Origin of the sequence: Bordetella genomosp. 12, from assembly GCF_002261355.1 — a bacterium.
Lineage (GTDB): Bacteria > Pseudomonadota > Gammaproteobacteria > Burkholderiales > Burkholderiaceae_B > Bordetella.
The window spans coordinates 397,720-453,689 of the sequence record NZ_NEVU01000002.1; the positions used below are offsets into that span (position 1 = coordinate 397,720).

Consider the following 55,970-nt stretch of genomic DNA (forward strand, 5'->3'; position numbering starts at 1 on the left):
ACGTGGCTGCGCTGGTGGACAAACTCAAGAATGAAGCGAAGGTGATCTAACAATGACGACGCTTGTTATTGCCGAACACGACAACGCCCAGTTGAAGGGCGCGACCCTCAATACCATCGCCGCGGCTGCCAAGCTGGGTGGCGAGGTGCACGTCCTGGTGGCGGGCAGCAACGCCCGCGCCGTGGCCGAGCAGGCCGCCGCGGCCGCCGGTGTGAGCAAAGTGCTGCTGGCCGATGCGCCGCAACTGGCCGATGGCCTGGCCGAGAACCTGGCTGCCCAGGTGCTGGCCGTGGCGTCTGCCTATAGCCACATTCTGTTCCCGGCGACGGCCTCGGGCAAAAACGTCGCTCCGCGCGTGGCTGCCAAGCTGGATGTCGCTCAGATCTCCGACATCATCGGCGTGGAATCCGCCGACACCTTCCAGCGCCCCATCTACGCGGGCAATGCCATCGCCACCGTGCAATCCGGCGATGCAGTCAAGGTGATCACCGTGCGCACCACCGGCTTTGACGCCGTGGCCGCCACGGGAGGCTCGGCTGCCATCGAAGACGCCGCCGCCGTGGCCGACTCGGGTCTGTCGAGCTTCGTGGGCCGCGAAGTCGCCAAGAGCGACCGCCCCGAACTGGCAGGCGCGCGCGTGGTGGTCTCGGGCGGCCGTGGTCTGGGCAGCGCCGAGAACTTCAAGATCCTGGATCCGCTGGCCGACAAGCTGGGCGCGGCGTTGGGCGCTTCGCGCGCCGCCGTGGACGCGGGCTATGCGCCCAACGACTGGCAGGTCGGGCAGACCGGCAAGATCGTGGCGCCGCAGCTCTACGTGGCCGTGGGCATCTCCGGTGCCATCCAGCATCTGGCTGGCATGAAGGACTCCAAGGTCATCGTGGCGATCAACAAGGACCCCGAGGCACCTATTTTCGGCGTGGCCGATTATGGTCTGGTGGGCGATTTGTTCCAGGTCGTCCCGGAGCTGGCCGGCGCGCTGTAATACGCCGACGCTGTCCGTCAAAACCGCGGCACCCGGGCCGCGGTTTTTTTTCGTCCGGCCAAGCCGCCGGGCTGGCGCTTTGGTTTTCTCCCCAATTCTGATAATGTCCTTTGCGCACAGCAGGTCGGAAACACCGCGATGGAGATTCGTGATGGGAAGTACGAGCTCGGCAAGTGAATTGGCAAGTCAATTGGCAAATGAGCGAGCGGGGGCGTGCAAATGACCTGCTCCGTGGGTTTTTTCGAATCCGTGCCCATCGCCATTATTTTCATTGCGGTCGGCCTGGGGCACCTCATCGGCAGGCTCCGGCTCGGTCCGGTGGCGCTGGGCGGCGTGTGCGGCACGCTGATCGTGGCGATGCTGCTGGGCCAGACGGGCTGCAAGGTCGACGGCCCGGTGCGCGAGATTGCCTTCGTGCTGTTCATCTTCGCCATGGGCTATTCCGGCGGCCCGGGCTTCTTCGCCAATCTGAATCGATCCAGCCTGCGCTTCATGGTGCTGCCTTTCATCGAGGTCGTGCTGGTGCTGGTGATTTCCCTGGCGGCGGCAAGCATTTTCGGGTTCGACGCGGGCACCACGGCCGGCCTGGCCGCCGGTTCGGCGACCGAGTCCGCGGTCGTGGGCACGGCCTCGGAAGCTCTGCGCCATCTGGGGCTGTCTGCCGAGGAAGTGCAGGTCCAGGAAGCGAATATCGCCACGGCCTATACGCTGACTTATCTGGTGGGCACGATCAGTATCGTGTTGTTCACCAGCCAGGTTGCGCCGCTGTTGTTGCGCATCAATCTGCGTCAGGCTTGCAAGGATCTGGAGGCCAAGCTGGGCGGGGTGCCCGATGACGAAGACGGCAGCCTGCCGGCGCTGCCGCGGCTGGTGGGCCGCGCTCATATCGTGCGTGAAGCCGAAGGCAAGACCGTGCTGGAGGTCGAGCAGGCGCTGGCGGGACGCACGGTGGTCACCAGCCTGTTGCGCGATGGGGAGTCGCTGACGCCCACGCCGGAGGAGGTGCTGCAATCGGGTGACATCCTGGTGATCGTGGGCCTGCGCTTGTATGCCTTGCGCGGCGACGATGTCATTGGCCCGGAAATCCAGGTGCCGGCCGCGCATGCCGATGCGCTCAATCTGCAGGAACGGCAGGTCGTCGTCAGCCGCAAGCGCGTCAATGGCCGCACGCTGGCCCATCTGGCGCAGACGCCCAAGGCCCGTGCGGCCCGCGGCGTCTTTCTGCAGGGCATCGAGCGCAGCGGGCATACCATTCCCATGACGCCTTCGACGGTGCTGATGTATGGGGATGTGGTCAAGCTGGTGGGTACCGACCCCAACCTGAGCGACGCCGTCACGCATCTTGGCAATGAACTACGCCGGGACGGCACGACCGATCTGGTGTTCATGTGCGCCGGTATTCTGGTCGGCTTGGTCATCGGCAGCCTGATGGTCACCGTGGCGGGTCTGCCGCTGTCGCTGGGCAGCGGCGGTGGCGCCCTGGTCAGCGGCCTGATCTGCGGCTGGATTTCGGCCAAGCGCCCCTCGCTGGGCCATATTCCGCCTGCCGCCTTGAGCCTGCTGAAAGAACTGGGGTTGGGGATTTTTATTGCCTGCGTCGGCTTGTCTGCCGGCCCCGAGGCGATTACTCTTTTGAAGCAGCATGGCCTGGTTCTGCCGATCGTGGGTCTGGCGGTATCGCTCGGGCCCGCATGCGCATCGCTGTGGATCGGCCATAAATTCCTCAAGATCGAGGGGCCGCTGTTGCTTGGCGCCATCGCGGGCCAGCACGTGAGCACCCCCACCCTCAGCGCGGTGATTGCCCAGGCGGGCAGTTCGGTGCCCATTCTGGGCTATACCGTCACCTATGCCATCGCCAATGTGCTGCTGCCTGTGCTGGGGCCGCTGATCGTGGCGCTGGCCTATCGTCTGGGCTAAACAGCCCCGAGCTGAAAAACGGGCGGCGCGAGCCGCCCGATTGTTTATAGAACGGAGACACTATGAGCTACACCACGCCATTGCGCGACATCCGCTTTGCCATGAAGGAGTTGGCGGGCCTGGACGAGATTCTCAAACTGCCCGGTTTCGAGGAGGCCGAGCCCGATCTGGTCGATGCCATCCTCGATGAGAACGCGCGCTTTGTGCAGGAGGTGGTGGCTCCCTTGAACGTCGTCGGCGATCGCCAGCCGCCGGTCTGGAAAGACGGCGTGGTGACCGCCACGCCGGGTTTCGCCAAGGCGTTTGCGGAGTATTCGGCCGGGGGCTGGCAGGGCCTGCAGCATCCGGTGCAATGGGGCGGGCAAGGTTTGCCGCAACTGGTGGCCGCGCCGGCGGGCGAAAACATCCAGGCGGCCAGCCTGGCGTTCGCCCTGTGTCCCATGCTCACCGACGGCGTGATCGAGGCCTTGCTGACGGTCGGTTCCGAAGCGCAACGGCGCGCCTACATTCCCAACCTGATCGGCGGGCGCTGGACCGGTACGATGAACCTGACCGAACCCCAGGCCGGTTCTGACCTGGCGCTGGTATCGACCCGGGCGGTGCCGCAGGACGATGGCAGCTACCGGGTGTCGGGCCAGAAGATTTTCATCACGTTTGGCGAGCATGATCTGGCCGAGAACATCATCCATCTGGTGCTGGCGCGTCTGCCGGACGCACCTGCCGGCGTGAAGGGGATCTCCCTGTTCATCGTGCCCAAGTTTCTGGTCAACGAGGATGGTTCGCTGGGCAAACGCAACGATGTCTGGTGTGCTTCGCTGGAGCACAAACTGGGCATCCATGGCAGTCCCACGGCCGTGCTGCTTTACGGCGCCGGCAAAGGCGAGGTGGGCGAGGGCGCCGTCGGCTATCTGGTGGGCGAGGCCAATCGCGGGCTGGAGTACATGTTCATCATGATGAACGCGGCGCGTTATTCCGTCGGGCAACAAGGGATTGCGCTGTCCGAGCGTGCTTACCAGCATGCCCAGGCCTATGCGCGCGAGCGCGTGCAGGGCCGCGCCATCGAGGGATCGGCCGGCCCGGTGACGATTTCCCGTCATCCGGATGTGCAGCGCATGTTGCTGACCATGCGCTCGCTGACCGAGGCAGCCCGGGCGGTGTCCTATGTCGCCGCCGCCGCGCATGACAAGGCCAATCACCACCCGGATGCCGAAGTGCGGACCCGCAATCGCGCCTTCTACGAGTATCTGGTTCCCATCGTCAAGGGCTTTTCGACCGAATCGGCCGTCGAGGTCGCTTCCCTGGGCGTGCAGGTGCATGGCGGGATGGGCTTTATCGAGGAGACCGGGGCCGCCCAGTATTATCGCGACGCGCGGATTCTCCCCATCTACGAAGGCACTACGGCGATACAGGCCAATGACCTGGTCGGCCGCAAGACCTTGCGCGACGGCGGCGCGGCGGCGCACGCCTCGATTGCGGCCATGCGCGACACCCTCAAAGCGCTGCAGGCCGAAACGGCGCGCGCCGATGCCGAAAGTCGTGAAGGACTTTGCCTGTTGCGGGATCACTTCGATCAGGCCATCCAGGCTTATGAGGCCGCGGTGGAGTATGTGTTGCAGCACGCCGTCGACCATGTGCGGGCAGTGTTTTCGGGCAGTGTGCCTTACCTCATGCTGGCGGGCGTGGCTCATGGCGGCTGGCAGATGGTGCGGGCCGCGCTCGTGTGCAGCCGCCGTTTGGCCGAAGGCAGCAGCGATGAGTTCTACCGCCATAAGCTGGGTACCGCGCTCTTTTACGGGGCCCATATTCTGCCCCGCGCGCTGTCGCTGTCGGCGGCTGTGCGCGCCGGGCAGGTGGCGAATACCGCGGCCGACTGGGCCGGGGTGGCCTGACGCCTCTCGTTGCAATACAACATAAGGTTATATGGTTTGCTTATTTCCCCCCGTGGGGGTTTGATGCAAGAATCATATTGTCGGCAACCTCAAGCAGGAGATTTTCAATGGCACACCTTCGTCTGGGCGATACCGCGCCCGACTTCGAGCAGAAATCGTCCATAGGCACGCTGCGCCTGTATGACTACCTTGGCGACAAGTGGGGCGTGTTGTTTTCGCATCCCGCCGACTTCACGCCGGTTTGCACCACCGAGCTGGGCTATACCGCCAAGCTGGCCGACGAGTTCGCCAAGCGTGGCGTCAAGGTGCTGGCGCTGTCGGTCGACGGCGAGGAATCCCACACCAAGTGGATCGACGACATCAATGACACGCAGTCGACCCGTGTCAACTTCCCCATCCTGGCCGACGAGGACCGCAAGGTCTCCGAGCTCTATGACATGATCCATCCGAACGCCAATGCCACGTTGACCGTGCGCTCGGTGTTCATCATCGATCCTGCCAAGAAGATCCGCCTCATCATTACCTATCCCGCCAGCACGGGCCGTAATTTCAATGAGATCCTGCGCGTGATCGACTCTCTGCAATTGACCGACAGCCATAGCGTGGCCACGCCGGTCAACTGGCAGGATGGCGATGACGTGATCATCGTGCCGTCCCTGAAGGACGAAGCCGTCATCAAGGAGAAATTCCCCAAGGGCTACAAGGCCGTGCGCCCCTACCTGCGCATCACGCCGCAGCCCAACAAGTAAGAGATGCCAGACTGACGCATGCGGGCCGCCTTCGGGCGGCCCGTTTGTTTGGCGCTCGCGGCGGCGCGGCCCGGGCTTTATCGCTTCTAGCGATGAGTAATCAAAAAATGATTCGTTCCTTTCAGATGGCTGGGCTTGCACACTGCAGTCATTGCCACTCGAACAACAAAGGAAGCGAACATGCCCTCCCGTGCCGCAGGAATCTGGACCGCCGCCATCGCTTTGGCAGCCACTTTTACGCTGGGCCTGCCCCAGGCCATGGCCCAGAGCAAGCAAACACTGCTCAACGTCTCGTATGACCCCACGCGCGAGTTGTATCGCGCTGTCGATGAGGCTTTCGTCAAGGATTACAAAGCCAAGGCCGGTGTCGATCTGACCATTCGTCAATCGCACGGCGGCTCGGGTCGCCAGGCGCGTTCGGTCATCGACGGCCTGGACGCCGACGTCGTCACCCTGGCGCTGGCTTATGACATCGATGCCGTCGCCGATCGCGGTCTGCTGCCGCAGGATTGGCAAAAGCGCCTGCCGCAAAACAGCTCGCCCTATACCTCGACCATCGTGTTCCTGGTGCGCAAGGGCAATCCCAAGCAGATCCAGGACTGGGATGATCTGCTCAAGCCCGGCGTGCAGGTAATCACGCCCAACCCCAAGACCTCGGGCGGGGCGCGCTGGAATTATCTGGCGGCCTGGGCCTATGCCCTGAAGAAGCCGGGCGGCAGCGAAGCCAGTGCGCGCCAGTTTGTCGGTGATCTGCTCAAGCATGTGCCCGTGCTGGACACCGGGGCGCGCGGCGCGACGACGACCTTTGTCGAGCGCGGGGTGGGCGACGTTTTGCTGGCCTGGGAAAACGAAGCCTTCCTGGCGCAGGAAGAGCTGGGTCCGGACAAGTTCGACATCGTCGTGCCGTCGCTCTCCATTCTGGCCGAGCCGCCGGTGGCCGTGGTGGACAAAGTGGTCGATAAGAAGGGCACGCGTCAGGCCGCCCAGGCTTATCTGGAGTTTCTGTATACGCCGCAAGCGCAGGAAATCATCGCCAAGAACTACTACCGGCCGATCGACAAGACGGTGGCCGCCAAGTACGAAAGCCGCTTCCCCAAACTGAATCTGGTCACCATCGACGATCCCATCTTCGGTGGCTGGCGCAAGGCGCAGAAGGATCACTTCAGCGATGGCGGCAGCTTTGATCAGGTCTATCAACCCAAGTAAGGAAACGGGTTCGCGATGAGTGCCATTCTTCATCCGGCGGCGGGCGCGGGCGCCCGCCCCGCCCGCAAAAGCCCCGGCGTACTGCCGGGTTTTGGCATTTCCATGGGTTATGCCGTGTTTTACCTCAGCGTGCTGGTGCTGATCCCGCTGGCTGCCTTGCCGATCAAAAGCGCGCACCTGGGTTGGGCGGGGTTCTGGGATACGGTGACCGCGCCCCGAGTGCTGGCGTCGTACCGGCTGACGTTCGGCGCGGCCTTGGTGGCGGCGCTGGTCAATCTGGTGTTCGGCACCATCGTGGCCTGGGTATTGGTGCGCTACCGCTTTCCGGGTAAGCGCATCGTCGATGCGTTGGTGGACTTGCCGTTTGCCTTGCCCACCGCCGTGGCCGGCATCGCCCTGACCGCGATCTACTCCACCAACGGCTGGCTGGGCGGGCCGCTGGAGCGCTGGCTGGGCCTGAAAGTGGCCTTCACGCCACTGGGCATCGTGGTGGCGCTCATCTTCATCGGCGTGCCCTTCGTGGTGCGCACCGTGCAGCCCGTGCTCGAAGATATCGAACGGGAGATCGAGGAAGCCGCCGCCAGTCTGGGCGCCGGCCGCTGGCAAACCATACGACGGGTGCTGCTGCCGGCCTTGATGCCAGCACTGTTGACCGGATTTGCACTGGCTTTCGCGCGCGCGGTGGGCGAGTACGGCTCGGTGGTGTTCATCGCCGGCAACATGCCCATGGTGTCGGAGATCACGCCGCTGCTGATCATCGTGAAACTCGAACAGTTCGACTATGCCGGGGCGGCGGCCATTGCGACCGTTTTGCTGGCTGTGTCCTTTTTGCTGTTGTTCATCATCAACCTGTTGCAGGGGTGGCAGGCGCGCCGCGGAGGGAGACTGGCATGAGGCCCGACCATTTGACCGAGCCGCGCTGGGTGCGCGGCATTCTGCTCTTTCTGGGCTTGGCCTTTCTGACGCTGTTTCTGTTCGTGCCGCTGGCAGCGGTGTTTACCGAAGCATTCCGCAAGGGCTGGCAGACCTATCTGGCGGCGATCACCGAGCCGGACGCATTGTCGGCCATCCGCCTGACGCTGTGGGTGGCCGCGATTTCGCTGCCGCTGAACCTGCTGTTCGGGGTGGCGGCCGCCTGGGCGATCACCAAGTTTCAGTTCCGGGGCAAGCAGTTCCTCATCACGCTCATCGACCTGCCGTTCTCGGTCTCGCCCGTCGTGGCGGGCCTGATTTTCGTGCTGTTGTTCGGCTCGCAGGGCTGGTTCGGCCCTTGGCTGCAGGAGCACGACCTGAAGATCGTCTATGCCGTGCCGGGTGTCATTCTGGCGACGCTGTTCGTGACCTTTCCCTTCGTGGCGCGGGAGCTGATCCCGCTGATGCAGGCGCAGGGCAGTGAGGAAGAGCAGGCGGCGCTGACCTTGGGCGCGACGGGCTGGCAGATCTTCTGGCGCATCACGCTGCCCAATATTAAATGGGGCCTGCTGTATGGCGCCATCCTGGCCAATGCGCGCGCCATGGGCGAGTTCGGCGCGGTGTCGGTGGTGTCGGGGCAGGTGCGTGGCCTGACCAACACCATGACGCTGCATGTGGAGATTCTCTACAACGAGTACCAGTTCTCGGCCGCCTTCGCGGTGGCCTCGCTGCTGGCATTGCTGGCCCTGGTGACGCTGGTGGTCAAGAATTTCATTGAGTGGCGCAATCAGCGGCTGTTGGCGCAAGGCGAGCAGCCCCTTGAAGTGTCGCCACTGGCGGCGCAACAGCCACAAGCCGCCTGAGCGGGGAGGAACATCATGAGCATCGAAGTCAAAAATCTGTCCAAGCGCTTCAATGATTTTCGTGCGCTGGACGATGTCTCACTGCATATCGAGACCGGCGAGCTGGTCGCCCTGCTGGGGCCGTCGGGCTGCGGCAAAACGACGTTGCTGCGCATCATCGCCGGCCTGGAGAGCGCCGACAGCGGCAGCGTGCTGTTCTCCGGCGAGGACGCCACCGGGGTCGATGTGAGGCAGCGGCAAGTGGGTTTTGTGTTTCAGCATTACGCCTTGTTCAAGCACATGACGGTTTTCGAGAACGTGGCGTTTGGCTTGCGGGTCAAGCATCGCTCGCAACGGCCGTCCGAAGCGCAGATCCGCAGCAAGGTCCATGACCTGCTGCAGTTGGTGCAATTGGACTGGCTGGCCGACCGTTATCCGGCACAGTTATCGGGCGGTCAGCGTCAACGCATTGCGCTGGCCCGTGCCTTGGCCGTGGAGCCGCGCGTGCTACTGCTCGACGAGCCGTTTGGCGCGCTGGATGCGAAGGTGCGCAAGGAGTTGCGCCGCTGGTTGCGCCGCTTGCACGATGAGCTGCACGTGGCCAGTGTCTTCGTCACCCATGATCAGGAAGAAGCCTTGGAAGTCTCCGACCGCGTGGTGCTGATGAATGCCGGGCGCATTGAGCAGATCGGCAGCCCGCGCGAGGTCTGGGAGGCGCCCGCCACGCCCTTTGTCTATGGCTTCCTGGGGGACGTGAATCAGCTTTCCGGCCAGGCCAGCGGGGGCGTCTGGCGCCATGCCGATCTGGCGCTGCCCGCGCCCGGTCTGGATCAGCCCGGGGTGCTGGCGGCGACGGCCTACGTCCGGCCGCATGAGATCGAGGTGCTGCGCTACGCCCCGCAATCGCCCGGCATCCCGGTGCGGCTGGCGCACGCTTATCTGGCCGGTCCCAGCGCCTATCTGGAGCTCACGCGGGAAGACGCCGCCAGCGCGATCGAAGCCGAAGTCCCCGAGCACATCTTTCGCGAACTCAACCTGAAGGAGGGCGATGCCCTGCTGGCCCGTCCGCGCCGCGCCAGGGTTTTCGCTACGCAACCATGAGCCACACCGACCTGACTTCTGAGACGGCCGCGCGCTGGGAAGCGCTCAAGGCCACATTGGCCGACATTGCCCGGCGCCATCCCGACGCGGCGCTGGCCTGCTCGCTGGCGGCCGAAGACATGCTGTTGATCCATGCCATCGAACAGGATCATCTGCCGCTGGAGATCTTCACGCTGGACACTGGCCGGCTGCATCCCGAGACCCTGGGCATGCTGGATAAGGTGCGCGACCGCTATGGGCGGGCGATCACCGTGATGCAACCCCAGGCGCAGGCTGTCAGCGAGCACGTCGCCGCGCATGGCGCCTTCGCCTTTTATGAGAGCGTGGACCTGCGCAAGGCCTGTTGCCAGATACGCAAGGTCGAGCCCTTGGCGCGCGCGCTGGCGGGCCGCAGTGCCTGGATCACCGGGCAGCGGCGTGCGCAGGCCGTCACGCGGGGCGAGCTGCCGGCCGAGGAGCCCGATCCCGTGTTCGGGCTGTACAAATTCAATCCCCTGGCCGCCTGGAGCGAAGACGAGGTCTGGGCGGTCATCCGGGCGCTGGACATTCCCTACAACCCCTTGCATGACCAGGGCTACCCCTCCATCGGCTGCGATCCCTGTACGCGCGCCATCCGCCCGGGTGAGGATCTGCGCGCCGGACGCTGGTGGTGGGAGAGTTCGGATTCCAAGGAGTGCGGTCTGCACGAGGGCAACCGCCGCCATATCCCGATTGCTGTGAATTGAGAAAGGAAGAATCATGTCTTTAGTTGCCCAACGCAGCCATCTCGATTGGCTGGAATCCGAGGCCATTTTCATCTTGCGTGAAGTGGCCGCCGAGTGCGCCAAACCCGTGCTGCTGTTCTCCGGCGGCAAGGATTCCGTGGTGCTGCTGCGCCTGGCCGAAAAGGCCTTCCGGCCTGGCCGTTTTCCCTTCCCCCTGATGCATATCGACACGGGGCACAACTTCGACGAGGTCATCGCGTTTCGCGACGAGCGCGCCGGGCAGTTGGGCGAAACGTTGATCGTGCGCAGTGTGGAAGACTCCATCGCGCGCGGCAGCGTCGTGCTGCGCCGCGAGACGGACTCGCGCAATGCCGCTCAGGCGGTGACCTTGCTGGAGGCCATCGAGGAGTTCGGTTTCGATGCCTGCATAGGCGGGGCGCGCCGCGACGAGGAAAAGGCCCGCGCCAAGGAGCGCATTTTCTCGTTCCGGGACGAGTTCGGCCAATGGGACCCCAAGGCGCAGCGCCCGGAGCTCTGGAATATTTTCAATACGCGCGTGCATCCCGGCGAGAACATCCGGGTCTTTCCGATCTCGAACTGGACCGAACTGGACGTCTGGCAATACATCCATCGCGAGAATCTGGCCCTGCCGTCCATCTATTACAGCCATCAGCGCGAGGTGGTGCGCCGCCGTGGCCTGCTGGTGCCGGTCACGCGCCTGACGCCGCCGGCCGAGGGCGAGCGCGTCGAGACCCTGGATGTGCGCTTTCGGACCGTGGGCGATATCTCCTGCACCTGCCCGGTGGCCTCCGAGGCTGCCGACCCGCTGGCCATCATCGCCGAGACGGCCGTCACCGACATCACTGAGCGCGGGGCGACCCGCATGGACGATCAGACCTCCGAGGCGTCGATGGAACGCCGCAAGCGCGAAGGCTATTTCTGAACCGGATGACATCATGAATGCACTGAACGATTCTTTTTTGTCGGGCGCCGATCGCGGTGTGCTGCGCCTGATCACCGCCGGCTCGGTGGACGACGGCAAATCCACACTGATCGGCCGCCTGCTCTATGACAGCAAGGGCGTGTTCGCCGATCAGCTCGACGCCATTGCGCGCGCCAAGCACAAACGCGTGGCGGGCGACGGTATTGACCTGTCTCTGCTTACCGACGGCCTGGAGGCCGAGCGCGAACAGGGCATTACGATCGACGTGGCCTATCGCTACTTCGCCACGCCTTTACGCAAATTCATCGTGGCCGACGCACCGGGACACGAGCAGTACACCCGCAATATGGTCACCGGCGCATCGACGGCCGACGCGGCCATCATCCTGATCGATGCCACGCGGGCGGCCGATGGCAAGCTGTTGCCGCAGACCAAGCGGCACAGCACGATCGCGCGTCTGCTCGGCATCCGCCACATCGTGGTGGCCGTCAACAAGATGGACCTGGTGGACTGGGATAAGGCGGTGTTCGACCGCATCGCCGCGGCCTATGCCGATCTGGCGCGCAAACTGGGGCTGCCGGATTTCCACATCCTGCCGCTGTCGGCGCTCAATGGCGACAACGTCGTGCATCGCTCCGATCGGACCCCCTGGTATGCGGGCCAGCCGCTGTTGAGCCTGCTGGAAAATCTCGAACAGGGCGCCGACGGCTCGGTGCTGCCGCTGCGCTTTCCGGTGCAATGGGTGATGCGCCATGACGGCGACCGTGCCGAGGATTTCCGGGGGTACGCCGGCCGCGTGGCCAGCGGTGCCTTGGCCGTGGGCGATGAGGTGCTCGTGCAGCCATCCGGGGTGGCCGCGCGCGTGGCCGGGATCCGGGTGTTCGACCGCAGCGTGGAGCGCGCCGTGAGCGGCGATTCGGTGACCGTGGTGCTGGATCGCGATGTCGATGTCTCGCGCGGTGACATCATCACGCATGCGGCCGCTCCGGCGGCCGTGGCGCGCGAGTTCGAGGCCGAGGTCTGCTGGCTCGACAATCAACCGTTGAACCCCGCGCGCAAATACTTGCTCAAGCAGGGCACGCGCTTGACCTCGGCCAAGATTCGCGGCGTGCATACGCGGCGTGACATTCATGAGCTGCAGGAAGTTGCTGAGGCGCAAGACAGCCTGGCGATGAATGACATCGGCCGCGTGTCCTTCGTCACGCGGGAGTCGCTGGCGGTCGATGACTACCGTGACGTTCCGGGAACGGGGGCCTTCATTCTGATCGACGCGGCCACGCACCAGACGGCGGCAGCCGGCATGCTGATCCGGCGCTGAGCGGGCCTGCCCGCCGCTGTTGTTTTTTATTCAAAGCCTTGGCTGGCGCGGCTTTCCAGGCATTTTCCAGCACGTGAAATGAATTCCGTGCACGCCTGGCGGCACTTGCGGTACAGTCGGAACGTGGTCCTCTCAAGGACTTAGGGGCTTGTCAAAAGTACTGTGTTTTTGTACAGTGCTTCCATGATGAGCACCGAACATTCGCTTTCCGCCGGTTATGGGTCCCCGGCTGCCGCCCCCGCCGCCTCGCGCGGTCGGGGTGCGGTTACTAATGTTCGCCACCGCTTCGAGCAAGTCGAGCGCGAGGCTTTCGATGACGGGTGGTTCGGCGGCGACGATACGGCCGTCGCGCTCGATCCGTCCCTGGATGATATCCAGGATGAACCCCGGCGGGTCGCTGCCGGGGGCTCCTCGGATGATGACGTGTCCGAGGCCCATTTGTCCGGCGCTTCCGCCGCCGCCGCGGACGCGGCGCTGCCCGAAGCGGTGGGTTTGCCCCAGTCTGCCACCCAGCGTTACATCCCCGTCATGGCGGTGCCGCGCACCACGGTGCGGCCAGAGCAGGCGCGCAAGCTGCTGTCGCGCAATGATTCTCCGGATATCCCCTTTGACGTCGCCGTCAATCCCTATCGGGGCTGCGAGCATGGCTGCGTGTATTGCTATGCCCGGCCCACGCATGCCTATCTGGGCTATTCGCCCGGATTGGACTTCGAAACTCGCCTGGTCGCCAAGGCTAACGCCGTGCAGGCGTTGCGCGCGGAGTTGGCCCGGCCCGGTTACAAGGTCTCGCCGATCAATATCGGCTCGGCCACCGACGTCTATCAGCCCATCGAACGCACCTGGCGCCTGACTCGAGGCCTGCTCGAGCTCATGGCCGAGACGCGCCACCCCCTGACCCTGGTCACCAAAAATGCCCTCGTCGAGCGCGATCTGGACCTGCTATCCACGCTGGCGCGTGACCGGCTGGTGACGGTATTCATCAGCATCACCACGTTGGATGCCGACATGGCGCGCACATTGGAGCCGCGCGCTTCGGCGCCGTGGCGTCGTGTCGAGACAGTGCGCAAGCTTGCCGAGGCCGGCGTCCCGGTGGGGGTGCTGGTGGCTCCCGTCATTCCCTTTATCAATGACGAGTCCATGGAGTCCATCCTGGAGGCAGCCGCCGCTGCGGGGGCCGGCTCGGCCAGCTACACGGTGGTGCGCTTGCCCTGGGAAGTCAAAGAGGTGTTTGAGACCTGGCTGCATACGCATTTTCCTGATCGGGCGCAGCGAGTGTTGCACCGGATCGAAGATATGCGCGAGGGCAAACGCAATGACAGCAGTTTTGATACCCGCATGCGCGGGACCGGCATCTGGGCGGATTTGTTGCGGCAGCGCTTTCAACTTGCCACGCGCAATCTGGGCTTGACCGGCATGCGCCCGGAACTCGTGCGGGATCTGTTCGTGCCGCCGGTCATTGCACAGGCCGTGCGGCGCGGGCGGCAAAACGCCACCGACGCGGCGCGCGAAGCCGGCCAGATGGCGCTATTCGAAGAATGAACGAAGTCCAAGGCAGTTTTCTCATGCATGTCCGGCAACGGACAGCCTTGCCCGGTCTGGCCTGGCAGGCGCTACAAGGAGAGTCATCATGACGACGGTTACGCTTCCCGCAGACGCATTGCTTGCCCATGGCCCGGTGTCGCAGCGTCCGCGCCCCTCATCGCGGGCCGTGCCCGCACGCTCGCCGGCCTGGCCGTTTCAGGCGCCCGCCGAGCCTGCCGCGGTACCGGCGGACGTCGAGCCCGCCGCCGATACCGAGCGGGATATCCAGGCCCGGGAAATGCGCCGCCGCATGGTCTGGGATGTGGTGATGGTGTTGTCGTGGGGGGCGGCGATTCCCGGTTTCATGTGGTTGGGTGCGGCCTTCGGTTTTTGAGCTGCTCAGCGGCGGCGATTGGGGCAGGGCGGCCTACGCTCTGTGCGGCACTCAGGCGCAGATTCAGCTCGAACCCAGCAAGATGACGCCCAGCAGGATGGCGCCGCAACCGGCCAGACGTCCCGGGCCGACTTTTTCGCGGAGCAAGAACATGCCCGCCAGCGTACCCAGCATCATGGACATTTCTCTCGCGGGGGCGACCAGGCTCAAGGGCGCGCCCATGCGCAAGGCATAGAGCACCAGGATATAACCCAGGGGCGACAGCACGCCCACGGCGAGCGCCAGATGCCAATAGCCGCGCATGGCTGGGAAGTACTGCGCCCGGCGCTTGATGACGTGCGGTGTCAGCATGGCCGTGCGCGTGACACAGGTAAACCAGTCAAATAAGACCGGCATGATGAGCAGGCTTTTCACCCCGTAGGCGTCCACCACGGTGTAGGCGGCGATAAACAGGCCGATCAATACTCCCCAACGTACCCCGATCCAGGCTTGTGGCGTATGGAACATGCTCAGCCGCCCTTGCGTGGCGATCAGCATGACGCCGCCCACCACGCACAACATCCCCAGTATGCCGGTCGTGGTCGCGGGTTCGCCCAGCAGCGTAAAGGCGCCGATTGTCGACAACAGCGGTCCGGTGCCGCGCGCGATGGGGTAGACCACCGATAGGTCTGCCACCTGGTAGCCACGTTGCAGACAGAGGCTGTAGCCCAGGTGCAACAACGATGAGGCCAGGATGCATAGCCCGACCGGCCAGCTCCACGACATCCCCTCGTGCGCCAGGACCCAGATCACCCAGGGCGCATACAGTACGCTGGCGGCTAGTCCATAGGCGAAGACGAAGACGGGGCCCACCATGGCGGCGCGCTTGGCAAGCAGATTCCATGTCGCGTGGGCCATGGCGGCCAGCACAACCAGTATCAGGGACGTATAAGTCATGGCGGTCGGCAAGCGGGAAAGGCGCAAGCGTACTTGAAACGGGGGCGGAACTCGGGTAGCTGGGCTGGTTAAAAAAAGAGCACTGAGGTAGAATAGCTGGTTTGCCAACTCATCCTCTGCTTGCGGCATACGAAATATGCGCGCGCTGGGGTTACCCGATAGGGCGGGCTTTCTTTTGGGAAAGCGCGCTTAAGTCAGGGGAGCCTTGGGGTGCTGCATCGATATCCTCCCGGCAAAAAACGCCTGCAAAGACAAGATGAATCCGGAGTTCTCATGAACCTTATCGCTCTCCTTGAACAGGAAGAAATCAAGCGCCTGACCGGCGACAAGCCCGTGACCGAGTTCGCCCCTGGCGACACCGTGATCGTGAGCGTGAACGTGGTCGAAGGTACCCGCAAGCGTGTCCAGGCCTTCGAAGGCGTGGTCATTGCCAAGCGCAACCGTGGCCTGAATTCTTCCTTCATCGTCCGCAAGATTTCGTCGGGTGAAGCCGTGGAACGTACGTTCCAGCTCTACTCGCCGCAGATCGCCGGCATTGAAGTCAAGCGCCGTGGCGACGTGCGCCGTGCCAAGCTGTACTACCTGCGCAACCGCTCGGGCAAGTCGGCTCGCATCAAGGAAAAGCTGGTCAGCAAGCAAGCCGCTCAAGGTTAATCCCTGGCTTGAACGCTGCCCGGTCCGCCCAGCATCGCGCCGGCTTCATGCCGGTGCGTGCCGGGCGGTATTCCGAGCTGAAAAGGCACCTGAAAAGGTGCTTTTTTTTCGTCTTTCGGCGGCCTGCTGCCGGCCGGAGCCGCGGTGACGCCGCCCGATGCGCATGCCGCAATGCCTGCCTCTCCTTTGTGGCAACCTTAGGTTCATGACTGATTCATCGCCCCCGCGTATACGCCGGCCTATCGTGCGGCCGAACTTCGACCCGAAGGAACAACCCTGGCAAGTGGCCGACAGCGGACTGCTGCGCGTCAATCCGGAGTTGCTCACGCCCGACGCCTTGCGCGGCTCCTTGCGGCCGGCGCGCGAATGGACGCTGGATCCGTTGGGGATGGAGAAGGAGCGTTACCCTGGCCGTGAAGGGCCGCCCGTGCTGGCCGCCGTGCTCATCCCCATGGTGATGCGGCCGCAGGGGGTGAGCGTGATGCTGACCCAGCGCGCGGCGCATTTGCATGATCATGCCGGTCAGATCAGCTTTCCGGGGGGTAGGGTGGAGCTGGCCGATCCCACGCCGGTGGCGACAGCCCTGCGCGAGGCGCACGAGGAGACCGGCCTGCCGCAAGACCGCGTGGAAGTGCTCAGCAGCATGCCGGAGTTTCTGACCTCGACCGGCTTTTCCATCACGCCGGTCGTGTCACTGGTGCGCCCCGATTTTTCACCCGCTGCGGACGCGTTTGAGGTGGCGGATATCTTTGAAGTGCCCTTGGATTTTCTGATGGATCCGGCCAACCATCGCCTCTATGAGGCGCGGCTGCCCGACGGCCGGATACGCCGCTACTACGCCATTCCGTGGGGCGAGCGTTTCATCTGGGGGGCGACCGCCGGCATGCTGCGCAACCTCTACGCCAGCCTGGCGCCGCGCTGAGGCGCGCTTCAGTGCGTGGAGGCACGCCGGGCGGCGTGCAGCCACCCCAGCCCGGCCCGGGTATCGCCCGCTGGCCGGTATTCGCAGCCTACCCAGCCTGCATAGCCCAACTCGTCGAGCAGATGGAATAGATAGGGGTAGTTGAGCTCGCCCTGATCCGGCTCCTGGCGCAGGGGCACGCCGGCGATCTGGACGTGCCCGACGCGTCCCTGCGGGATGTAGTGGCGCAGCCGCATGCTCACGTCGCCCTCGACGATCTGGCAGTGGTAGAGATCCATCTGCACTTTGACATTGGCTGCGCCCGTGGCCTGGGCAACCGCATGGGCGTCGGCCTGATGGTTGAGGTAATAACCCGGCATATCGCGCGGGTTGATGGGTTCGATCAGGATTTCCACGTCGACCGCGGCGGCCAGACGGGCGGCATAGGCGAGATTGTTGACATAGGTCTCGCGCAGCGCGGCGGGATCGCTGCCGGCGGCAGGGCAGCCGGCCATGACATGGACGCGCGGGCACATCAGCGACACGGCGTACTCCAGCGCTTGCTCCAGCGCGCCGCGGAAGTCTTCCTCACGGCCAGGCAGGCAGGCCAGCCCGCGCTCGCCCTTGGCGGCGTCGCCGGCGGGAGCATTCAGCAGTATCAGTTCGAGATCGTGGCTTTGCAGCCGGTCACGCCATTGCGCGGTGGAATGGCTATAGGGCGATTGCATCTCCACCCCCCGGAATCCGTCGCGAGCGGCAGCGCCGCAGCGGTCCAGCAGGTCGAGATCGGGATAGAGCGTGGAAAGATTCGCGGCAAAACGCGGCATGTCAGGTTCCCATGACCCGGAAATGCGCAGTGTATCGTGGCTGCGGCTGGCTGTGCCCGGCGTGCCCCTGACGCCAGCGCGGGCATGCGTGGCGCGCGCCCCACAGGCGGGGCGCCGGCTGATGTGGCCCGCGGCACCCGCCTGGCAGGCAGCGCCGCGTCAATAGCGTTGGCGCGCGGCCTCGGTCTCAGCCAGGATGCGTTCGTACAGGGCGTAGCGGCCGGGGTCGATTTGACCGGCCTTGAGCGCGCCCACCACCCCGCATCCCGGTTCGTGCCGATGGGTGCAGTTGTAGAAGCGGCATTGTTCGATATAGCGCTTGAACTCGGGGAAGCCCCGCAGAATATCCTCGCCGCTCAGGTGCTGCAGGCCAAAGGCTTGGAATCCGGGCGAGTCGATCAGATCGCCGCCGGGCGCCGGCAGGTGATACAGGCGGGTGCTGGTGGTGGTGTGCCGGCCCATGTCCAGCGCGGTGGAGTGCTCGCGCGTGGCGGCTTGGGCATCGGGCACCAAGGTGTTGAGCAAGGTGGATTTGCCCATGCCGCTTTGCCCGAGCAGCAGATTGACGCGGCCCGCCAGGCGGGGCGCCAGCTCGCGCTGCACGGCCTGGGCGTCCTGAGCGCTCAGTTCGATGACCGGCACGCCCAATGCGCGGGTAGGGGCCAGGCGTTCGCGAGCCGCCTCCAGTCCGGCGGTGATATCGATTTTGTTCAGGATGATGATCGGCTCGATGCCCACGCTCCAGGCGCCGGTCAGTGCGCGGCCCAGCAGATCCTCCGAAAACGTCGGCTCGACCGCGACCACGATGAGCAATTGGTCGACATTGGCAGCGAATTGCTTGGACCGCATCTCGTCGGAGCGGAACAGCAGATTGCGCCGGGGCAGGACGGCATCGATGGCGCCCTCGTCGGCGCCCTGGGGCGTGATGCGCACCCAGTCGCCCACGGCCGGACCGGTTTTTTTGCCGCGCGGGAAACACTTGCGCAGGCTGCCGTCGGCGAGCTCCACGCTGTAGTGGCGCCCGTGGGCGGCGATGATGCGCCCTTCGTTGGGCGCGCTCATGCGGGCGCCCCTGTCAGAAGGTGGCGGATGCGGACCGCGGCGGGGGGATGGCTGTCGTAGAAGGCGGAATGCACGGGATCCGGAGTCAGTGTGGCGGCGTTGTCGTCGTAGAGTTTGACCAGCGCCGAGATCAGATTGCCCGAGGAACTCTGCGCGGCCGCATAACGGTCGGCCTCGAACTCGTCACGGCGCGAATACCAACTGGCCAGCGGCGTGAACATGAAGGTGAAGACGGGCATGACCAGAAAAAACAGGATGAGCGCCATGGCGTCGTTGCGTCCGCCCAATTGAGGCAGTACGCCCAGCCCTTCGTAGAACCAGGGTTGTTGCGCCAGCCACCCCAGCGCCGCGAAGAAGACCAGCGCCAGCGCCAGATTCAGGCCGATGCGCTTGAGGATGTGATGCCGTTTGAAGTGGCCCAGCTCATGCGCCAGCACGGCTTCGATTTCGTCGGCGTTCAGGCGCGAGAGCAGGGTATCGAAGAACACGATGCGCCGGCTTTTGCCGAAACCGGTGAAGTAGGCGTTGCCATGCGCCGAGCGTTTGGAGCCGTCCATCACGAACAGGCCGTTGAGCGTGAAGCCGCAACGCTGCGCCAGTCCGCGGATGCGGGCGGTGAGATCCGGGTCATCCAAGGGCGTGAACTTGTTGAAAAGCGGGGCAATATAGGTGGGTGCGATGAAGATGAGCAGCAGGTTGAAGGCCGTCCACAATGCCCAGGCCCATATCCACCAGAAGGCGCCGGCACTGGCCATGAGCCCGAGAATGGCCGCCGCCAGGGGCAGGCCGAGACAGAAGGCCAGCGCCATGCCTTTGAGCAGGTCGGAGAAGAACAGTGCCGGCGTCATGCGGTTGAAACCGAAGCGGCTCTCCAGGCGGAATTGGCGCCATAGCGTGAACGGCAGCCCGGCCAGGCCCAGCAACAGGGCGACGCAGACCAGCAGCGTGAGTTGCCGCAGAAAGTCGGATGGGATCCATTGGCCCAGGCTGGTGTCCAGCCATTGCAGCCCGCCCAGCAAGGTCAGACCGACCAGGATCATCGCGTCGTAAACCCGCTCGAACATCCCCAGGCGCACGCGCGCGACGGTGTAATCGGCAGCGCGTTGGTGGCTGGTCAGGCCGATGCGGGCGGAAAACTCGCCGGGCACCTGGTCGCGGTGGCGGGCAACGTGCCGGATCTGGCGGCTGGCCAGCCACAGGCGCACGCCGGTATCGGCAATCAGCAAAGCTACGAACAACAGGGTAAACATGGGCTGGTGAGCGCCTCGGGCAGGGGTGTGCGAAAATCGCGTGTTTTAAAGGCAAATTATATGGCTGCCAACGAAAACCGACTGGTCTGGCTCGACATGGAAATGACGGGCCTTGATCCTGATAAAGAACGCATCATCGAAGTCGCCGTCGTGGTGACCGAACCCGATCTGACGGTCGTGGCGGAAGGGCCCGTCCTGGTTGTGCATCAGGACGACAGCGTGCTCGACGCCATGGACAATTGGAACAAGTCCACCCACGGTAAAAGCGGCCTGATCGACAAAGTGCGCGCCTCAACGCTGACCGAAGCGCAGGCCGAGCAGCAGTTGATCGAGTTTCTGGCGCAGCATGTGCCGGCGGGCAAGTCGCCGCTGTGCGGCAACACCATCAGCCAGGATCGCCGTTTCATGTTCGCCTACATGCCGGCGCTGGAGCGCTTCTTCCATTACCGCAATCTGGACGTCAGCACCCTGAAGGAGTTGGCGCGGCGTTGGGCGCCGGCGGTCTATAAGGGCTTCGAGAAGAAAAGCCGTCACGAAGCGCTGGCCGACATCTATGAGTCCATCGACGAACTCAAATACTATCGCCAGCACTTCCTGAAAGTCTGAGGGCCGCAGGCCCTTGGCCTGTTACGGCTTGCCCGCGGCCTGCACGGCGCTGTAGGCGGCCATGAGGTTGCGGTAATCGGGGATGTGGTTCGCAAACAGCGCGCCCAGCCCCTCGATATCGTTGCGCCAGTCACGGTGCAGTTCGCACGCCACGCCGAACCAGCTCATTAACTGGGCGCCGGCCGCCGACATGCGGTCCCAGGCGGCGTGGCGGGTCACCTCATTGAAGGTGCCCGACGCATCGGTCACCACGAAGACGTCATACCCTTGCTGCAGCGCCGACAGCGCGGGAAAAGCCACGCAGACTTCCGTGACCACGCCGGCGATGATGAGCTGCTTTTTGCCGGTTTTTTCCACGGCTTTGACAAAGTCCTCGTTGTCCCAGGCATTGATCTGGCCGGGGCGCGCGATATAGGGCGCGTCCGGGAAGCTGTCCTTGAGCTCCTGCACCAACGGCCCGTTGGGGCCCTGTTCGAAGCTGGTCGTCAGAATGGTGGGCAGTTTGAAGTACTTGGCCAGGTCGGCCAGGGCCAGGACATTGTTCTTGAACTGGTCCGGCTGGAAGTCACGCACCAGTGACAGCAAGCCGGCCTGGTGATCCACCAGCAGCACGGCGGCGTTGTTCTTGTCCAGTTTTGCGTAGGGTTGACTCATCATGCTCTCCGGGTGGGCGGCGGATGCCGGGGCGACGTTCCCGTCTGATCTTAGACGAGCCGTGCCGGGTCTGGCTGTCAGCAAATGAATCAAGGCCGCCGGGCCGCCGGGCCGCCGCGGCGCCGGGCCGGGCATGCCATACTGAAAACCTCTTTATCGGGAGGCGCGGACATGGGCGTCTACACACTGGAGCAATTGCGGCGTATCGAGGCCTGCGCCCGGCAACAGGGGATGGATTTGATGGCCCGGGCCGGGCGGGCGGCAGCCGACTTCGTGCAGGCCCGCTTGCCGGCGCCCGCTTCGGTCATGGTCCTGGCTGGCCCGGGCAACAACGGCGGCGATGCCCTGGTGGCCGCCACCCATTTGCTGCAGGCCGGCTATGCGGTGCAGGTGGTCATGCCGGGCGACCCGGCGCGGCTGCCTGCCGATGCTGCGCAGGCCTACGCGGGCTGGCGCGCCGCGGGCGGCGTGGAGGATCCCGCATTGCCCCGCGTGGCGGCAGACCTGGCGATCGATGGTCTGTTCGGCATCGGCCTGACCCGCGCGCTGGGCCGGCCCTGGGTGGACCTGGTGGACGCGCTCAATGGCTGGCGGATGCCGGTGCTGGCGCTGGATGTCCCGAGTGGGCTGTCGGCGCGGACCGGTCAGCCTCTGGGCCAGACCGTCCAGGCGAGCTGGACGTTGTCTTTCATCGGTACGCCCGCGGCGCTGGCCGGCGGCGCGCCAGCCATGGGCCAACGCTACGAAGACGATCTGGGGCTGTCGCCTCAGTGGCGGGCGGCGGTGTTTGCGGGCTGAGGGCGGCCGCCGAACCGGTGGCAGACATCCACATCCAGAGGATGGTAGCGGTTGTTCTCGCGGCCGGCCACGGCATCCAGATGCTGCTCGGAAGCGTCGAACAAGCGCCAGTACAGTTGGCCGCATAGTTCGCGCGCCGGACCGCCCGGCCAGTCTGCCGGCAGCATGGGGGTGGGCAGTTGCGGGTCGTGCAGCACGATGCGGCGCCAGTGGTGCAGCAGCAGTACGCGTAGCGCGAAGGCTTGCGGCGGCGCGGGAGGCGCCTCGGCCACCAGCGGCGCCAGGGCGGCGAAACTGCGCGTGAACAAGCGGTACTGCTCGGCCACGGCGTCGAGGTTCCAGCATTGCGGCACCAGGCTGGCGATGGGCAGGCCGCCGGCGCCTGCCAGATCGCGCGCGGCCAGCACCAGCGCTTTGTCCGGAATACCTAATTGCTCAAGGATGTCGTGCGCCGCGCGCGCCTCGGTCGCCGGGTGCGCGAACAGGCCTGGCGCTACCAGCGCGAAGCCTTCCCATTCCAGCGCGCGCCGCAGTTCGGCGCGTTCGGCCAGGCCATTGCCGCCGCTGCGCGGCAGGGCGACCAGCGTCCACTCGCCATGCCACTGGCGCGGCGGGCCTTCATAAATACGTTGCGAGGCCAGCGCCGTCAGGCGGCGTCCGGTATCGGCCATCAGATAAAGGCTGCGGCGGCCGTGGCGCTCTGATTGCAGCCAGCCTTGCGCCACCAGGCGGAACACGCTGGTGCGCAGCAGGCGCTCGTTGATGCCCACCGGGGCGAGCAATTCGATCAAATCTCCCAGCCAGATGGCGCCGCCATGCGGCGCCAGGGCGTCGCCCAGCAAGCTGACGCAGAGGGATTTGGCACGTGGGGGATCCTGTTCGAGCAGACGTGCCAGGAAGCGATCCAGAAGCGGCGTGGCGGAACTGGCCATAAAAAGGGACGGGCCAAAAGGCCTCATGTTACCGGTCTGGCGACATGATACATAAACTCGACGTGATACAGAAATAAGTTTGACAATGGAATTTTTGTATTAAATAATCAAACCATCAAGAAACAGCAGTGGCAGGGCTGCGAGCCCGCTGTCGCCAAAGGAGACAAACATGTACGCGCAACTGGTTGAGACGGGTGTCAAGCAACTGCGCCGGGCTGACGAATTGTCGGGTCCGGAGCGCGAGTTTCAGCAACGCGTGGATGAGGGCGTGCGCATCGAGGCCAAGGACTGGATGCCCGATGCCTATCGCAAGACGCTGGTGCGTCAGATTTCCCAGCACGCGCACTCCGAGATCGTAGGCATGTTGCCCGAGGGCAATTGGATCAGCCGGGCGCCGTCGCTCAAGCGCAAGGCCATTTTGCTGGCCAAGGTGCAGGACGAGGCCGGGCATGGCCTGTATCTGTACAGCGCCGCCGAAACGCTGGGGGTCTCGCGCGACGAACTCATCGACGACTTGCATTCGGGCAAGGCGAAGTACTCCAGCATCTTCAATTACCCCACGCTGAGCTGGGCCGATATCGGCATGGTCGGCTGGTTGGTCGATGGCTCCGCCATCATCAACCAGATCCCGCTGTGCCGCTGTTCCTACGGTCCCTATGCGCGCGCCATGGTGCGGGTCTGTAAGGAGGAGTCCTTCCATCAGCGCCAGGGCTATGACCTGCTCATTCAGATGTGCCTGCATGGCACGCCGGAGCAGAAGGCCATGTGTCAGGACGCGCTGAATCGCTGGTGGTGGCCGGCGCTGATGATGTTCGGCCCCTCGGACGCGGACTCTCCCAACAGTGCGCAGTCCATGCAGTGGAAGATCAAGCTTTTCACCAATGACGAACTGCGGCAGAAGATGGTCGACCAGACCGTCCCCCAGGCAGAGTACCTGGGCCTGACCGTTCCCGATCCCGAGGTCAAGTGGAATGCCGAGCGCGGCCACTACGATTTCGGCGACATCGACTGGGATGAGTTTTACGCCGTCATCAAGGGCAATGGCCCTTGCAACCGCGAACGTCTCGCCGCCCGCGTCAAAGCCCATGAAGAGGGCGCCTGGGTGCGCGATGGCCTGGTGGCCTACGCCGAGAAGCAGTCGCGCCGCAAGGCCGCCTGAGCCCGTTCGCACGGCATTTCCACTTCTGCACGAACAAGGAAGGCGCGCGCCGCGCGCCGGGGATACGCACCATGAGCAAACAATGGCCCCTATGGGAAGTCTTTATCCGCAGCCAGCATGGCCTGGCCCACAAGCACGTCGGCAGCCTGCACGCGCCTGATGCTGAAATGGCCATCAATAATGCGCGCGACGTCTACACGCGCCGCAACGAAGGCTTGAGCATCTGGGTGGTGCGCGCCAGCGACATCACGGCCAGCAGCCCGGGTGATAAAGAGCCGCTGTTCGAGCCGGCCAACAGCAAGGTCTACCGCCACCCGACCTTCTTCCCGATGCCGGAAGAAATCAAGCACATGTGAGGCGGCATGGACAAGCAACTCTTTGAATATCTGCTGCGCCTGGGCGACACCTCGCTGATTCTGTCGCAGCGCCTGAGCGAGTGGTGTGGCCACGGCCCCGTGCTGGAAGAAGATCTGGCGCTCACCAATACCGCGCTGGACTTGCTGGGTCAGGCGCGGATGTGGCTGACGCTGGCCGGCGAGGTCGAGGGGCAGGGCCGTGACGAGGACCAGCTCGCCTATCTGCGCGATGCGCACCAGTTCCGCAACTGTCTGCTGGTCGAGCAGCCCAACGGCCACTATGGCGACACCATGGCGCGCCAGTTCCTGTTCGACGTCTGGCATTACTTCTTGCTGCAGCAACTGATGCAGTCCAAGGATGAACGGATCGCCGGCATTGCCGCCAAGGCCATCAAGGAAGTCACCTACCACGTGCGCCGGTCGTCGGATCTGGTAGTGCGTCTGGGCGACGGTACGGAGGAAAGCCATCGCCGCATGCAGGCCGCCATCGATTCGGCCTGGACTTTCGCCGGGGAGCTCTTCGCCGATGACGAGGTGGACCAGGATCTGGCCGCGCGCGGCATCGCGGTCGAGCGCGCCAGTCTGTTCCAGCCCTGGCTGGCGCATGTGCGCGAGGTGCTCGAAGAGGCCACGCTCACCTTGCCCCAGGAGCGCGAGGCGTTTCATTTGCTGCGCCGTGGCGGTCTGCAAGGCCGCCATACCGAGTCGCTGGGTTACATGCTGGCCGAGATGCAGCATTTGCAGCGCGCCTATCCGGGAGCCCGCTGGTGAACAGCAGCGTGGACCGCGGCCAGGTGATGGATTGGCTCGGGGAAGTCCCCGACCCGGAGATCCCTGTGCTGTCGGTGGTCGATCTGGGGGTGGTGCGCGCGGTGGACTGGGAGGATGAGACCTGTGTGGTCACGATCACGCCCACGTATTCGGGCTGCCCGGCCATGCGCGAGATCACCGAAGATATCGTCCGCGTGCTCGCGGGTCATGGCGTGGCGCAAGTCCGGGTGGATACGCGTTTGGCGCCGGCCTGGACCACGGACTGGATGACCGAGCGCGGCCGTGCCGCCCTCAAGGGCTATGGCATTGCCGCGCCCGCCGAGCGTGCCGTGGATATTTCGGGCATCAGCCGCCGGCAGGCCATGCCCGCCATCGCCTGTCCGCATTGCGGCTCGGCCAACACGCGCTTGATCAGCAATTTCGGCTCCACCTCCTGCAAGGCCCTGTACCGTTGCGCGGATTGCCGCGAGCCCTTTGATTATTTCAAGACGCATTGAGCGCTTATCCATGAGCCAGCCACAATTCCATACCCTTAAGGTAGCCGCGGTGGCCCGCAACACGCGCGACGCCGTGGTCGTTACCTTCGATCTGCCCGAACCGCTGCGTGATGCCTTCGCATTCCGGCCGGGCCAATATCTCACCTTGCGCACCGAGTTGAACGGCGAGGAAGTCCGCCGCTCGTATTCGATCTGTTCCGCGCCGCAGGACGGCATCCTGCGTGTGGCGATCAAACAGGTCGACGAGGGCGTGTTCTCCAGTTGGGCCAATCACGAACTGCAGCCGGGCCAGGATCTCGAGGTGATGGCGCCGGCCGGCAACTTCACGGTCGAATTCTCCCCCGAGCAGGAACGCCACTATGTGGCGTTCGCGGTGGGAAGCGGCATCACGCCCGTCTTCTCCTTGGTCAAGACCGCCTTGTCGACCGAGCCCAACAGCCGCTTCACGCTGTTCTTCGGCAACCGCGCCTCGTCGTCGGTGTTGTTCCGCGAAGAGATCGAAGATCTCAAGAATCGCTACATGGAGCGGTTCTCGCTGGTCTATATCATGAGCCGCGAGTCGCAGGACATCGAGCTGTTCAACGGCCGTCTTGACGGCGACAAGGTCGAACAGTTGATGAACACCTGGATGGCTGGCGATGATGTCGATTACGCCTTTGTCTGCGGGCCGCAAACCATGATCGAAAGCGTGGTGCAGCGGCTGGCCGACCGCGGGATGGACAAATCGCGCGTGAAGTTCGAGCTGTTCGGCGCGCCCAAGGGCCCGCGCAGCCTGCGCACCGGGCGCGAGGCTGCCCCGGCGCCAGGCAAGGGCCAGTGCGAAGTCACCGTCATTCAGGATGGCCACAGCCGCAGCTTTGCCATTGCCAAGAACCAGGACAGCGTGCTGGACGCGGCCCTGGCCCAGGGTGTTGAATTGCCTTATTCCTGCAAGGGCGGTGTCTGTTCGACCTGCCGTTGCAAGGTTGTCGAGGGCGAGGTGGACATGGACGCCAACTTCGCTCTGGAAGATTATGAAGTGGCGCGCGGCTTTGTCCTGAGCTGCCAGAGCTATCCGGTCAGTGACCGTCTGGTACTGGATTTCGACCAGGAAACCTGAGCGCCTTGCAGCCTTGATTGCGAATTCACAGAAAAATTAATCGGAGAGTAGGCAGTGTCCCAAGAATTCTTTGAACGTCACCAGCCGGTGCTGGAAAAGGCCCTGGCGGCCGCCCGTGAACGTGGCTACTGGAGTCCGTTCTCCGAGTCGCCCAGCCCCCGCAATTATGGTGAAACGGCGGCCCAGGACGGGCAGGCGGCTTTCGATGCCTTGCTGGGCAAGGCGTTCCCGCTGAGCGTCAGCGGTGCCGAGGGCACGGTCAGCGGCGAGGTATCGCCTTTTGGCTTCGCGCTGAATATTGCTTACCCGCGCGTCGCGCCCGATCGCCTGCTGGCCAACGCGCAAGAGGCCGGTCAGGCCTGGCGCCGTGCCGGGCCGAGCGCATGGGTCGGCGTATCGCTGGAGATTCTGGCGCGCCTGAACCGCCGCAGCTTCGAGATGGCGCATGCCGTGCAGCACACGACGGGCCAGGGTTTCATGATGGCTTTCCAGGCCGGCGGCCCGCACGCGCAGGATCGCGGCCTGGAGGCGGTGACCTACGCCTGGCAGGAAATGTCGCGGATCCCGGAAGTCGCGCTGTGGGAAAAGCCCCAGGGCAAGAACGAGCCCATCAAGATGGAGAAGCGCTTTACCGTGGTGCCGCGTGGCGTGGCCCTGGTCATCGGCTGCTCGACCTTTCCCACCTGGAACGGCTATCCCGGCCTGTTTGCCAGCCTGGCAACGGGTAACACCGTCATCGTCAAGCCGCATCCGGCCGCCATCCTGCCGCTGGCCCTGACCGTGCAGGTCGCGCGCGAGGTATTGGCCGAGGCCGGCTTCGATCCCGAAGTGGTGCAGCTGGCCGCGCACGAGGCGGGCGACGACACGGCGCAGCAATTGGCGCTGGCGCCGGCCGTCAAGATCATCGACTTCACCGGCAGCACCGCCAACGGCGACTGGCTGGAGCAAAACGCCCGCCAGGCGCTGGTCTACACCGAGAAGGCCGGGGTCAACCAGGTCATCATCGATTCGGCCGAGGACATCAAGGGCGTGGCGCGTAATCTGGCGTTCTCGCTGGCCTTGTATTCCGGTCAGATGTGCACCGCGCCGCAGAATATCTACGTGCCGCGCGATGGCATTCAGACGGCTGCCGGGCATCTGAGTTTTGATGAGGTGGCTGCCGCAATCGCGTCGGCCGTGGACAAGCTGTCGGGCGATGCGGCCCGCGCGGTCGAACTGACCGGCGCCATCCAGAGCGAAGCCACGGCCGAGCGCATCGAGCGCGCCCGGGCGCTGGGATTGCCGGTGCTGGCCGATTCGCGCAGCCTGACGCACCCGCAGTTTGAACAGGCCCGTGTGCGCACGCCGCTGGTGCTGAGCGCCCAGGCCGATGACAGCCGCATCTTCCAGGAATGGTTCGGCCCGATCTCCTTCGTGGTGGCCACCGATTCGACCGAGCACAGCGTGGCGCTGGCCCGCGATACCGTGCGCCAGCATGGCGCGCTGAGTCTGTCGGCCTACACCACCGATGAGCGCGTGGCAGCGCAGATCCAGGAGGCCGCCGAGGTTGCCGGCGTGGCGCTGTCGCTCAACCTGACCGGCGCGGTGTTCGTCAATCAGACGGCCGCGTTCAGCGACTTTCACGGCACCGGCGCCAACCCGGCGGCCAATGCCGCCTTGTCGGACAGCGCCTTCGTGGCCAACCGTTTCCGCGTGGTGCAAACCCGCCGCCACGTTTGAGGAGCGGTCATGAGCTATCAGGATATTGATTTCTCGCTGGCCGACGGCGTGGCGCGGCTGACCCTGAACCGTCCGGACAAACTCAATAGCTTTACCGCGCGCATGCACGGTGAAGTGGCCGATGCGTTGACGCAGGTCGAAACGCAGGGTGCCCGCGTGCTGGTGCTGACGGGGGCCGGGCGCGGCTTTTGCGCCGGGCAGGACCTCTCCGAGCGGCGTCCCGCCGCCGATGGCTCGCCGCCGGATCTGGGCGAGACCGTCGAAAAGTTCTACGCACCGCTGGTGCGCCGCCTGGCGGCGCTGCCCATGCCGGTCGTCGTGGGCGTCAATGGCGTGGCGGCTGGCGCGGGTGCGAATCTGGCTTTCGCTGGCGATATCGTGATCGCCAAAGAGTCGGCCAGCTTCATTCAGTCGTTCTGCCGCCTGGGCCTGATTCCCGACACCGGCGGCACTTTCGTGCTGCCGCGATTGGTGGGACGGGCTCGCGCCTTTGGGCTGGCCATGCTGGGCGACAAGATTTCCGCGCGCCAGGCCCAGGATTGGGGATTGATCTGGCAATGCGTGGCCGACGAAGCCTTTGACGAGACCTTGGACAAGATGGCCAGGCATTTTGCCCGCGCCCCGACCAAGGGGCTGGCCTTCACCAAGCGCGCCCTGCAGGCCAGCCTGGCCAATGATCTGGCCACGCAGCTCGATCTGGAGCGCGACATGATGCGCGAGCTGGGCCGCAGCGCCGATTACGCCGAGGGCGTTGCCGCCTTCCTGGACAAGCGCGAACCGGATTTCAAGGGGCAATGATGAGCACGTCCGATACGCAGATCGACGTTCCCTCCGACCCCCAGGCTCTGGCCGAGGCGGTTGGCCAGGCCATGTATGCGGCCGACGCGGCCACGCAGGCCTTGGGCATGACGGTGGTGGAGATCGCCCCCGGCTACGCCCGCCTGACCATGACCGTACGTGGCGACATGCTCAATGGCCACAAGACCTGCCACGGCGGCTTCATTTTCGCCCTGGCCGACAGCAGCTTCGCCTTCGCCTGCAACTCGCGCAATGTCAGCACCGTGGCGTCGGGCTGCGTGATCGACTATCTGGCGCCAGGCTACGAAGGCGATGTGCTGACTGCCGTGGCGCAGGAACGCTCGCTGGCCGGGCGCACCGGCGTCTATGACATCACGGTGAGCAATCAGGATGGGCGCAATGTGGCGGTTTTCCGGGGCCGTTCCTACCGAATAAAAGGGCAGATCGTCGGCACCGCCGACGCTTGAGCCCGAGGTTTTCTTATTGCGAAGCGGCCCAGAGCCGCGCAGAATTTTCAGGAGAGAGACACCATGCCCACTACCCTCAGCAAGCCGGGGCTGGATCCCATCGAGCATGCAAGCCGCGACGAATTGCAGGCGCTGCAGCTCGAAAGGCTGAAATGGACCGTCAGCCACGCCTACCAGAACGTGCCGCATTACAAGAAAGCGTTCGACGACGCGGGCGTGCACCCGGATGATCTCAAGCAGCTCTCCGACATCGCCAAGTTTCCGTTCACCAGCAAGAAAGATCTGCGCGACAACTATCCCTTCGGGATGTTTGCCGTTCCGCGCGAGCGCGTCTCGCGCGTGCATGCGTCCAGCGGCACGACGGGCAAGCCCACGGTGGTGGGTTACACCGCCCGCGATCTGGACAATTGGGCCAATCTGGTCGCGCGCTCCATCCGCGCGGCGGGCGGCAAGCCGGGCGACATCATTCATGTGGCTTACGGCTATGGGCTGTTTACCGGCGGTCTGGGCGCGCATTACGGCGCCGAGCGTCTGGGCTGCACGGTGATTCCCATGTCGGGCGGGCAGACCGAAAAGCAGGTGCAACTGATCAATGATTTCCGTCCGGACATCATCATGGTCACGCCCTCCTACTTCTGCAACATCCTCGAAGAACAACGCCGCCAGGGCCAGGATCCGCGCGAAAGCTCATTGCGCATCGGCATCTTCGGCGCCGAGCCCTGGACGGGCCAGATGCGTCAGGACATCGAGACCCAGGCGGGCATCGATGCGGTGGACATCTATGGTCTGTCGGAAGTCATGGGCCCGGGCGTGGCCAGCGAGTGCGTGGAAACCAAGGATGGTCCGGTCGTCTGGGAAGATCACTTCTACGCGGAGATCATCAATCCGGATACCGGCGAACCGGTGGCCGATGGCGAGTCCGGTGAGCTGGTGTTCACCTCCCTGACCAAGGAGGCCATGCCCATCATCCGCTATCGCACGCGCGACCTCACCCGGCTCTTGCCGCCGACCTCGCGCAGCATGCGCCGCATCGGCAAGATCACCGGCCGCAGCGACGATATGCTCATCGTGCGTGGCGTGAATCTCTTTCCGACGCAGGTCGAAGAGCTGGTGCTCAAGATCGCGCAGCTCGCGCCGCATTACCAGTTGGTGCTGACCCGCAGCGGCAATCTCGACGAGCTGGAAATCCTGACCGAGCTGCGCCCCGAGTTCAGCGGTCTGGCGCAAGCCGAGCGCGCGGAGGTGGGCAAGCAACTGCAGCACGCCGTGAAGTCGTATATCGGCGTGAGCGCCCGCGTGCAGGTGGCCGAGGCCGGTTTCGTCGAACGCACCTTGACGGGCAAGGCCCGCCGCGTGATCGACAAGCGCCCCCGCGCCTGAGCGAGCGCCGCGGCCGCGGCGGGGTCTGCGCGGCGATGCCGCGCACGGCAACGCCAGCGTGCGCCTTGAGGCAAAAAAATGGCCGCGCAGAATGTCTGCGCGGCCATCACACATGGGAACCCGGCGAGGTTCTTGTGTTGCGGAACTAGAAGCCCACGGCTTGGCCGTCGCGGCGGGAATCCGAGGCGGCGACATAGCCGCCGCCGGGCAGGCGGTGGATCAATTGCGCGGAGCCGAACTCCAGACTGTCAGCCGGCGCGACCTGCACGTTGTGGCCGCGCGCGCGCAAGGCCTGCACCACATCGGCGGGCAGATGCGATTCGACGTTGACCACGGGGCCATTCTCGACGCGGAAACGCGGCGCATCGCTCATGGCCTGCGGGTTCTGCCCGAATGCGGCCAGGCGCGTCATCATCTGCAGATGGCCTTGGGCCTGCATGGAGCCTCCCATGACACCAAACGACATGACCGCTTGATCGTCCTTGGTGACGAAGGCCGGAATGATGGTGTGCATGGGTTGCTTGCGCGGGCCGACCTGGTTGGCGTGACCCGGCGTCAGGACAAAGTTCAGGCCCCGGTTGTGCAGGCCGATCCCGGTGCCCGGCACGACGACACCGGAGCCGAAGCCGTGATAGTTCGATTGGATGAAGGACACCATGGTGCCCTGGGCATCGGCCGCGGTCAGGTAGACGGTGCCGCCGGTCTTGGGCGCGCCCGCCAGCGGTACGGCGGCCTGATCCATGCGGATGAGGCGGGCGCGCTCGGCCAGATAGGCCGGGTCGAGCAGCGCCGCGGCATCCACGCGCATGTGCGCCGGGTCGGCCACATGATGGTGCAAGTCGGCGAAAGCCAGTTTCATGGCTTCGATGCTGACGTGGTAGTAGTCGGCGCTGTCACGGCCCATGGCTTCGAGGTCGAAGTGCTCGAGCAGGCCCAGCGCGATGAGGGCCGAAATGCCCTGGCCGTTGGGCGGAATCTCGTGCAGCCGGTAGCCGCGGAACCCTTGCGAGATCGGTTCGACCCATTCGGGCCGGTGCGCGGCCAGATCGTCGGCGGTCAGCGCACCGCCGGTTTCACGGGCGAACGCGGCGATTTTTTCGGCCAGGGCTCCCCGATAGAAGCTTTCGCCACCGGTCTCGGCGATCTCGCGCAGCGTTTTGCCCTGATCGGGGAAGCGCCACCACTGACCGGCTTCGGGCGCGCGTCCTTCGGGCAGGAAGGCTTGCGCGAAGCCGGGCTCGTGCGCCAGCTTGGGCGCCTGGGTGGCCCACTGGCGAGCGATGGTGGGCGAGACGGCAAAGCCGCGCTCGGCGTACTCGATGGCCGGTTCGAACAGTTGCGCGAAAGGCAGTTTGCCGAAGCGCTCGCTCAGGGCTTTCCAGCCAGCGACCTGGCCGGGCACGGTGACCGTGCCCCAACCGGTCGGCGGCATGGTGTCGCGGCCCGCGAAGTACTCCGGCGTCCAGGCCGCCGGCGAGCGTCCGCTGGAATTCAGGCCGTAGAGCCGGCCCTCATGCCAGACGAGCGTAAACATATCGCCACCGATACCGTTCATCACCGGTTCGACGACGGTCAGGGCAATGGCCGTGGCGATGGCGCTGTCTACGGCATTGCCGCCAGCCAGCATCATGCGTAGCCCCGCCTGCGCGGCCAGAGGCTGGCTCGTCGCGACGGCATTGGACGCCAGCACCGGCATTTTTCGGGAGGCGTAGGGGAAGGTCCAATCAAAAGGCATAGACATGATGCGAGGCTGAAAAGTTACTGAGCGGTGACGCCGGCTTGTTCGATGAGTTTCTGCGTGCGCGGAATCTCGGCTCTCACAAACGCGGCAAACGATTCGCGCGAGCCGCCCTGGGGTTCGGCGCCGGCTTCGGCGAGCTTGTCGCGCAGGGCCGGGTCGGCCAGGACTTTATTGACGGCGCGGTTGAGCTTGTCGAGCACGGCGACCGGCGTGCCTTCCGGCGCGGCCAGACCATACCAGGGCGCGATGTCATAGCCCTCGAAACCTTGCTCGGCGATGGTCGGGATCTGCGGCGCCAAGGCGGAACGGCGTGCGTTGGACATGCCCAGCGCGATGAGATTGCCGCTCTTGACCTGGGGCAGGCCGGTCATGATGGTGTCAAAGTACATGGAGACCTGGCCGCTGAGCAGCGCCGGGATCGCTTCGCCGGCGCCCTTGTAGGGGATGTGCAGGATATCGATGCCGGCCACCGACTTGAGCATTTCGCCGGCCATGTGCGAGGTGGTGCCGGTGCCGAACGACGCATACGTCAGCTTGCCGGGATGGGCCTTGGCGTAGGCCACCATCTCGGGCAGGGTCTTGAAGGGCTGCGAGGGGTTGGTCAGGAGGATGTTGGGCGTGACCGCCACCATCGACACCAGCGCGAACTTGTCCGGATCGTAAGCCAGACGTTTTTGCAGGAAGCGGTTGGTCACCAGCGCGGCCGGTCCGCCCATCAGCAGGGTATAGCCATCCGCTTCGGAGCGGGCCACGGCGGCGCTGCCGATGGCGGCGGCCGCACCCGGGCGTGCCTCGATCACGAAAGGCTGGCCCAGCTCCACGGACAGTGCCGCGCCCAATTGTCGCGAAATGAGGTCGGTGGCCGAGCCGGCCTGGAAGGGCACGACGATCCTGACGGGACGTTGCGGCCAATCCTTGTCCTGCGCCGGCGCCTGGCTGGAGAAAGCCAGTGTGCAGGCGGCCAGCAAGGCGCTCAGAAAATGCGGTTTCATGCGGATCCCCTTGGTATTCGTTTACATGTGATGCGTGAAGCGGCCGGTCTGGCCGCCGGGAGGCATTAGACCGGTTGGGGCAAGGGCGGGGTACTAGGTATTGTATCTATGGATCATTGGATCCAATTTATGTTAGTCTTTGCCTTGGATGCATCCGGGCCCGTCCGCTATATCATTGCGCCTTTCTCCCTCACCGATACGACGCCTTGCACAAGACCGCCTTGACGGCCGAAGAAGAGGCCTACCAGTTCATCCAGCAGCAAATCCGTCAGGGGCAGTTCGCCCCCGGCGCGCGCCTGGTGCCCGAAACGATCGCCGGTCAGATCGGCACCAGCCGGATGCCCGTGCGCGGCGCCCTGCGCCGGCTGGCCTCCGAAGGGCTGGTCGACATTCGCGCCAACCGCGGCGCGGTCGTGCGCGGCCTGAATCGTCAGGAGATGCTGGAGGTGTTCGAGATGCGCTCGGTGCTCGAGGGGCTGGCCATGCGCAATGCGGTATCCCATATGGCGCCGGAGCACATCCGCCGCCTCACGGGGATGCTGGATTTGATGGAGCAGGACTACCTGGACTGGACCACCACGCATCGTGAGTTTCACGAGTATCTCTGCGGTTTCTGTAAGCAGCCCCGGCTGTTGGGACAGATCGCCGAGCTGCATTCGGTGGTCGAGCCCTATATGCGTTTGTGGTCGGCCCAGCCCGGCCGCGGGCTGCGCGCGCGCGCCTCGCATCAGGAACTGATCGACGCGCTCAAGACCGGCGACCCCGCGCAATGCGAGGCCGCCATGCGCCAGCACGTGCTCAATACCGTGCCGGTGCTGCTCGACCCGCTGGCTTAGTTCGGGCCGCGCGCCGGCTGGGCGCGCGATCCCCGTCTCATTTGGCGTAAACCAGGTCCCGCAGGCCCAGCGACAGGCCGGGCCAGTAGGTAATGACCATCAGGCAGGCCAGGACCACGAGGACAAACGGCAGCAGCGGCTTGATCAGTTGCTCGACCGACAGCTTGGCCACGGCGCAAGCGGCGAAAAGGTTCACGCCAAACGGCGGCGTGACCATGCCCAGTGCCAGGTTCACCACCATGATGACGCCGAAGTGCACCGGCTCGACCCCGAACTTGACCGCCACGGGCAGCAGCAGCGGCGCGAGCACGACGATGGAGGCGGAGGTTTCCACGAACATGCCGATGACGAACAGCGCCGCGTTCACGCCCATCAGGAAGCCGAATTGCGTGTCAAAGAGCTGCGACAGCCACGCGCCCAGGATGTCCGGGATGCCGGCCCGGTTCAGCAGGAAGCTGAAGACGCCGGCGTTGGCGATCAGGAACATGATCACGGCCGTGGAGATCACCGATTTGTGCAGCGTGACCGAGATATCGGTGAAGCTCAGGCGGCGGTAGACGAATTTCCCCACCACGATGGCATAGACCACGGCGACAACCGAGGCTTCGGTCGGGGTGAAGACGCCGCCATAGATGCCGCCCAGGATGATGACCGGCATCAGCAGCGCCAGCCAGGCGCGCTTGAACGACGGCCACAAAGGCAGCCGGCCTTCGCCGTCGCGTTTGCCCAGACCGTTGCGTTTGGCGTAGAACCAGACGTAGAACATCAGGGCCACGCCGATCAGCACGCCGGGCATCACGCCGGCGATGAAGAGTTCGCCGGTCGAGGTGTCGGTGGACACGGCAAACAGAATCATCGGAATGGACGGCGGGATGATGACGCCCAGCTCGGCCGCGCTGGCCTGCAGCGACGCGGCGAAAGGCTTGGGATAGCCGTGGCGCACCATGGCCGGGATCAGGATGGCGCCGACCGCGAAAGTCGTGGCGACGCTGGAGCCCGCCACGGCGGCAAAGATCATGCAGGTCAGCACGCAAGTGCAAGCCAGCCCGCCTTGCACGCCGCCCACGATGCTCTTGGCGAATTCGACCATTCGCTCGGAGATGCCGCCGGCCTCCATCAGATTGCCGGCCAGAATGAAAAAGGGAATGGCCACCAGCGGGTATTTGTCGAGCGCGGCGAAGATCTGCTGCGCGAAGACCAACCAGGGCAGGCCGCCCACCGAGATGCCCGTCAGCGCTGCCAGCCCGATGGCCACGGCCACGGGAATCGACAGGCCGAAGAAAATCAGCATCGAAACTATCATCAACTGCGACATGGTTTACCGCCTGAACGATGCGATGAAGGGAAGTTGCGGATCAGCCTTGTGCGTCGTTGCGCACAGGGATGTCGTCTTCTTCGTTGCGCGCCCAGCGCGCGAGAATGGCCAGCGCGGCCAGCGTCGCCCCCACGGGAATGGCCAGGTAGATCCAGGAAATGGAGATGTCCAGGCTGGGCATGGTCTGAAAGCGCACGCGCCAGGTCATCTGGCCCCCGATCCAGGCCAGCACCACCATGAAGACCGTGCAGATCAAGCCGATGGCGTGCTCCAGGCCGCGCCGGGCGCGGCCGCTGAGCGCGTTGCGCAGCAGTTCGACACTGATCATGGCGCCATGGCGAAAGGCCAGCGCCACGCCGAGCAACACCGTCCAGATGAGCAGGGCGCGGGTGGCGACCTCGCTCCAGTCGGAGGGAGAGTGCAGGATGAAACGCGCGACCACTTGATAGAACGCGCAGGCCGCCGAGGCCAGCAGCAAGAGCTGGGCGACGACCGAAACCAGCTTGAACAGGCCGCGCTCGGCCGTGCAAAGCAGATGCATGATGGGATTCCGGGCAGGATGTGCCCGGCCGGCTTGGTGGGCGGCCGGGCGGACAGGCTTACTTGGTGTCGCGGATCGCTTCGATCAGCTTTTTGTCGAACTTCTTGTAGTACTCGGGATAGGCCGGCTCGACGGCGGCGGCAAAGGCGGCGCGGTCGACCTCATTGGCCTGCATGCCTTCTTTCTTGAGCTGCTCCACGCCGGTTTTCTCGATGTTGTCGACGTAGGCGCGCATGGCCTGCGCGGCCTGCTTGCCCGCCTCGTTGAACTTGGCCTTGTCCTCGGCCGACAGGCCGTTATAGACATTGGCCGACATCAGTATCAAGGCCGGGCCGTAGACATGGCCGGTGAGCGACAGGTATTTTTGCGTTTGCGACAGTTTGGCCGAGGTGATGACCGACAGCGGGTTTTCCTGGCCGTCGATGGTGCCTTGTTGCAAGGCGGTGGCGACTTCGGGCCAGGCCATGGGCGTGGGCAGAATGCCGATCTGGCGGAAGGCCGTGATGTGTATCGGGTTTTCGGTGGTGCGGATCTTCAGGCCCTTGGCATCGGCCGGCGTTTTCACGGGGCGGATATTATTGGTGAGGTGGCGAAACCCCTGTTCGCCCCAGGCCAGGGCAATGATGCCGCGGTCAGGGAACTTCGCCAGCATATCCTGGCCTATCTTGCTGTCCATGACGGCCCGGGCATGGGGCAGGTCACGCAACAGGAAGGGGATGTCGAACACGCCGGTCTCGGGCACGAAGTTCAACGTGGCGCCGGTCGATACGATGGCCAGATCCACCGTGCCGATCTGCAGGCCTTCGATGACTTCGCGCTCACCGCCCAAGGCGCTGTTGGCGAACTGCTGGACCTTGTACTTGCCTTGCGAAGCCGCCTCGAGAGATTTCGCCATCGCGTCGGCGCCCGCACCATAGTGCGAATTCGTCGACAGGGCGTAGGCCATCTTCAGGGTGTTCTGTGCGGCGGCGGGAAAGGCGGTGGCAAAGGCGCAGGCCGACAACAGGCCGGCCGCGAGCCAGGACTTATGCATGGACAGTCTCCGATGTGTTTTTTGTTCTTTCGATGAATGACCTCTTGGGCCATCCCTGTGCATGATAGCGGCATTTTTCCGCTAATCCGGCCCCGTACCACCCTGGAACAATGATGGATTTCCCTGATAAAAAAACCTCGTCTGCGGGCTGGATCAGCGCGATTCTGCTGGGCGTGGCGATGCTGCGGCGCGACGCGCGCGCCGGGGAGTTGCGCCTGCTGGCGCTGGCCTTGGTGGTTGCCGTGGCGGCGGTGACCAGCGTCGGTTTTCTCGCCGATCGGGTCTCGCGGGCGCTCGAGCGCGATGCCGCTCAGATGCTGGGCGCCGATATCGTGCTCGAGGGCGACGAGCCCTTTGCGGCGCCTGTCATCGAGCAGGCCGAGCAGCTGGGTCTGCGCGTGGCGCAGACGCTGCAGTTTCCGTCCATGGCCACGGCGGGCGAGGGGGCTCAACTGGTGTCGGTCAAAGCCGTGGATCCCGGTTATCCGCTGCGCGGCAGCCTGCGCGTGGCGCCCGCGCCGTTTGAGGCGGATGCACCCGCCAGCGGCATTCCTGCCCCCGGCACGGTCTGGGCGGATGCGCAGCTTCTGGCCTTGCTGGACGTGCCGGTCGGCGGCACGCTCAAGCTGGGCGATGCCTCGTTCACGGTGGCGCGCGTGCTGACCTATGAGCCCGATCGGGGCATGCAATTTGTCAATGTGGCGCCGCGCGTGATGCTCGGCCGGGCCGATCTGGCCGCCACCGGGCTGGTCACCACGGGCAGCCGTATCGGCTATGCCTTGCTGGCAGCGGGGGCGGCGCAGCCGGTGGCGCAATTTCAGAACTGGCTGGGCCAGCATTTGGCGCGCGGCCAGCGCATCGCCACACTGGAGTCGGGGCGTCCCGAGATGCGGCGCACCCTGGATCGCGCGCAGCGCTTTCTGTCGCTGGTCGCTTTGCTGGCCGTGCTGATTTCCGCCGTTGCCGTGGCCTTGGCCGCCGGGCGTTTCATGGCCCGGCACCGCGATGGCGTGGCGGTCATGCGCTGTCTGGGCGCCAGCCAGGCCTTGTTGACGCGCCTGCTGTGGGTGGAGTTCGCGGTGCTGGGCGTGCTGGCCTCGGCGCTGGGATGCCTGGTCGGCTATGGCGTCCACGGATTGCTGGTCAGCGCGCTGGCCGGGCTGATCGATACCCGGCTGCCGGCCGCCACCGTCTTGCCCGCCGTGCAGGGGCTGCTCACGGGCCTGCTCATGCTGCTGGGTTTTGCCTTGCCCGCCTTGGCGCGCCTGCGCCATGTGCCGCCGGCGCGGGTGTTGCGGCGCGAGGACGGGCGGCTGCCCGCGCGCAGCGCGTTGGGCTATGCCATCGGGGCGGCGGGGCTGGCCTTGCTGATCTGGTGGGTGGCGGGCGATCTGCGTCTGGGGGCGGTGGTGGCCGGCGGCTTTCTGGCCGCTTTCGCGGTCTTCGCGGCCGTCGCGGCGCTGTGCGTTCAGGTGCTGGCGCGCTTGCGCCACCGGCTCACGGGTATGCCGGCGCTGCGTTTCGCGCTGGCCGGGGTGGTGCGCCGGCGCATGGCCACGATCACGCAAACCTGCGCCCTGGCCATCGGCTTGATGGCCTTGCTCTTGTTGGCCATGACGCGCGCCGATCTGGTCGATGGCTGGCGCCGCACCGTGCCCGCCGATGCCCCGAACCGCTTTCTGATCAATATCCAGCCCGACCAGCGCGAGGCGGTGCTCGCGCGCCTGAGTGCGCATGGGCTGAGCCAGGTGCGCCTGTGGCCCATGGTGCGAGGCCGTTTGATCGCCGTCAATGACAAGGCGGTCGGCCCGGACGATTATGATGAACCGCGCGCCAAACGGCTGGTGGATCGCGAGTTCAACCTTTCCTATGCCGAGGCGGCTCCAGAGGGCAATCGCATGGAAGCAGGGCGTTGGATCCATCCCGCCGGCAATGAGGTCTCGCTGGAGTCGGGATTGGCCAAATCGTTGGGCCTGGCCGTCGGCGACACGCTGGACTTCGACATCGCCGGGCAAACCGTGAAGGTGACGGTCGCCGGCACGCGCCGGGTCGATTGGGATACCATGCGCGTGAATTTCTTCGCCATTTTGTCTCCGCCCGCACTGGCGGACATGCCGCAGAGCTGGATCACCTCTTTCTATCTGCCGCCCGAGAAAGCCGATGTGCTGCGGGACATGGTGCGCGAGTTTCCCAACCTGACGGTGTTCGATGTCGGCGCCATTCTTTCCCAGTTGCAGTCCGTGCTGACCGAGGTGGTCAAGGCGGTGCAATTGCTGTTCATGTTTACGCTGGGGGCAGGCCTGCTGGTGCTGGCCACCGCGCTGTCGGCCACGCGCGATGAGCGGGTGCGCGAAGCGGCCGTGCTGCGGGCGCTGGGCGCCACCCGTGCGCAGTTGGCGCGCGCCCAACGCTTGGAATTGTTGGCGGTCGGCGCCCTGGCCGGGCTGCTGGCCGCGGCGGGCGCCACCGCCGTAGCCTGGGTGCTGTCGACTCAGGTGTTTGAATTCTCCCTCTCCCTGAGCCTGTGGCCCTGGGTGGCCGGAGCGATTGCCGGCATGGCCGGCGCCTGGAGCGGCGGCGCGCTGGCTTTGCGCGGCGTGTTGCGCACGCCTCCCCTGGTGACTTTGCGAGACGCATGATGACGACCACACGTGTGGAAGCGGTGTTCGAGCCGCTCGATACGAGCAAGACCATTTTCGAACTGCTCGGCGGCGAGCCCGCCATCCGCGGCCTGGTCGACCGCTTTTACGATCTGATGGATCTGGAGCCCGACTTCGCGGCGCTGCGCGCCACGCACGGCCCCAGCCTGGATGAGGCCCGCGACAAGCTGTTCTGGTTTCTCTGTGGCTACTTCGGCGGCCCCGACTACTACATCGAGCGCTTCGGCCATCCGCGCCTGCGCGCGCGCCACCTGCCGTTTTCCATCGGCGAGGCCGAGCGCGACCAGTGGGTGGCCTGCATGGGGCGCGCCATGCAGGATCAGGGCATTGCGGCGCCCTTGGTCGAACGGCTGCTGCATTCCTTTTTTGGCGTGGCGGATTGGATGCGCAACCGTGCCGGCTGACCTCACTGCCTATCCCCGCAAGGCTTTCCGTGGCGGTGCCATGCTGTACGAGGCGGCGCGGATTCCCCCCGAGGCGGCGCTGCTCGATCCGGCCAGCTATGGCGCGGCGGCCCAGGCCGTGCAGGCGGGGGGGCGGCAGGCGGCCTGGTTCGTCCAGGGGCCGCACTGGCAGGGTGTGTTGCGCGGCTATCGGCGCGGCGGCCTGATCGCACGGCTGTCTCGGCAGACCTACATCTGGACCGGCGAGGACCAGACCCGGTGCTTTCGCGAATTCCGCCTGCTGGCTCGCATGAAGGCAGCGGGGCTGCCCGTGCCCGCGCCGCTGGCCGCGGCGTATTGGCGTGCCGGGCTGACTTACCGCGCCGCCATCCTGGTCGAGCGTTTGCCGGATGTGCGCCCCTTGGCCGCCGACCTGTCTTCGCCGGCCTGCCGCGCAGCGGGCAAGGCGATTGCCGCCATGCACGCCGCGGGGGTCTGGCACGCCGATCTCAATGCCTTCAACATCCTGCTCGATCCCGCGCAACGCGCCTGGCTGATCGACTTTGACCGTGGCCGCGACGGCGGCATCTCGGCGGCCGAGCGGCAGGCCAATCTGCGGCGGCTGCAGCGGTCCCTGGTCAAGGTCTGCGGCGCGGCGGGGTATCAGGCCTGGGCGTCGATTCAGCAGGCCTATCAGGCGGCCAGCGCCTGAGGCCGGCGCCGCGCCGGGCGGCATGGCGGCAATTTCGTGCAAATTCGTCGATCCGGTGGCCAGCCGCTCACCAAGCCCCCCTTAAAAGGCTTTATTATTTTGCCTTTTGGCAATTGCCGAAATCGGCAAGGGGCTTGCGATGAAAACCTCGGCGGGAGTGCGTGCGGCAGTGGGTCTGGCGCTGGCGGCAGCGGCAGCGATGCCCGCGCTGGCGCAGAACAAGGTCGTCAATGTCTATAACTGGGCGGAGTACACCGCCCCCGACACCATTCCGGGCTTCGAGCGCGAATCCGGCATCAAGGTGCGTTACGACGTCTACGACAACAACGACACCCTGCAGGCCAAGTTGCTGACAGGCAAGTCCGGCTATGACGTCGTCGTGCCCTCGACGCACTACGCGTCGCGGCAGATCGAGGGCGGCCTGTTCCAGAAGCTCGACAAGTCCAAGATTCCCAACCTGAAGCACCTCGATCCCGATGTCATGGCCCTGGTGGCGCAGGTCGATCCGGGCAATGAGTATGCCGTGCCCTGGGGCTACGGCACCAATGGCCTGGGCTACAACGTCACCAAGGTCAAGCAGATCCTGGGCGACGACGCCGATCTGGCCAGCTGGGACATGTTGTTCAAGCCGGAAAACGCCGCCAAGCTGAAAGAGTGCGGCATCTCCATGCTCGACGAGGCGGCGCAGGTCTTCCCGGCGGTGCTGAAGTACCTGGGCAAGGATCCCAACAGCGACAAGCCTGAGGATTACAAGGCCGCGCTCGAGGTGCTCAAGAAGATCCGCCCCTATATCCGCCAGTTTAGTTCCTCGGGCTACATCGATGAGCTTGCCGTGGGCGATCTGTGCATGGTCTATGGTTTTTCGGGCGACGTGATGATTGCGCGCAACCGCGCGCAGCAGGCCAAGAAGCCCTACGAAATCAATTACTTCATTCCCAAGGGCGGCGCGCCGGCCTGGTTCGACCTGATGGTCATCCCCAAGGACGCGCCGCATCCCGATGAGGCGCATGCCTTTATCAATTACATCGAGACGCCGCAGGTGCACGCGGCCATCACCAACACCATGTTCTACCCCAACGCCAATAAAGAGGCGCGCAAGTATGTGGTCAAGGAAGTGGCCGACAACCCGATGATCTATCCCTCGCCGGAAGTGTCCAAGTCGCTGTATGTGATCAAGGCCCAGCCCCTGCCCATCCAGCGCCTGCAGACGCGTATGTGGGCCGAACTGAAGTCGGGAAGATAAGCCATCATGAGCGATAGCCGTTACACGGCACAGCATTCGGGCGATCCGGACGAATTCGTCAAGATCGTCGATGTGGTCAAGATTTTCGGCGACACCGTGGCGGTGCGATCGGTCAATCTGGCCGTGCGCCGCAACGAGATTTTCGCCTTGCTGGGCAGCTCCGGCAGCGGTAAATCGACGTTGCTGCGCATGCTGGCCGGCTTCGAGGATGCCACCTCGGGCCAGATCCTGCTCGACGGCGAGGACATCACGAGCGTGCCGCCGTACCGGCGGCCCGTGAACATGATGTTCCAGTCGTACGCGCTCTTTCCGCACATGACGGTCGAGGCCAATGTCGCCTTCGGCCTCAAACAGGAAGGGGTGGACCGCGCCGAAATCCACGACCGCGTCTTCGAGGCCCTCAACCTGGTGCAGATGGCGGGTTATTCGCGCCGCAAGCCGCATCAGTTGTCGGGCGGGCAGCAGCAGCGTGTCGCCCTGGCGCGCAGCCTGGTCAAGCGTCCCAAGCTGTTGCTGCTGGACGAGCCCATGTCCGCCCTGGACAAGCAGATCCGCCAGAAGACGCAGATCGAATTGGTCAAGATCCTCGAGCAGGTCGGCGTGACCTGCATCATGGTCACGCACGACCAGGAAGAGGCGATGACCATGGCGCACCGCCTGGCCGTCATGACCGAAGGCCAGATCGTGCAATGCGGTACACCGCAAGACGTCTACAACTTCCCGACGTCGCAGTTCGTGGCGGGTTTCATCGGCTCGACCAATCTCTTTACCGGCACGATCGTCGTCGACGAACCCGACCACGTCGCCATCGAGAGCGAGGAGCTCACGCGCCCGCTGTTCGTCAATCACGGGGTGAGCGAACCGCTGGGCATGCAGGTGCATGTGTCCATCCGGCCCGAGCGTCTGGTGGTCTCGCGCGAGCAGCCCGCCGGCGACTACAACTGGGCGCACGGCATGGTGAGCCATATGGCCTGGATGGGCAGCTACGGCCTCTATCAGATCCGCCTGGATTCGGGCAAGATCGTCGAGGCCAGCGTGGCCAGCCTGCTTTTGTCCAACATGGACGCGCCGGGCATTGACGAGGAGATCTTCGTCAGTTGGGACGCCGACAGCGCCACGGTGCTTTCATCATGATGCGGCTGCGTCTGCCTTCCGGACGCAGACTGGCCATCGTGCCGCCTTTCGTGTGGCTGGTGGCTTTTCTGCTGATCCCGTTCCTGCTGGTTCTGAAGATCAGCGTGGCCGAGCTGCAGTTCGGCATCCCGCCCTATACGCCGTTTGCCGAATTCAAGGACGAGGCGGTTCAGTTCAGCCTGCATCTGCGTGGCTACATCCTGCTGTTCACCGACAGCCTGTACTTCGCCACCTACCTCAATTCGGTCAAGATGGCCGCCATCACGACGCTTTGCTGCATCCTGATCGGTTATCCCATGGCGTATTACATCGCGCGCACTTCGCCGCGTTACCGCAATCTGCTGTTGTTGGGCGTGATTCTGCCCTTCTGGACGTCGCTGCTGTTGCGCGTCTATGCCTGGGTGGGGATATTGCGCAATGACGGGCTGCTCAACAAAGTGCTGATGGGGCTGGGGGTGATCTCCGCGCCCCTGGAAATCTACCGTACCGATCTGGCGGTCTACATCGGCATGGTCTACGCCTATCTGCCCTTTTTCATCCTGCCGCTCTACGCCAACCTGGTCAAAATGGATCTGCGCCTGCTGGAGGCCGCCTACGATCTGGGGGCCCGGCCCTGGCAGGCGTTCTGGCGTATCACGGTGCCGCTGTCGCGTCCCGGCGTCATCGCTGGCGCCATGCTGGTCTTCATTCCGGCGGTGGGCGAGTACGTCATTCCCGAGATGCTTGGCGGCGCCGACACGCTCATGATGGGACGCGTCATGTGGAATGAGTTCTTCAACAACACCGACTGGCCCATGGCCTCGGCGGTCACCTGCGTGATGGTGCTGCTGCTGCTCGTGCCGCTGGCCCTGTTCCAGTTCAACCAGGTCAAGCAGCAGGAAGCCGCCAACGGAGGCCGGGCATGAAGGGGCCGAACAAGGCATTGCGTAATACGGCGCTGGGGGTGGGGTATTTGTTTCTCTACGCCCCCATCCTGAGCTTGATGGTGTTTTCCTTCAATGACTCGCCGGTCGTCACCTCGTGGACGGGGTTTTCCTTCCGGTGGTATGGCTCCTTGTTCAACGACGAGGCGCTGCTGAGGGCTGCCTGGCTGTCGTTCAAGATCGCCACGCTGACGGCCACCGCGGCCACCATCATCGGCACCTGGGCGGGCTATGTCCTGGCGCGCATGGGGCGGTTCAAGGGCTTCGGCTTGTATGTGGGCATGCTCAGCGCGCCGCTGGTCATCCCGGAGGTCGTGCTGGGGATTTCGTTGTTGCTCATGTTCGTGGAAATGCGCGGCACGCTGGGGTGGCCCGAGCAGAACGGCATGTTCACCATCTGGGTGGGGCATGTGACGCTGTGCATGGCTTTCGTGGCCGTGGTCATCCAGTCGCGCATCCGCGACATGGATCGCTCGCTCGAAGAAGCTGCGCTCGACCTGGGCGCCACGCCCATCCGGGTGTTCTTCTCGATCACGCTGCCCCTGATCGCGCCGGCGCTGGCCTCGGCCTGGTTGCTGTCCTTCACGCTGTCGCTGGACGATGTCGTGATCGCTTCCTTTCTGTCCGGGCCGGGCTACTCCACGCTGCCGATGGAAGTGTTTTCGCGCGTGCGCCTGGGCCTCAAGCCCGAGGTCAACGCGCTGGCCACGCTCTTCATCCTCGCCGTGGGCACCTGCGTGATCATTGCCAACCGTATGCAAGCCCGCCGGGAGATACCGACATGACCACCACCCTTTATGGCCTGAGCAAATGCAGTACCTGCGTCAAGGCGCGCGCCTGGCTCGATGAGCATGGCGTCAAGCACGAGTTCATCGATTATCGCGACCATCCCGTGCCCGCCGCCACGCTCAAGACCTGGGCCGAGCAGCTCGGTGGCTGGGAAAAGCTCGTGAACCGCAGCTCCATGACCTGGCGCGCGCTGACCGACGAGCAGAAGGCCGCGGCCACGCCGGCGCAATGGACTAAGCTGATCGCACAGTACCCGGCGCTGGTGCGGCGCCCCGTCACGGTGACCGCGGACGGCGAGATCAGCGTCGGCTTCTCCGAAAAGCGGTACGCCGAACGTTTTGCCTGATATGACCGGGATGGGCGCCGGCCTGGCGCCCTTGCCCGATGGCTTCTTTGATCGTGACGCGTCGGCCCTGGCGCGCGGTTTGCTGGGCAAGATCATCCGGCGGCGCTGGGGATCCTTATGGCTGTCAGTGCGCATCATAGAAACCGAGGCCTATTACCTGGCCGACAAGGGCAGCCATGCGTCCCTGGGCTATACGCACAAGCGGCGGGCGTTGTTCATGGACGGCGGCACCCTCTACATGTATTACGCCCGTGGCGGCGATTCGCTGAATTTCAGTGCCCGGGGGCCGGGCAACGCCGTCCTCATCAAGTCGGGCTATCCGTGGCTGGACGCGGTCTCCGGCGAGGCCTCGCTGCATGCCATGCAGGCGCTCAATCCCGATGCCCGGGGCCAGCCGCGCGTGCGGGAGCGTTTGTGCGCCGGCCAGACCTTGCTGTGCCGTTCGCTGAGCCTGAAAGTGCCGCAATGGGATGCCCGGCGGTTCGATCCCGCCGAACTCTTCGTGCACGATGCCGGTCTGGCCGTGCCCACGATGCTGCGCACGACCCGTCTGGGCATCCCGGCCGGGCGTGACGAGCACTTGCCCTATCGTTTTGTCGATCCGGCGTACGCCGCCTGCTGCACGCGTAACCCATTGCGGCGCGGGCAACAGGCCGGCCGGGATTATGACTGGATCGATGCGCGGGGCCGCGTGCTGCCCCCGGCGTGATCAGTCATCCAGCGGTGTCGGCAGTTTGGCCCGCATCTTGGCATACTTCTTCATGATGCGGCGGCGGTTCAGGCGCCGGCTCCAGGCCTGCACGGGGATGAGCGGCATCACGCCGAATCCGTCGACGAGATACAGGCCTTGCCGGCCCTCGGCGTTGTAACCCACGGCGACATTGGCCGCCGACAGGTCGTGCAGGACGACATGGGCGTCGGCCAGATTCTCGATCATCTCATCCAGCTGGCGGGCCAGGTGCCGGGTGTATCGGCCCTGGTTGACCAGATCACGCAGCGTGGGCGCCATATTGCCTTGCGCGTCGCGTATTTTCTCGACCAGCAAGCCCAGGCCGAGGTTGGTCTGCGCAACGCCCAGCACGCGCGCCAGCGGCAGGCGCCACACGCCAGACGGCAGGGTGGTGCTGGTGACGTACTCGCTGAATTCGTTGAGATAGACGCGGTAGGCGCTTTCACGCTGAAATTGCTTATACCAGCGCTTGAATGGCCGCTTGGCCAGATAAACCCCGCGCGCCTGCATGTCCATGACCTTGATCAGCAGACAGGTATCGTGCGGATGTTCGAAGACGTAGCGATCGCCACCCTGGGCCAGTAATGTGGCGTGGCTCAGATCGATGGGGCCGAAAATATCTTGAAAATGGGTGTCCGCGGCCCGCGGCACAGAGAGATTTTGCGGTATGAGCAGCATGCAGCGAGGCACTGGGAGGCGTGCCCATCTAGTATCTTTGTCTGATCTTAGCCCTATGCAGCTTAAGGAAAGTTGACAATTTACTTAATGAGTTTCTGTGTGTTTCAAAAATAGGTAAATAAGAATTTATATCGTATTTATTCCGCCGCTTTACCGCTTATATTGCGACCCTGTTTTTATAATGCATTTTTCCTGAGAGAAAACTCGTGCCGTTGACGGAAATACTGTTGTGGATGGCGGCAGGCGCTGCCGCGCTGGCTGCGCTGCTGGCGCTTTGGCTCTGTTTGCGGCCGTCGGCCAGCCGCGCGCAGATCGACGGCTTGCACGAAGCCGTCGAGCGCCTCGAACGCGGTTTGCGCGCCGACCTGGCCGACACGCAGCGCGAGAGCCGCCGCGAATCGGCCGAGTCGCTGGCCCGTTTTGGCAGCCAGTTCGGCGAGCGCCTGCAGGGCCTGGTGGAAATCAATGACAGGCGGATGCTGGAGATCCGCAATACGGTCGATCAGCGCCTGCAAACCTTGCAGGCCGACAACGGGGCGCGCCTGGAAGAGATGCGCCGCACCGTGGATGAAAAACTGCACGCCACCCTCGAACAACGTCTGGGCGAGTCCTTCCGGCTGGTCTCCGAGCGCCTCGAAGCCGTTCACAAGGGGCTGGGTGAAATGCAGACGCTGGCCGCCGGCGTGGGCGACCTCAAACGCGTGCTCACCAACGTCAAGTCGCGCGGCACGTGGGGCGAGGTGCAATTGGCCCGCCTCATCGAAGACAGCATGACGGCGGAACAATACGCGCGCAATATCAAACCGGTGCCGGGCAGCGAGGCCATCGTCGAGTTCGCCATCCGGCTGCCGGGGGGCGAGACGGGCCCGGTCTGGCTGCCCATCGACGCCAAGTTTCCCAAGGAAGAGTACGAGCGTCTGCAACTGGCGCAGGACGCGGCCGACCACGAGGCCGCGCGTCTGGCCGGCGCGGCCTTGGCGCGTGCCGTGGAGGCACAGGCGCGCCTGATCGCCGGCAAGTATGTCGCCCCGCCGCATACCACCGACTTCGCCATCATGTTTCTGCCCACCGAGGGCCTGTATGCCGAGGTGCTGCGCCAGCCGGGCCTGGTGGACAAGCTGCAGGCACTACGCGTGAATATCGCCGGCCCCACCAACCTGGCCGCTTTGCTCAACAGCCTGCAAATGGGTTTTCGCACCCTGGCCATCGAGCGCCGTTCTTCGGAGGTCTGGCAGGTGTTGCGGGCAGTGAAAACCGAGTTCGGTAAGTTTGGCGAGTCGCTGGCCAGTGTCAAAAAATCCCTGGATACGGCGAGCAACAAGATCGGGCAGACCGAGACGCGCACCCGCGTGATGCTGCGTAACCTGAGCGCGGTCGAGGCGCTGCCGGGCGAGCAGGCCGATCGCCTGCTGGGCGGCGAACCCGATACACTGGACGCTGCCCCGGACCGCTAGCGCCGCGTTCGTGGCGGTCACGGGAGACAGCATGCAACCCTTCGCCACGCATCAAGTCACGAATCAGGTCGGCCCGCTCGAAGACTATTCTTTGTACGATACCGATCCGGTGCTCCAGCAGGCCTTGCTGCGCGGCGCCGTGCCGGCGGCCGATCTGGCCGAGCAGGGCGCCTGGCTGGGGCGCGCCCAGACGGGGATGGCCGCCGTGCAGGCCAATCGCCATGAGCCGGTGCTGCAGGCCTACGACCCGGCCGGGCACCGCATCGACCACGTGGTGTTCCATCCCGCCTGGGATGCCCTCATGCGCGGCGCCTGGGTGCGCGGGCTGCACTGCCGGCCCTGGGCTCAGCCGGGCCCTGGCGCGCACCAGGGCCGCGCCGCGGGTTTTTATCTCCATGGTCAGGTCGAGTCGGGCACGCTTTGCCCCATCACCATGACGCACGCCGCCATTCCCCTGCTGATGCGCGAGCCGCCCGGGGCGGTCGATTACTCCCGCGATTGGCTGCCGCGTTTGTTGGGCCGTGAATACGATGGTGCCGATGCCCCCTTGCCGGCCAAGCGCGGTGCCATGTTGGGCATGGGCCTGACGGAAAAGCAGGGTGGCTCCGATCTGCGGGCCATCACCACACAGGCGCGGCCCGTCGGGCGGCCGGGGCGCGGGCAGCCTTACACCCTGGTGGGCCATAAGTGGTTTTTCTCTGTGCCCCAGGCCGATGCGCATCTGGTCCTGGCCCGTTCGGATGAAGGTATCAGTTGCTTTTTCACGCCGCGCTGGATTCCGGAGGGTCCGCGCAACGCGATTCGCTTGCGCCGCCTCAAAGACAAGCTGGGCAATCGCAGCAACGCCAGTGCGGAAGTCGAGTTCGAGCAGGCGTGGGCCGTGATGCTGGGCGAGCCAGGCAAAGGTTTGGCGGTATTGCTCGAGATGGCGGCCACCACGCGCTTGGACTGCGTGCTGGGCAGCGCGGCGCTGTTGCGGCAGGCTTTGGCCCAGGCATTGCACCATGCCCGGCACCGCCAGGCTTTCGGTCAGCGGCTGCTGGAGCAAGCGGTCATGCGTGCCGTGCTGGCCGATCTCGCGCTGGAAAGCGAGGCAGCCTTGCTGCTGGGAATGCGTCTGGCCGAGGCCATGGACGCCGACGAGAGGCTCTGGCTGCGGGTGGTCACGCCCGCGGCCAAATTATGGGTCTGCAAACGGGCCATCACGGCGGTGGGCGAAGCCATGGAAGTGCTGGGCGGCAACGGTTATGTGGAGGAGGGGCCGCTGGCCCGGCTCTACCGCGAAGCCCCGGTGAACTCGATTTGGGAGGGATCGGGCAATGTCATGGCCCTGGATGTGCTGCGCGCGCTGAGCCGCGAATCCGGCGCGCTGGACGTGCTGCGTGCGGATCTGTCGCTGGCGCGTGGCCTGGACGGCCGCTACGATCAGGCGCTCGACGCCTGGCTGGCGCAGGCCGTTGAGCCCGCAGCGGCGCAGGCGCGGGCGCTCGCGGCCGGCCTGGCGCGCCTCGTGCAGGCCGCGCTGATGCTGCGCCACGCGCCGCCGCTGGTGGGACGGGCCTTCGTGGCCACGCGTTTTGACGCCGGCTTGTATGGCGAAGGGCTGGCCGAGCCCGCCATTGCCGCCATTCTCGCGCGGGCCTGGCCGGGTATCTGCTAAATTTCCGTCTGCATCTTCCATCCTGGCGCTGCGCGCCCGCCTCATCATGCTTACTCAGCAACAACTCAAGCAACAAGCCGCCGACGCGGCACTCGAATTCGTCGAACAAGTCGCCGCACCCGATGTCGTGATCGGCGTGGGCACCGGCTCGACCGCCGATCTCTTCATCGATGGCCTGGCGCGCTTTGCCGGGCGTATCCGCGGCACGGTCGCCAGTTCCGAACGCAGCGCGCAACGTCTGGCCAGCCACGGCTTGACGGTGCTGGATCTGAACGACGTCGAATCCATGCCGCTGTACATCGACGGCGCTGACGAAATCGACGCCAATCTGCACATGATCAAAGGCGGCGGCGGCGCGCTGACCCGCGAGAAGATCGTCGCCTCGGTGGCCGAGCGGTTCATCTGCATTGCCGACGAGTCAAAACTGGTCGAGCGCATGGGCGCTTTCGCGCTGCCCATCGAAGTCATTCCCATGGCGCGCGAAGCCGTGGCCCGCCGTTTGGCCGCATTGGGCGGCCAGCCCCGCCTGCGCGAGGGCTTCATCACGGACAACGGCAACATCATTCTGGATATCGCCGGCTTGAGCATCACCGATGCCGCTGGGCTGGAAGCCCGCGTCAACAATATGCCGGGCGTGGTCACCTGCGGCTTGTTCGCCTTGCCGGGCGCCGACGTGGCGCTGCTGGCCACGCAGAACGGTATCCGTCGCCTGACACGCTGATCGCGGATGCCGCCGTCTTGCCCTGGTGGGGCGGCGGCATTCATAATCCTGTCACACTCGGGTCATAACCTTGCGGGTCGGCAGGTCCCCCGCGTCATTCGATCGCTCAAAGGGGGGCGTAGCCATGAGACCACAATCGCAGGGAGTCCGGATGACGGAGCACACCAACAAACAGTTCGACGCCGACCTGGGCGCCGTCCGTTCGCAGTTTCTGCAAATGGGCGGAGTGGTCGAGGCCATGATCCACGAGGCGATCGAAGCCTTGGCGACCGGGGATATGGGCCTGGTCGAGAAAGTCCGCGAGCGCGAAAAAGAAGTCAATCGCCACGAAGTGGACATCGACGAGCGCATCAGCCTGATCCTGGCCCGGCATCAGCCGACGGCTATCGATCTGCGCACGTTGCTGGCGGTATCCAAGATGCTCACCGACATGGAGCGTTCTGGCGACGAGGCCGAAAAGATCGCCACCGCGGTGCGGCGCATGTATGACGCCTCGCAGCAACAGATCCCGCTGATCGAACTGCGCCACATGTCCGTCAATGTCGGCAATATGCTGCGTCAGTCGCTGGACGCGTTCGCGCGGCTCGATCCCATTCTGGCCGCGCAGGTCGTGCGCAACGACAAGGAAGTCGACAAGGAATGGAAGGCCGCGCTGCGCAATCTCATCACTTACATGATGGAAGATCCGCGCACCATTTCGCGCGCGATCGACATGGTGTTCATTGCGCGCGCGCTCGAGCGCATCGGCGACCATGCCAAAAACATGGCCGAACGCGTCATTTACATGGTCAAGGGCGCTGATGTCCGCCACACCGGTGTCAAGAATACCGAGCGGCTGGCGCGGGGCGAAGAGGCGGAACCCAAGTCCGCCGAGTCGACCGACGAGCACCAGGCCGGCTAAGGGCTAAGCAAGTCTTGCCGTCTGCATAGCCAAAGCCCGGCTCAAGGCCGGGCTTTTTCCTGGGCCGCTTGGGCCGAGGTCCTTCAGGCGGGGCTTTACGCCGAGGGCGGCACGTAGCCCTGGGCTTCGACGGTGCCGTCTTCGAACAGGAAGCGCTCCATCTGCTGCTGCAGATACTTGCGCGCCCGCGCGTCAGCCAGGTTCAGGCGGTTTTCGTTGACCAGGCGGGTTTGGACCTGCTTCCACTCTTCCCAGGCTTCCTTGGAAATTTCGCGCCAGATGCGTGCACCCAGCTCGCCCGGATAGGGCGGAAAATCCAGGCCTTCGGTGTCGCGCTTGAGTTTTACACAGTGGATGGTACGGGCCATTTGTCTGCTGCCGGTGAGTTTCGAATGGCCCATTTTAACGGGCTTGGCGCCCGATACGGCAGCAATAGACCCTGCTGCATACAGGGTCTATTGCCACGGTCAGAGCTTCTTGATGAAGATGAGGCTGTTGCGCGAGCGGTTGTAATGCTGTTGCTTGTCCAGGGGCAGATCGGCGATGCCGCCCTGCACAAAACCGCGTTTGATGAACCAGTGCGAGGTCCGGGTGGTCAGGACGAACAGCCGCTTCATGCCCAGGCTGCGGGCGCGCGACTCCATATGGCGCAGCAGAATCTCGCCTTCGCCGGAACTTTGCCACTCGGGGTGGACGATCAGGCAGGCCATCTCGGCCATATGGTCTTTGGGATAGGGATACATCGCGGCGCAACCGTAAATGACGCCGTCGTGCTCCAGCACAGTGAAATGCTCGACGTCGCGCTCGATCACGCCGCGCGGACGCGGCACCAGGGTGCCATCGGCCTCCAGCGGTTCGATCAGGCTGAGGATGGCGCCGACGTCATCGAGGGTGGCCGGGCGCAGATCATCCAGCGTATCTTCCACCACCATCGTGCCCACGCCATCGTGGGTAAAGATCTCCAGCAGCACGCTGCCGTCCAGGCTGTAAGGCACCACGTGGGCGCGCGCCACGCCGCGCTTGACCGCCAAGGAGGCCGGGCGCAGGAAAAATGCCGTGTCTTCATCCAGTTGGCCGCCGGCTAACAGGGCATCAGCGTCGGCGCGCGCCAGTTCGGTGTCGACCGTTCCATCCTCGTTGAGCACACCGGGCGAGCTGGACAGAAAGATGAGTTTCTCGGCGCGCAGCGCGACAGCCACGCTGGTGGCCAGGTCTTCCATGGCCAGATTGAAGGCCTCTCCCGTGGGCGAAAAACCCAAGGGTGAGAGCAACACCATGGAGCCGCGTTCGATGGCGAACTTCAAGGCATCGACATCGATCTTGCGCACGTGGCCCGTATGTTTGTAATCCACGCCGTCGAGCACGCCGGCCGGCCGCGCGGTGACGAAATTGCCCGAGATCACGCGCACATGCGAATTGGACATGGGCGTGTTGGGCAGACCCTGGCTGAACGCCGCCTCGATATCCAGGCGAATTTCGCCGGCGGCCTCCTTGGCGCATTCCAGCGCGGCGGCATCGGTGGGCTCCATGCCGCGGCTGAACTGCTGGCTGTAGCCCTTGAGCCGCAGTTGCTCGTTGACCTGCGGACGCGAGCCGTGCACCAGGACCAGGCGGATGCCCAGCGCCGACAGCAGCGAGAGATCCTGCACCAGTGTGTTCAGCGCGCCGGCCTGGACCAGTTCGCCGCCGAAAGCCACGACGAACGTCTTGCCTCGGAAGGCGTGCACATAGGGCGCCACCTCTCGGAACCATCGCACGAACTGCGCGGGGGCGAATTCGGGCGCTTCGAGGGCTGAGACGGTGTCGGCTTCCAGGTCGGGCATGATGGGGTATTCAATCAAAGGAAAATATCGGCGCACCGCGAGGCGGTGTGGCAGGCCGCGCGGGGCGGTTGTCGAAATTATAGGGCCGCGGCCCGGCCGCCGCTGCCTGGCAGGCCGCCGGCGAAAAACAGCCGCCGCACGACGATGGGCGCGGCAAATTTATAATGCCGGCACAAAGGATCCCGATACATGTCAGAAACGCCCCGTCCGGCCGCCGCGCACAGGCCCGCGCGCCCGGAACGCCCCATCCCCGTCATCACTTATCCCGAGGACCTGCCCGTCAGCGCGCGGCGTCAGGAGATCGCGCGCGCGATCGCCGCGCACCAGGTGGTCATCGTCAGCGGCGAGACCGGCTCGGGCAAGACCACGCAGTTGCCCAAGATCTGCCTGGAACTGGGGCGCGGGCGCCGCGCCATGATCGGCCACACCCAGCCCCGGCGGCTGGCGGCGACCTCCGTGGCCAAGCGGATCGCCGAAGAGCTGAATACGCCGATGGGCGAGGTGGTGGGCTATCAGGTGCGCTTTAACGACCGCACCGGCCCGAACGCAGCCATCAAGCTGATGACCGATGGCATCCTGCTGGCCGAGTCGCAGCGTGATCCGCTGCTCAAGCGCTACGACACCATCATCATCGACGAGGCGCACGAGCGCAGCCTGAATATCGATTTCCTGCTGGGCTATCTGCGGCAATTGCTGCCGCGCCGCCCTGACCTGAAAGTCATCATTACCTCGGCCACCATCGACGCCGAGCGGTTTGCCCAGCATTTCGCCGATCCCCACGGCAAGGCGGCGCCGGTGATCGAGGTCTCCGGCCGGCTCTACCCGGTGGAAGTGCGCTACCGGCCCGTTCAGCCGCCGCAAAGCGATGAACAGGCCAGCGCTGCGGCCAAGGGCGGGCGCGAGCGTCTGGCCGGCGACGAGGAGCGCGACCTCATCGACGCCATCGTCGATGCCGTGGACGAATGCGCGCGCCACGGTCCGGGCGACGTGCTGGTGTTTCTGCCCGGCGAGCGCGAGATTCGCGAGTCGGCCGAGGCCTTGCGCAAGCGCCATCCGGTCGGCACCGAAATCCTGCCGCTCTACGCCCGTCTTTCGCAGGCCGAACAGGAGCAGATCTTTCATCCGCGCGGCAATAGCCGCCGCGTCGTGCTGGCCACCAATGTGGCCGAAACGTCGCTGACCGTGCCGGGCATCCGCTTCGTGGTCGACAGCGGGCTGGCGCGCATCAAGCGGTATTCCTGGCGCAACAAGGTCGAGCAATTGCGCATCGAGCCCATCAGCCGGGCGTCGGCCAACCAGCGCGCCGGACGCTGCGGCCGGATCGGCCCGGGGGTGTGCCTGCGGCTCTACGACGAGACGGACTTCAACGCCCGGGCCGCGTTTACCGATCCGGAGGTACTGCGCTCGTCGCTGGCGTCCGTCATCTTGCGCATGAAGGCGCTCAAGCTCGATGATATCGAGCAGTTTCCCTTTGTCGAGGCACCTCCCGGCCGCGCCGTGGCCGATGGCTACCACCTGCTGCAAGAGCTCGGTGCCATCGAGATGTCCGAAGAGCAGGACGAACAGGGCAAGCGCCTGTTCACGCTCACCCGCACCGGGCAGGATCTGGCGCGCCTGCCGGTCGACCCCCGTATCGGTCGCATGATCCTGGCCGCCCGCGAGCAGCAGTGCCTGAGCGAGATGCTGATCATCGCCGCCGCGCTGTCGGTGCAGGATCCGCGCGACCGCCCCATGCAGGAGCGCGAAGCTTCCGAGGCCGCGCACGCCAAGTTCGCCGATGAGAAATCCGAGTTTCTCTCCTTCCTCAAACTGTGGCGCTGGTATGGCGAGCAGGTGCAGCACAAGGCGTCGCAACGCAAGCTGGTGGCGCTGCTGCGCCAGAACTTCCTCTCGCCCATCCGCCTGCGCGAATGGCACGATGTGCATAGCCAATTGGCCTCGCTGGTGGGTGAGCAGGGCTGGCGCCTGAACCAGACCGACGCCACCTATGAGCAATTGCATCTGGCGCTGT

56 protein-coding genes (2 of these 56 only partly in view) are annotated in these 55,970 nt (G+C 64.9%); 42 read left to right on the top strand and 14 right to left on the bottom strand.

The genetic code is table 11. The features are described 5' to 3' along the window. The 14 genes from CAL22_RS07200 to CAL22_RS07265 all read left to right on the top strand — a co-directional run. On the top strand, positions 1-50 hold the final stretch of the coding sequence (locus tag CAL22_RS07200) for an electron transfer flavoprotein subunit beta/FixA family protein (protein ID WP_094811787.1). 700 nt of this gene lie to the left of the window's left edge; the window shows 50 of its 750 coding nt (coding positions 701-750); its start codon lies beyond the left edge, outside the window; its stop codon occupies positions 48-50. Positions 51-52: 2 nt separating this feature from the next. Next, positions 53-982 (top strand): electron transfer flavoprotein subunit alpha/FixB family protein, encoded by a 930-nt coding sequence (locus tag CAL22_RS07205; RefSeq protein WP_094811789.1) that lies wholly within the window; start codon positions 53-55, stop codon positions 980-982. A 219-nt stretch (positions 983-1,201) separates the two neighbouring features. Continuing rightward, positions 1,202-2,899 (top strand): aspartate-alanine antiporter, encoded by a 1,698-nt coding sequence (gene aspT / locus CAL22_RS07210; RefSeq protein ID WP_094811791.1) that lies wholly within the window; start codon positions 1,202-1,204, stop codon positions 2,897-2,899. 62 nt (positions 2,900-2,961) lie between these two features. After that, positions 2,962-4,788: an acyl-CoA dehydrogenase gene (locus tag CAL22_RS07215; protein WP_094811794.1), complete on the top strand. Its 1,827-nt coding sequence runs from the start codon at positions 2,962-2,964 to the stop codon at positions 4,786-4,788. A 107-nt stretch (positions 4,789-4,895) separates the two neighbouring features. Next, entirely contained in the window at positions 4,896-5,537 is a 642-nt protein-coding gene (locus CAL22_RS07220) for a peroxiredoxin (protein ID WP_094811796.1), read from the top strand. A 180-nt stretch (positions 5,538-5,717) separates the two neighbouring features. Then, complete coding sequence (locus CAL22_RS07225) at positions 5,718-6,743, top strand: sulfate ABC transporter substrate-binding protein (RefSeq protein WP_094811798.1); 1,026 nt, start codon at positions 5,718-5,720, stop codon at positions 6,741-6,743. A 15-nt stretch (positions 6,744-6,758) separates the two neighbouring features. Beyond that, positions 6,759-7,637, top strand: a complete 879-nt coding sequence (gene cysT, locus CAL22_RS07230; protein ID WP_094811800.1) for a sulfate ABC transporter permease subunit CysT — start codon at positions 6,759-6,761, stop codon at positions 7,635-7,637. Further along, positions 7,634-8,518: a sulfate ABC transporter permease subunit CysW gene (gene cysW, locus CAL22_RS07235; RefSeq protein WP_094811802.1), complete on the top strand. Its 885-nt coding sequence runs from the start codon at positions 7,634-7,636 to the stop codon at positions 8,516-8,518. The genes cysT and cysW overlap by 4 nt, the downstream gene beginning before the upstream one ends. A 15-nt stretch (positions 8,519-8,533) precedes the next feature. Continuing rightward, positions 8,534-9,598: a sulfate/molybdate ABC transporter ATP-binding protein gene (locus CAL22_RS07240; RefSeq protein WP_094811804.1), complete on the top strand. Its 1,065-nt coding sequence runs from the start codon at positions 8,534-8,536 to the stop codon at positions 9,596-9,598. Next, a complete protein-coding gene (locus CAL22_RS07245; RefSeq protein ID WP_094811806.1) occupies positions 9,595-10,323 on the top strand; it encodes a phosphoadenylyl-sulfate reductase in 729 nt (242 codons plus the stop codon). Before CAL22_RS07240 ends, CAL22_RS07245 begins: the two co-directional genes overlap by 4 nt. A 13-nt stretch (positions 10,324-10,336) precedes the next feature. Then, positions 10,337-11,245 (top strand): sulfate adenylyltransferase subunit CysD, encoded by a 909-nt coding sequence (cysD, locus tag CAL22_RS07250; RefSeq protein ID WP_094811809.1) that lies wholly within the window; start codon positions 10,337-10,339, stop codon positions 11,243-11,245. Positions 11,246-11,258: 13 nt separating this feature from the next. Next, a complete protein-coding gene (locus CAL22_RS07255; protein WP_094811811.1) occupies positions 11,259-12,563 on the top strand; it encodes a sulfate adenylyltransferase subunit 1 in 1,305 nt (434 codons plus the stop codon). Positions 12,564-12,746: 183 nt separating this feature from the next. Then, the gene (locus tag CAL22_RS07260) at positions 12,747-14,102 is read left to right on the top strand and encodes a PA0069 family radical SAM protein (protein ID WP_208621914.1); all 1,356 of its coding nucleotides are present in this window, start codon (positions 12,747-12,749) and stop codon (positions 14,100-14,102) included. An 88-nt stretch (positions 14,103-14,190) separates the two neighbouring features. Next, the gene (locus tag CAL22_RS07265; protein ID WP_094811813.1) at positions 14,191-14,478 is read left to right on the top strand and encodes a hypothetical protein; all 288 of its coding nucleotides are present in this window, start codon (positions 14,191-14,193) and stop codon (positions 14,476-14,478) included. A 63-nt stretch (positions 14,479-14,541) separates the two neighbouring features. On the opposite strand, the gene CAL22_RS07270 is transcribed toward CAL22_RS07265, so the two are convergent. Further along, the gene (locus tag CAL22_RS07270; RefSeq protein WP_094811815.1) at positions 14,542-15,414 is read right to left on the bottom strand and encodes a DMT family transporter; all 873 of its coding nucleotides are present in this window, start codon (positions 15,412-15,414) and stop codon (positions 14,542-14,544) included. A gap of 273 nt (positions 15,415-15,687) precedes the next feature. Between CAL22_RS07270 and rplS the strand changes: the two genes are divergently transcribed. Next, positions 15,688-16,068, top strand: coding sequence for a 50S ribosomal protein L19 (gene rplS, locus CAL22_RS07275; RefSeq protein ID WP_094811817.1), 381 nt, complete (start codon positions 15,688-15,690; stop codon positions 16,066-16,068). 205 nt (positions 16,069-16,273) lie between these two features. Then, the gene (locus CAL22_RS07280; RefSeq protein WP_208621916.1) at positions 16,274-16,990 is read left to right on the top strand and encodes a CoA pyrophosphatase; all 717 of its coding nucleotides are present in this window, start codon (positions 16,274-16,276) and stop codon (positions 16,988-16,990) included. Between the two features lie 8 nt (positions 16,991-16,998). On the opposite strand, the gene otnI is transcribed toward CAL22_RS07280, so the two are convergent. The 3 genes from otnI to CAL22_RS07295 form a co-directional block, all read right to left on the bottom strand. Beyond that, positions 16,999-17,796 (bottom strand): 2-oxo-tetronate isomerase, encoded by a 798-nt coding sequence (gene otnI / locus CAL22_RS07285; protein ID WP_094811821.1) that lies wholly within the window; start codon positions 17,794-17,796, stop codon positions 16,999-17,001. A gap of 159 nt (positions 17,797-17,955) precedes the next feature. Further along, positions 17,956-18,858 carry a ribosome small subunit-dependent GTPase A gene (gene rsgA / locus CAL22_RS07290; RefSeq protein WP_094811823.1) on the bottom strand — a complete coding sequence of 301 codons (903 nt, stop codon included), beginning with the start codon at positions 18,856-18,858 and terminating at the stop codon, positions 17,956-17,958. Then, positions 18,855-20,108: a M48 family metallopeptidase gene (locus CAL22_RS07295; RefSeq protein ID WP_094811825.1), complete on the bottom strand. Its 1,254-nt coding sequence runs from the start codon at positions 20,106-20,108 to the stop codon at positions 18,855-18,857. Before CAL22_RS07295 ends, rsgA begins: the two co-directional genes overlap by 4 nt. 60 nt (positions 20,109-20,168) lie before the next feature. On the opposite strand from CAL22_RS07295, the gene orn reads away from it, so the two are divergent. Next, positions 20,169-20,714, top strand: coding sequence for an oligoribonuclease (gene orn / locus CAL22_RS07300; protein ID WP_094811827.1), 546 nt, complete (start codon positions 20,169-20,171; stop codon positions 20,712-20,714). Positions 20,715-20,735: 21 nt separating this feature from the next. On the opposite strand, the gene ycaC is transcribed toward orn, so the two are convergent. After that, positions 20,736-21,368, bottom strand: a complete 633-nt coding sequence (gene ycaC / locus CAL22_RS07305) for an isochorismate family cysteine hydrolase YcaC (RefSeq protein ID WP_094811829.1) — start codon at positions 21,366-21,368, stop codon at positions 20,736-20,738. A gap of 171 nt (positions 21,369-21,539) precedes the next feature. Between ycaC and CAL22_RS07310 the strand changes: the two genes are divergently transcribed. Next, a complete protein-coding gene (locus tag CAL22_RS07310) occupies positions 21,540-22,166 on the top strand; it encodes an NAD(P)H-hydrate epimerase (protein WP_094813496.1) in 627 nt (208 codons plus the stop codon). Here the strand turns inward: CAL22_RS07310 and paaX are convergent. Continuing rightward, on the bottom strand, positions 22,136-23,098 hold the full coding sequence (paaX, locus tag CAL22_RS07315) for a phenylacetic acid degradation operon negative regulatory protein PaaX (RefSeq protein WP_094811831.1): 963 nt from the start codon (positions 23,096-23,098) through the stop codon (positions 22,136-22,138). The two genes, CAL22_RS07310 and paaX, sit on opposite strands and share 31 nt — an antisense overlap. A gap of 169 nt (positions 23,099-23,267) precedes the next feature. Here paaX and paaA point away from each other — a divergent pair, with 169 nt between their 5' ends. From paaA to paaK, 9 genes are all read left to right on the top strand, one after another. After that, the gene (gene paaA, locus CAL22_RS07320; RefSeq protein WP_094811833.1) at positions 23,268-24,257 is read left to right on the top strand and encodes a 1,2-phenylacetyl-CoA epoxidase subunit PaaA; all 990 of its coding nucleotides are present in this window, start codon (positions 23,268-23,270) and stop codon (positions 24,255-24,257) included. Positions 24,258-24,328: 71 nt separating this feature from the next. Further along, on the top strand, positions 24,329-24,613 hold the full coding sequence (gene paaB / locus CAL22_RS07325) for a 1,2-phenylacetyl-CoA epoxidase subunit PaaB (RefSeq protein ID WP_094811835.1): 285 nt from the start codon (positions 24,329-24,331) through the stop codon (positions 24,611-24,613). Between the two features lie 6 nt (positions 24,614-24,619). Continuing rightward, on the top strand, positions 24,620-25,384 hold the full coding sequence (paaC, locus tag CAL22_RS07330; RefSeq protein WP_094811837.1) for a 1,2-phenylacetyl-CoA epoxidase subunit PaaC: 765 nt from the start codon (positions 24,620-24,622) through the stop codon (positions 25,382-25,384). A gap of 26 nt (positions 25,385-25,410) precedes the next feature. Further along, positions 25,411-25,881: a 1,2-phenylacetyl-CoA epoxidase subunit PaaD gene (paaD, locus tag CAL22_RS07335; protein WP_094813498.1), complete on the top strand. Its 471-nt coding sequence runs from the start codon at positions 25,411-25,413 to the stop codon at positions 25,879-25,881. A gap of 10 nt (positions 25,882-25,891) precedes the next feature. After that, a complete protein-coding gene (paaE, locus tag CAL22_RS07340) occupies positions 25,892-26,980 on the top strand; it encodes a 1,2-phenylacetyl-CoA epoxidase subunit PaaE (RefSeq protein WP_094811839.1) in 1,089 nt (362 codons plus the stop codon). Positions 26,981-27,034: 54 nt separating this feature from the next. Next, positions 27,035-28,699 carry a phenylacetic acid degradation protein PaaN gene (gene paaN / locus CAL22_RS07345; RefSeq protein ID WP_094811841.1) on the top strand — a complete coding sequence of 555 codons (1,665 nt, stop codon included), beginning with the start codon at positions 27,035-27,037 and terminating at the stop codon, positions 28,697-28,699. 9 nt (positions 28,700-28,708) lie between these two features. Then, positions 28,709-29,497, top strand: coding sequence for a 2-(1,2-epoxy-1,2-dihydrophenyl)acetyl-CoA isomerase PaaG (gene paaG, locus CAL22_RS07350; protein WP_094811843.1), 789 nt, complete (start codon positions 28,709-28,711; stop codon positions 29,495-29,497). Beyond that, positions 29,497-29,964 (top strand): hydroxyphenylacetyl-CoA thioesterase PaaI, encoded by a 468-nt coding sequence (gene paaI, locus CAL22_RS07355; protein WP_094813499.1) that lies wholly within the window; start codon positions 29,497-29,499, stop codon positions 29,962-29,964. Before paaG ends, paaI begins: the two co-directional genes overlap by 1 nt. A gap of 63 nt (positions 29,965-30,027) precedes the next feature. Next, on the top strand, positions 30,028-31,344 hold the full coding sequence (gene paaK, locus CAL22_RS07360) for a phenylacetate--CoA ligase PaaK (RefSeq protein ID WP_094811845.1): 1,317 nt from the start codon (positions 30,028-30,030) through the stop codon (positions 31,342-31,344). Positions 31,345-31,489: 145 nt separating this feature from the next. Here the strand turns inward: paaK and ggt are convergent, their stop codons facing one another. Both ggt and CAL22_RS07370 read right to left on the bottom strand, forming a co-directional pair. After that, positions 31,490-33,085, bottom strand: coding sequence for a gamma-glutamyltransferase (gene ggt, locus CAL22_RS07365; RefSeq protein ID WP_094811847.1), 1,596 nt, complete (start codon positions 33,083-33,085; stop codon positions 31,490-31,492). A gap of 17 nt (positions 33,086-33,102) precedes the next feature. Further along, positions 33,103-34,077, bottom strand: coding sequence for a Bug family tripartite tricarboxylate transporter substrate binding protein (locus tag CAL22_RS07370; protein WP_094811849.1), 975 nt, complete (start codon positions 34,075-34,077; stop codon positions 33,103-33,105). Positions 34,078-34,283: 206 nt separating this feature from the next. On the opposite strand from CAL22_RS07370, the gene CAL22_RS07375 reads away from it, so the two are divergent. Next, positions 34,284-34,913: a GntR family transcriptional regulator gene (locus tag CAL22_RS07375; protein WP_094811851.1), complete on the top strand. Its 630-nt coding sequence runs from the start codon at positions 34,284-34,286 to the stop codon at positions 34,911-34,913. Between the two features lie 37 nt (positions 34,914-34,950). Here the strand turns inward: CAL22_RS07375 and CAL22_RS07380 are convergent, their stop codons facing one another. The 3 genes from CAL22_RS07380 to CAL22_RS07390 are packed head-to-tail and all read right to left on the bottom strand — an operon-like array spanning position 34,951 to position 37,802. After that, positions 34,951-36,228, bottom strand: coding sequence for a TRAP transporter large permease (locus CAL22_RS07380; RefSeq protein WP_094811853.1), 1,278 nt, complete (start codon positions 36,226-36,228; stop codon positions 34,951-34,953). A 40-nt stretch (positions 36,229-36,268) separates the two neighbouring features. Continuing rightward, entirely contained in the window at positions 36,269-36,769 is a 501-nt protein-coding gene (locus CAL22_RS07385; RefSeq protein WP_094811855.1) for a TRAP transporter small permease, read from the bottom strand. A 58-nt stretch (positions 36,770-36,827) separates the two neighbouring features. After that, on the bottom strand, positions 36,828-37,802 hold the full coding sequence (locus CAL22_RS07390; protein WP_094811857.1) for a TRAP transporter substrate-binding protein: 975 nt from the start codon (positions 37,800-37,802) through the stop codon (positions 36,828-36,830). A 110-nt stretch (positions 37,803-37,912) separates the two neighbouring features. Here CAL22_RS07390 and CAL22_RS07395 point away from each other — a divergent pair, with 110 nt between their 5' ends. The 9 genes from CAL22_RS07395 (at position 37,913) to CAL22_RS07435 (ending at position 46,701) form a co-directional block, all read left to right on the top strand. Beyond that, a complete protein-coding gene (locus CAL22_RS07395) occupies positions 37,913-40,441 on the top strand; it encodes an ABC transporter permease (protein WP_094811859.1) in 2,529 nt (842 codons plus the stop codon). Further along, the gene (locus tag CAL22_RS07400) at positions 40,441-40,866 is read left to right on the top strand and encodes a group II truncated hemoglobin (protein ID WP_094813501.1); all 426 of its coding nucleotides are present in this window, start codon (positions 40,441-40,443) and stop codon (positions 40,864-40,866) included. Before CAL22_RS07395 ends, CAL22_RS07400 begins: the two co-directional genes overlap by 1 nt. Then, a complete protein-coding gene (locus CAL22_RS07405; RefSeq protein WP_094811860.1) occupies positions 40,856-41,557 on the top strand; it encodes a 3-deoxy-D-manno-octulosonic acid kinase in 702 nt (233 codons plus the stop codon). The genes CAL22_RS07400 and CAL22_RS07405 overlap by 11 nt, the downstream gene beginning before the upstream one ends. A gap of 139 nt (positions 41,558-41,696) precedes the next feature. Continuing rightward, on the top strand, positions 41,697-42,800 hold the full coding sequence (locus CAL22_RS07410) for a polyamine ABC transporter substrate-binding protein (RefSeq protein ID WP_094811862.1): 1,104 nt from the start codon (positions 41,697-41,699) through the stop codon (positions 42,798-42,800). 6 nt (positions 42,801-42,806) lie between these two features. Beyond that, entirely contained in the window at positions 42,807-43,934 is a 1,128-nt protein-coding gene (locus CAL22_RS07415) for an ABC transporter ATP-binding protein (protein WP_094811865.1), read from the top strand. Continuing rightward, positions 43,931-44,839 carry an ABC transporter permease subunit gene (locus tag CAL22_RS07420; RefSeq protein WP_094811867.1) on the top strand — a complete coding sequence of 303 codons (909 nt, stop codon included), beginning with the start codon at positions 43,931-43,933 and terminating at the stop codon, positions 44,837-44,839. Before CAL22_RS07415 ends, CAL22_RS07420 begins: the two co-directional genes overlap by 4 nt. Next, on the top strand, positions 44,836-45,642 hold the full coding sequence (locus CAL22_RS07425; RefSeq protein ID WP_094811869.1) for an ABC transporter permease subunit: 807 nt from the start codon (positions 44,836-44,838) through the stop codon (positions 45,640-45,642). Before CAL22_RS07420 ends, CAL22_RS07425 begins: the two co-directional genes overlap by 4 nt. After that, positions 45,639-45,992, top strand: a complete 354-nt coding sequence (locus CAL22_RS07430; RefSeq protein ID WP_094811871.1) for an arsenate reductase — start codon at positions 45,639-45,641, stop codon at positions 45,990-45,992. The genes CAL22_RS07425 and CAL22_RS07430 overlap by 4 nt, the downstream gene beginning before the upstream one ends. A 1-nt stretch (position 45,993) precedes the next feature. Then, positions 45,994-46,701: a DNA-3-methyladenine glycosylase gene (locus tag CAL22_RS07435; RefSeq protein WP_094811873.1), complete on the top strand. Its 708-nt coding sequence runs from the start codon at positions 45,994-45,996 to the stop codon at positions 46,699-46,701. On the opposite strand, the gene CAL22_RS07440 is transcribed toward CAL22_RS07435, so the two are convergent. Then, a complete protein-coding gene (locus tag CAL22_RS07440; RefSeq protein WP_094811875.1) occupies positions 46,702-47,400 on the bottom strand; it encodes a PhoP regulatory network YrbL family protein in 699 nt (232 codons plus the stop codon). A gap of 233 nt (positions 47,401-47,633) precedes the next feature. Between CAL22_RS07440 and CAL22_RS07445 the strand changes: the two genes are divergently transcribed. The 4 genes from CAL22_RS07445 (at position 47,634) to phoU (ending at position 52,136) form a co-directional block, all read left to right on the top strand. Continuing rightward, complete coding sequence (locus tag CAL22_RS07445; RefSeq protein ID WP_094811876.1) at positions 47,634-48,854, top strand: DNA recombination protein RmuC; 1,221 nt, start codon at positions 47,634-47,636, stop codon at positions 48,852-48,854. 31 nt (positions 48,855-48,885) lie between these two features. Next, the gene (locus tag CAL22_RS07450; RefSeq protein WP_094811877.1) at positions 48,886-50,514 is read left to right on the top strand and encodes an isovaleryl-CoA dehydrogenase; all 1,629 of its coding nucleotides are present in this window, start codon (positions 48,886-48,888) and stop codon (positions 50,512-50,514) included. Between the two features lie 46 nt (positions 50,515-50,560). Continuing rightward, the gene (gene rpiA, locus CAL22_RS07455) at positions 50,561-51,235 is read left to right on the top strand and encodes a ribose-5-phosphate isomerase RpiA (RefSeq protein WP_094811878.1); all 675 of its coding nucleotides are present in this window, start codon (positions 50,561-50,563) and stop codon (positions 51,233-51,235) included. A gap of 151 nt (positions 51,236-51,386) precedes the next feature. Next, a complete protein-coding gene (phoU, locus tag CAL22_RS07460; protein ID WP_094811879.1) occupies positions 51,387-52,136 on the top strand; it encodes a phosphate signaling complex protein PhoU in 750 nt (249 codons plus the stop codon). A 95-nt stretch (positions 52,137-52,231) separates the two neighbouring features. On the opposite strand, the gene CAL22_RS07465 is transcribed toward phoU, so the two are convergent. Together CAL22_RS07465 and argA are read right to left on the bottom strand one after the other, a co-directional pair. Beyond that, positions 52,232-52,504: an oxidative damage protection protein gene (locus CAL22_RS07465; RefSeq protein WP_005012563.1), complete on the bottom strand. Its 273-nt coding sequence runs from the start codon at positions 52,502-52,504 to the stop codon at positions 52,232-52,234. Positions 52,505-52,603: 99 nt separating this feature from the next. Beyond that, on the bottom strand, positions 52,604-53,959 hold the full coding sequence (gene argA, locus CAL22_RS07470) for an amino-acid N-acetyltransferase (protein WP_094811880.1): 1,356 nt from the start codon (positions 53,957-53,959) through the stop codon (positions 52,604-52,606). 189 nt (positions 53,960-54,148) lie between these two features. Between argA and hrpA the strand changes: the two genes are divergently transcribed. Further along, positions 54,149-55,970: the 5' portion of an ATP-dependent RNA helicase HrpA gene (hrpA, locus tag CAL22_RS07475; protein WP_094811881.1), read on the top strand. The gene runs 2,039 nt beyond the window's last position; only the first 1,822 of its 3,861 coding nucleotides appear in the window; its start codon is at positions 54,149-54,151; its stop codon lies beyond the right edge, outside the window.

Coding starts and splice junctions, on each gene's coding strand:
- orn (WP_094811827.1), top strand. CDS start 20,169: ATGGCTGCCAACGAAAACCGACTGGTCTGGCTCGACATGGAAATGACG.
- CAL22_RS07445 (WP_094811876.1), top strand. CDS start 47,634: ATGGCGGCAGGCGCTGCCGCGCTGGCTGCGCTGCTGGCGCTTTGGCTC.
- paaX (WP_094811831.1), bottom strand. CDS start 23,098: ATGGCCAGTTCCGCCACGCCGCTTCTGGATCGCTTCCTGGCACGTCTG.
- CAL22_RS07220 (WP_094811796.1), top strand. CDS start 4,896: ATGGCACACCTTCGTCTGGGCGATACCGCGCCCGACTTCGAGCAGAAA.
- CAL22_RS07370 (WP_094811849.1), bottom strand. CDS start 34,077: ATGAAACCGCATTTTCTGAGCGCCTTGCTGGCCGCCTGCACACTGGCT.
- cysT (WP_094811800.1), top strand. CDS start 6,759: ATGAGTGCCATTCTTCATCCGGCGGCGGGCGCGGGCGCCCGCCCCGCC.
- CAL22_RS07240 (WP_094811804.1), top strand. CDS start 8,534: ATGAGCATCGAAGTCAAAAATCTGTCCAAGCGCTTCAATGATTTTCGT.
- CAL22_RS07255 (WP_094811811.1), top strand. CDS start 11,259: ATGAATGCACTGAACGATTCTTTTTTGTCGGGCGCCGATCGCGGTGTG.
- CAL22_RS07385 (WP_094811855.1), bottom strand. CDS start 36,769: ATGCATCTGCTTTGCACGGCCGAGCGCGGCCTGTTCAAGCTGGTTTCG.
- paaK (WP_094811845.1), top strand. CDS start 30,028: ATGCCCACTACCCTCAGCAAGCCGGGGCTGGATCCCATCGAGCATGCA.
- CAL22_RS07390 (WP_094811857.1), bottom strand. CDS start 37,802: ATGCATAAGTCCTGGCTCGCGGCCGGCCTGTTGTCGGCCTGCGCCTTT.
- paaB (WP_094811835.1), top strand. CDS start 24,329: ATGAGCAAACAATGGCCCCTATGGGAAGTCTTTATCCGCAGCCAGCAT.
- otnI (WP_094811821.1), bottom strand. CDS start 17,796: ATGCCGCGTTTTGCCGCGAATCTTTCCACGCTCTATCCCGATCTCGAC.
- paaG (WP_094811843.1), top strand. CDS start 28,709: ATGAGCTATCAGGATATTGATTTCTCGCTGGCCGACGGCGTGGCGCGG.
- rsgA (WP_094811823.1), bottom strand. CDS start 18,858: ATGAGCGCGCCCAACGAAGGGCGCATCATCGCCGCCCACGGGCGCCAC.
- cysD (WP_094811809.1), top strand. CDS start 10,337: ATGTCTTTAGTTGCCCAACGCAGCCATCTCGATTGGCTGGAATCCGAG.
- ycaC (WP_094811829.1), bottom strand. CDS start 21,368: ATGAGTCAACCCTACGCAAAACTGGACAAGAACAACGCCGCCGTGCTG.
- paaE (WP_094811839.1), top strand. CDS start 25,892: ATGAGCCAGCCACAATTCCATACCCTTAAGGTAGCCGCGGTGGCCCGC.
- CAL22_RS07425 (WP_094811869.1), top strand. CDS start 44,836: ATGAAGGGGCCGAACAAGGCATTGCGTAATACGGCGCTGGGGGTGGGG.
- CAL22_RS07395 (WP_094811859.1), top strand. CDS start 37,913: ATGATGGATTTCCCTGATAAAAAAACCTCGTCTGCGGGCTGGATCAGC.
- CAL22_RS07420 (WP_094811867.1), top strand. CDS start 43,931: ATGATGCGGCTGCGTCTGCCTTCCGGACGCAGACTGGCCATCGTGCCG.
- CAL22_RS07215 (WP_094811794.1), top strand. CDS start 2,962: ATGAGCTACACCACGCCATTGCGCGACATCCGCTTTGCCATGAAGGAG.
- rpiA (WP_094811878.1), top strand. CDS start 50,561: ATGCTTACTCAGCAACAACTCAAGCAACAAGCCGCCGACGCGGCACTC.
- paaI (WP_094813499.1), top strand. CDS start 29,497: ATGAGCACGTCCGATACGCAGATCGACGTTCCCTCCGACCCCCAGGCT.
- CAL22_RS07410 (WP_094811862.1), top strand. CDS start 41,697: ATGAAAACCTCGGCGGGAGTGCGTGCGGCAGTGGGTCTGGCGCTGGCG.
- CAL22_RS07310 (WP_094813496.1), top strand. CDS start 21,540: ATGGGCGTCTACACACTGGAGCAATTGCGGCGTATCGAGGCCTGCGCC.
- CAL22_RS07265 (WP_094811813.1), top strand. CDS start 14,191: ATGACGACGGTTACGCTTCCCGCAGACGCATTGCTTGCCCATGGCCCG.
- CAL22_RS07430 (WP_094811871.1), top strand. CDS start 45,639: ATGACCACCACCCTTTATGGCCTGAGCAAATGCAGTACCTGCGTCAAG.
- CAL22_RS07380 (WP_094811853.1), bottom strand. CDS start 36,228: ATGTCGCAGTTGATGATAGTTTCGATGCTGATTTTCTTCGGCCTGTCG.
- CAL22_RS07280 (WP_208621916.1), top strand. CDS start 16,274: ATGACTGATTCATCGCCCCCGCGTATACGCCGGCCTATCGTGCGGCCG.
- CAL22_RS07225 (WP_094811798.1), top strand. CDS start 5,718: ATGCCCTCCCGTGCCGCAGGAATCTGGACCGCCGCCATCGCTTTGGCA.
- paaD (WP_094813498.1), top strand. CDS start 25,411: ATGGATTGGCTCGGGGAAGTCCCCGACCCGGAGATCCCTGTGCTGTCG.
- CAL22_RS07245 (WP_094811806.1), top strand. CDS start 9,595: ATGAGCCACACCGACCTGACTTCTGAGACGGCCGCGCGCTGGGAAGCG.
- CAL22_RS07465 (WP_005012563.1), bottom strand. CDS start 52,504: ATGGCCCGTACCATCCACTGTGTAAAACTCAAGCGCGACACCGAAGGC.
- CAL22_RS07415 (WP_094811865.1), top strand. CDS start 42,807: ATGAGCGATAGCCGTTACACGGCACAGCATTCGGGCGATCCGGACGAA.
- CAL22_RS07400 (WP_094813501.1), top strand. CDS start 40,441: ATGACGACCACACGTGTGGAAGCGGTGTTCGAGCCGCTCGATACGAGC.
- CAL22_RS07450 (WP_094811877.1), top strand. CDS start 48,886: ATGCAACCCTTCGCCACGCATCAAGTCACGAATCAGGTCGGCCCGCTC.
- CAL22_RS07435 (WP_094811873.1), top strand. CDS start 45,994: ATGACCGGGATGGGCGCCGGCCTGGCGCCCTTGCCCGATGGCTTCTTT.
- CAL22_RS07205 (WP_094811789.1), top strand. CDS start 53: ATGACGACGCTTGTTATTGCCGAACACGACAACGCCCAGTTGAAGGGC.
- cysW (WP_094811802.1), top strand. CDS start 7,634: ATGAGGCCCGACCATTTGACCGAGCCGCGCTGGGTGCGCGGCATTCTG.
- CAL22_RS07295 (WP_094811825.1), bottom strand. CDS start 20,108: ATGTTTACCCTGTTGTTCGTAGCTTTGCTGATTGCCGATACCGGCGTG.
- CAL22_RS07440 (WP_094811875.1), bottom strand. CDS start 47,400: ATGCTGCTCATACCGCAAAATCTCTCTGTGCCGCGGGCCGCGGACACC.
- argA (WP_094811880.1), bottom strand. CDS start 53,959: ATGCCCGACCTGGAAGCCGACACCGTCTCAGCCCTCGAAGCGCCCGAA.
- CAL22_RS07260 (WP_208621914.1), top strand. CDS start 12,747: ATGATGAGCACCGAACATTCGCTTTCCGCCGGTTATGGGTCCCCGGCT.
- ggt (WP_094811847.1), bottom strand. CDS start 33,085: ATGTCTATGCCTTTTGATTGGACCTTCCCCTACGCCTCCCGAAAAATG.
- phoU (WP_094811879.1), top strand. CDS start 51,387: ATGACGGAGCACACCAACAAACAGTTCGACGCCGACCTGGGCGCCGTC.
- paaC (WP_094811837.1), top strand. CDS start 24,620: ATGGACAAGCAACTCTTTGAATATCTGCTGCGCCTGGGCGACACCTCG.
- CAL22_RS07270 (WP_094811815.1), bottom strand. CDS start 15,414: ATGACTTATACGTCCCTGATACTGGTTGTGCTGGCCGCCATGGCCCAC.
- paaA (WP_094811833.1), top strand. CDS start 23,268: ATGTACGCGCAACTGGTTGAGACGGGTGTCAAGCAACTGCGCCGGGCT.
- aspT (WP_094811791.1), top strand. CDS start 1,202: ATGACCTGCTCCGTGGGTTTTTTCGAATCCGTGCCCATCGCCATTATT.
- rplS (WP_094811817.1), top strand. CDS start 15,688: ATGAACCTTATCGCTCTCCTTGAACAGGAAGAAATCAAGCGCCTGACC.